Annotated in this window: 35 protein-coding genes and 1 pseudogene (1 of these 36 cut by a window edge); 11 read left to right on the plus strand and 25 right to left on the minus strand. The window is 37.1% G+C overall.

The genetic code is table 11. The annotated features are described in order from the left end of the window. Nucleotides 1-878 carry the 3' portion of a LacI family DNA-binding transcriptional regulator gene (locus BWI92_RS19375; protein ID WP_095165825.1) on the plus strand. 157 nt of this gene lie to the left of the window's left edge, so only the last 878 of its 1,035 coding nucleotides appear in the window; its start codon lies off the left edge, out of view; it ends in the stop codon at nt 876-878. Between the two features lie 272 nt (nt 879-1,150). Here the strand turns inward: BWI92_RS19375 and BWI92_RS19380 are convergent, their stop codons facing one another. The 21 genes and pseudogenes from BWI92_RS19380 to BWI92_RS19475 all read right to left on the minus strand — a co-directional run bounded on the left by BWI92_RS19380 (nt 1,151) and on the right by BWI92_RS19475 (nt 31,414). After that, nucleotides 1,151-3,196 carry a thioredoxin family protein gene (locus BWI92_RS19380; protein WP_095165828.1) on the minus strand — a complete coding sequence of 682 codons (2,046 nt, stop codon included), beginning with the start codon at nt 3,194-3,196 and terminating at the stop codon, nt 1,151-1,153. 457 nt (nt 3,197-3,653) lie between these two features. Beyond that, the gene (locus tag BWI92_RS19385; protein ID WP_310588936.1) at nt 3,654-4,763 is read right to left on the minus strand and encodes a TlpA disulfide reductase family protein; all 1,110 of its coding nucleotides are present in this window, start codon (nt 4,761-4,763) and stop codon (nt 3,654-3,656) included. Between the two features lie 208 nt (nt 4,764-4,971). Then, a complete protein-coding gene (locus BWI92_RS19390; RefSeq protein ID WP_095165833.1) occupies nt 4,972-6,081 on the minus strand; it encodes a TlpA disulfide reductase family protein in 1,110 nt (369 codons plus the stop codon). Between the two features lie 256 nt (nt 6,082-6,337). Then, complete coding sequence (locus tag BWI92_RS19395; protein WP_095165835.1) at nt 6,338-7,711, minus strand: RagB/SusD family nutrient uptake outer membrane protein; 1,374 nt, start codon at nt 7,709-7,711, stop codon at nt 6,338-6,340. An 11-nt stretch (nt 7,712-7,722) separates the two neighbouring features. Beyond that, on the minus strand, nt 7,723-11,091 hold the full coding sequence (locus tag BWI92_RS19400; RefSeq protein WP_095165837.1) for a TonB-dependent receptor: 3,369 nt from the start codon (nt 11,089-11,091) through the stop codon (nt 7,723-7,725). Between the two features lie 835 nt (nt 11,092-11,926). Then, a complete protein-coding gene (locus tag BWI92_RS19405; protein WP_095165839.1) occupies nt 11,927-12,943 on the minus strand; it encodes a FecR family protein in 1,017 nt (338 codons plus the stop codon). Nucleotides 12,944-13,133: 190 nt separating this feature from the next. Next, complete coding sequence (locus BWI92_RS19410; RefSeq protein WP_310588937.1) at nt 13,134-13,739, minus strand: RNA polymerase sigma-70 factor; 606 nt, start codon at nt 13,737-13,739, stop codon at nt 13,134-13,136. A gap of 552 nt (nt 13,740-14,291) precedes the next feature. Further along, a complete protein-coding gene (locus tag BWI92_RS19415) occupies nt 14,292-15,791 on the minus strand; it encodes a glycerol kinase GlpK (protein WP_095165843.1) in 1,500 nt (499 codons plus the stop codon). Next, on the minus strand, nt 15,791-16,699 hold the full coding sequence (locus BWI92_RS19420) for an ABC transporter permease (RefSeq protein WP_229363366.1): 909 nt from the start codon (nt 16,697-16,699) through the stop codon (nt 15,791-15,793). Before BWI92_RS19420 ends, BWI92_RS19415 begins: the two co-directional genes overlap by 1 nt. Before the next feature lie 89 nt (nt 16,700-16,788). Continuing rightward, the gene (locus BWI92_RS19425) at nt 16,789-18,276 is read right to left on the minus strand and encodes a sugar ABC transporter ATP-binding protein (RefSeq protein ID WP_095165847.1); all 1,488 of its coding nucleotides are present in this window, start codon (nt 18,274-18,276) and stop codon (nt 16,789-16,791) included. A gap of 24 nt (nt 18,277-18,300) precedes the next feature. Continuing rightward, a complete protein-coding gene (locus BWI92_RS19430) occupies nt 18,301-18,903 on the minus strand; it encodes a DUF2291 family protein (protein WP_095165849.1) in 603 nt (200 codons plus the stop codon). Between the two features lie 238 nt (nt 18,904-19,141). Further along, nucleotides 19,142-20,065 (minus strand): D-ribose ABC transporter substrate-binding protein, encoded by a 924-nt coding sequence (locus BWI92_RS19435; RefSeq protein ID WP_095165851.1) that lies wholly within the window; start codon nt 20,063-20,065, stop codon nt 19,142-19,144. Between the two features lies 1 nt (nt 20,066). After that, on the minus strand, nt 20,067-20,492 hold the full coding sequence (locus tag BWI92_RS28750; RefSeq protein WP_310588934.1) for a transketolase C-terminal domain-containing protein: 426 nt from the start codon (nt 20,490-20,492) through the stop codon (nt 20,067-20,069). 5 nt (nt 20,493-20,497) lie between these two features. Further along, entirely contained in the window at nt 20,498-21,163 is a 666-nt protein-coding gene (locus BWI92_RS28755; protein ID WP_310588935.1) for a hypothetical protein, read from the minus strand. Between the two features lie 80 nt (nt 21,164-21,243). After that, nucleotides 21,244-22,053 (minus strand): transketolase, encoded by an 810-nt coding sequence (locus BWI92_RS19445; RefSeq protein WP_095165854.1) that lies wholly within the window; start codon nt 22,051-22,053, stop codon nt 21,244-21,246. 45 nt (nt 22,054-22,098) lie between these two features. After that, nucleotides 22,099-23,646 carry a DUF1593 domain-containing protein gene (locus BWI92_RS19450; RefSeq protein ID WP_229363367.1) on the minus strand — a complete coding sequence of 516 codons (1,548 nt, stop codon included), beginning with the start codon at nt 23,644-23,646 and terminating at the stop codon, nt 22,099-22,101. Between the two features lie 245 nt (nt 23,647-23,891). After that, nucleotides 23,892-25,184, minus strand: coding sequence for a nucleoside hydrolase-like domain-containing protein (locus tag BWI92_RS19455; RefSeq protein ID WP_095165856.1), 1,293 nt, complete (start codon nt 25,182-25,184; stop codon nt 23,892-23,894). Nucleotides 25,185-25,206: 22 nt separating this feature from the next. After that, nucleotides 25,207-26,601, minus strand: coding sequence for an L-fucose/L-arabinose isomerase family protein (locus tag BWI92_RS19460; protein WP_095165859.1), 1,395 nt, complete (start codon nt 26,599-26,601; stop codon nt 25,207-25,209). Nucleotides 26,602-27,341: 740 nt separating this feature from the next. After that, nucleotides 27,342-28,109 (minus strand): DeoR/GlpR family DNA-binding transcription regulator, encoded by a 768-nt coding sequence (locus BWI92_RS19465; RefSeq protein ID WP_095165861.1) that lies wholly within the window; start codon nt 28,107-28,109, stop codon nt 27,342-27,344. A gap of 418 nt (nt 28,110-28,527) precedes the next feature. Continuing rightward, nucleotides 28,528-29,649, minus strand: a pseudogene (ribB, locus tag BWI92_RS19470) (3,4-dihydroxy-2-butanone-4-phosphate synthase); the annotation flags it as partial. A gap of 607 nt (nt 29,650-30,256) precedes the next feature. Further along, nucleotides 30,257-31,414, minus strand: a complete 1,158-nt coding sequence (locus BWI92_RS19475; RefSeq protein ID WP_095165864.1) for an MFS transporter — start codon at nt 31,412-31,414, stop codon at nt 30,257-30,259. A gap of 480 nt (nt 31,415-31,894) precedes the next feature. On the opposite strand from BWI92_RS19475, the gene BWI92_RS19480 reads away from it, so the two are divergent. Beyond that, a complete protein-coding gene (locus BWI92_RS19480; protein WP_095165866.1) occupies nt 31,895-34,861 on the plus strand; it encodes a DUF2723 domain-containing protein in 2,967 nt (988 codons plus the stop codon). A gap of 250 nt (nt 34,862-35,111) precedes the next feature. Here BWI92_RS19480 and BWI92_RS19485 read toward each other — a convergent pair whose 3' ends face one another. From BWI92_RS19485 to BWI92_RS19495, 3 genes are all read right to left on the minus strand, one after another. After that, nucleotides 35,112-36,296 carry a multidrug effflux MFS transporter gene (locus tag BWI92_RS19485; RefSeq protein ID WP_095165868.1) on the minus strand — a complete coding sequence of 395 codons (1,185 nt, stop codon included), beginning with the start codon at nt 36,294-36,296 and terminating at the stop codon, nt 35,112-35,114. Between the two features lie 170 nt (nt 36,297-36,466). Continuing rightward, entirely contained in the window at nt 36,467-36,859 is a 393-nt protein-coding gene (locus tag BWI92_RS19490; RefSeq protein WP_095165872.1) for a hypothetical protein, read from the minus strand. Between the two features lie 279 nt (nt 36,860-37,138). Further along, nucleotides 37,139-38,320, minus strand: coding sequence for an AraC family transcriptional regulator (locus BWI92_RS19495; protein ID WP_095165874.1), 1,182 nt, complete (start codon nt 38,318-38,320; stop codon nt 37,139-37,141). 593 nt (nt 38,321-38,913) lie between these two features. On the opposite strand from BWI92_RS19495, the gene BWI92_RS19500 reads away from it, so the two are divergent. The 7 genes from BWI92_RS19500 to BWI92_RS19530 all read left to right on the plus strand — a co-directional run bounded on the left by BWI92_RS19500 (nt 38,914) and on the right by BWI92_RS19530 (nt 46,575). After that, complete coding sequence (locus BWI92_RS19500) at nt 38,914-41,685, plus strand: outer membrane beta-barrel protein (RefSeq protein WP_095165877.1); 2,772 nt, start codon at nt 38,914-38,916, stop codon at nt 41,683-41,685. A gap of 262 nt (nt 41,686-41,947) precedes the next feature. Further along, nucleotides 41,948-42,697, plus strand: a complete 750-nt coding sequence (locus BWI92_RS19505; RefSeq protein WP_095165879.1) for a hypothetical protein — start codon at nt 41,948-41,950, stop codon at nt 42,695-42,697. A 158-nt stretch (nt 42,698-42,855) separates the two neighbouring features. Beyond that, nucleotides 42,856-43,191 carry a hypothetical protein gene (locus tag BWI92_RS19510; protein WP_095165882.1) on the plus strand — a complete coding sequence of 112 codons (336 nt, stop codon included), beginning with the start codon at nt 42,856-42,858 and terminating at the stop codon, nt 43,189-43,191. A 639-nt stretch (nt 43,192-43,830) separates the two neighbouring features. Further along, nucleotides 43,831-44,466, plus strand: a complete 636-nt coding sequence (locus BWI92_RS19515) for a hypothetical protein (protein WP_095165884.1) — start codon at nt 43,831-43,833, stop codon at nt 44,464-44,466. Between the two features lie 248 nt (nt 44,467-44,714). Further along, nucleotides 44,715-45,143 (plus strand): hypothetical protein, encoded by a 429-nt coding sequence (locus tag BWI92_RS19520; protein WP_141234843.1) that lies wholly within the window; start codon nt 44,715-44,717, stop codon nt 45,141-45,143. Nucleotides 45,144-45,313: 170 nt separating this feature from the next. Further along, complete coding sequence (locus BWI92_RS19525) at nt 45,314-45,988, plus strand: hypothetical protein (RefSeq protein ID WP_095165888.1); 675 nt, start codon at nt 45,314-45,316, stop codon at nt 45,986-45,988. Nucleotides 45,989-46,272: 284 nt separating this feature from the next. After that, a complete protein-coding gene (locus tag BWI92_RS19530) occupies nt 46,273-46,575 on the plus strand; it encodes a hypothetical protein (RefSeq protein WP_095165890.1) in 303 nt (100 codons plus the stop codon). A 748-nt stretch (nt 46,576-47,323) separates the two neighbouring features. On the opposite strand, the gene BWI92_RS19540 is transcribed toward BWI92_RS19530, so the two are convergent. Beyond that, nucleotides 47,324-49,216, minus strand: a complete 1,893-nt coding sequence (locus BWI92_RS19540) for a U32 family peptidase (RefSeq protein WP_095165894.1) — start codon at nt 49,214-49,216, stop codon at nt 47,324-47,326. 623 nt (nt 49,217-49,839) lie between these two features. Between BWI92_RS19540 and BWI92_RS28530 the strand changes: the two genes are divergently transcribed. Both BWI92_RS28530 and BWI92_RS27380 read left to right on the plus strand, forming a co-directional pair. Then, the gene (locus BWI92_RS28530; protein WP_141234844.1) at nt 49,840-49,971 is read left to right on the plus strand and encodes a S9 family peptidase; all 132 of its coding nucleotides are present in this window, start codon (nt 49,840-49,842) and stop codon (nt 49,969-49,971) included. A gap of 205 nt (nt 49,972-50,176) precedes the next feature. Continuing rightward, entirely contained in the window at nt 50,177-50,329 is a 153-nt protein-coding gene (locus BWI92_RS27380) for a hypothetical protein (RefSeq protein WP_176464486.1), read from the plus strand. Nucleotides 50,330-50,357: the final 28 nt, after the last annotated feature.

Consider the following 50,357-nt stretch of genomic DNA (forward strand, 5'->3'; position numbering starts at 1 on the left):
GAAATATTATTGCTAGTAATCTTCGCAGACAAAAAACCAATACGATTGGAGTAATTGTACACGAATTGAATAGCAACTTCATTACCTCAGTTCTGGCAGGGATTGAAAAAATTACAACTGAAGCAGGCTATGATTTGATTATTGCACACTCGTATGAGAGCTATGAAAAAGAAGTTGCCAACGCCACGAATCTTTTTCACAAACGAGTAGACGGATTAATTGCCTCCTTGGCATTAAATACAACCAACCTCAACCATTACAAACAATATCACGACAAGCATATTCCTGTTATCTTTTTTGACCGTGTCGAAGAGCGTTCGGACAGTGCCAAAGTGATTATCGATAATTATAAATGTGGTTATCAAGCAACCAAACACCTGATAGAACAAGGTTGTATTAATATTGTCTTAGTCACCGCCAGCTTATCCCGCAACGTCTACCAACAACGTTATAAAGGCTACCGAGATGCACTAGAAGAAGAAGGTTTGACCTTCAACGACAGCAATGTTTTAATTAAAGATTTGAGCGAACAGTGTGGCGTAGAGGCTGCTGAGTATATTTTACAAATGAATCCACGCCCCGATGGAGCATTTATTACGAATGATTTTTCAGCAGCGGTTTGTATGAAAACGCTAAAAGAAAATGGCATAAACATTCCTGAAGACATTGCGATAGTTGGCTTTAATAATGATGCTATTGGCAAAATCATTGAACCACAACTTACCACGATAGATTACCCCGGAATAGATATGGGCGAAATTGCAGCCAAAAGTTTGATTGAACAATTGGCTGGAGATACAAAAGTTAACCCTATCAGTACCTTAGTCGTTCGTTCAGAATTAATTGTGAGAGGTTCATCTCTGAAAGAAAAGAAGTAATTAACAAATCAATTCTTGACTAACGATATTTCTTGTACCGCCATAGTCACTAGATAGCACCCAGAGATTTTTATTTAATGCAAAAAAAAGCTACACTATATTACAGCAGTAGCTTTTTGCTTCATCTAACTTAACTAAATTATATCTTTTGCTGGTTATAAAACCAACCATAAACTACTACTTTATAACAAGAGAAAGCATTACAAAACTGGGCAGATGAACAAATAAAACTTTTGCCAATCGCCTTTGCTTATTCCCGACTACCTTCCTTCTTATCGAGTATGATAAGCTTTTAAACCACTTTCAAGAAAAGATAAAAAGTTGTTTTCGTCATAGTTGGCTCCTTGTGGCTTTACCAAAGTCTGTCCTTTGTTGTCAAGCAAGACATAATAAGGCTGGGAATTAGTATTGAACTGCTTTGCCTGCATTTCGCTCCATTTTTTGCCAATAGTCGTAATTTGTTTTTGGCTGTAACTAGAAAAAAATTGTTCTGACTTCGCCAATTCGGTTTTGTCATCCACGTATAGCTGAATAATCACATAGTCATTTTGTAGACGAGTTAGTACAGCAGGTTTTGACCAAACAGTTGCCTCCATTTTTCGGCAATTGACGCAGGCATGACCCGTAAAATCTATCATAACAGGCTTATGATTGGCTTTTGCGTAGGCCATTCCCTCCTCATAGTCAAAGAAGGTGTCAAGGTTGAGTGGTGCATGAAAAATCTCCCCATATTTTCGAACTGGATGTTGACTCGCCTGTGGATTGTTTGAGCCAATTTTTTGTGTGTACAAATCAAAATCTTGGGTATGTTGCGGTGGTAAAAAAGCGGCAATTGAGTCTAGTGGCGCACCCCACAAACCTGGCACCATATATACTGTAAATGCCAGAGAAATAATCGCCAAAAACAAACGTGTAACTGATAAATACGCCACGGGTGAATCGTGAGAAAATTGAATTTTCCCCAAAAGATAAAGCGTCAATAAAGCAAAAATAGCAATCCAGAGGGTCAAAAATATTTCACGGTCGAACCACTGCCAATGGTAAGCTAAATCCACATTTGACAAAAATTTCAAAGCTAAGGCTATTTCCAAAAAGCCCAAGACAATTTTGACAGAATTTAACCATCCACCTGATTTTGGCAAAGCGTTCATCCATGATGGAAACATGGCAAACAGGGTAAACGGTAAGGCCAAAGCCAAGGCAAATCCAAACATTCCGATGGCTGGGCCTAATAGTTGCCCCATCGTGGCAGCTTGTACCAATAGCGTTCCGATGATAGGCCCTGTACATGAAAAAGAGACTAGCGCAAGCGTCGTTGCCATAAAGAAAATCCCCAAATATCCGCCTTTATCGGCGCCTTTATCTGAGGCATTGAGCCACGACGCTGGTAACATAATTTCGAATGCGCCAAAAAAGGAGGCAGCAAAAACAATCAGCATAACAAAAAAGACCAAGTTGAAGATTCCATTGGTCGAGAGGTCGTTGAGGGCATCTGCGCCAAAAAATACCGTTATCAATAATCCTAAGGCAACATATATCACAATAATCGACAAACCATACACCAATGATTTGGTAATGCCATTTGACTTTGAGCTAGCTTGTTTGGTGAAGAAACTAACCGTCATAGGCAACATCGGAAAAATACAAGGCATCAACAAGGCTGCAAAACCACCTAATAACCCAGCCACAAAGGTCAGCCACAGTGCTTGTTGCTGCTCTTTAGGAGGCAATATTGTAGAACTGATTTGTGCTTTACTGGCAGTATCTACACTGGCAACAGGTAAAGTATCAATGCTTGATTTTTGAATGACTGTATCTTTCTGGGGAGCTGTCACAAGACTAGTGTCTTTCTTCAAACTTTTTTCTTCCTCCACCTTTACAGGAATCGAAAACTCCAACTCGTCTGGTGGAAGACACTGTTTATCGTCACATACCATAAACTCCACCGAACCTTTGACGGTTATCGTTGTACTTTTGACCTTAATCTTTTGGGAAAACCTCGCCGATTTTTCAAACCATAATAAGTCCATTCCAAAAGTTTGGTCAAAAGCTTTTATGACTTTACTATCTTCCGAAACTCCACCTATCAGCTCAAAATCTGGCGAAGGTGTTAATTTAAACTTTGTGGGCACAGGACCGCCCTCAGCGATATGTTGCGAATAAATATGCCAGTGCTCATCGATGGCAGCAGTGAAAGTCAACAGAACCTCCTTGTTAGGCACATTAGTAGCTTTGAATGACCACTTTACAGGCTTTTTGATTTGCGCCTCAGCCACTATCGTTAGACAGAGCAGGAATAAGGTGAAGATTTTTTTCATATAATTTTAAACGGTTTATTGATGAATAAATTAGTAATTTCTTTGAGATATTCAAGGAGAATACTGAACAATAATTCTTGAAACATGGGATATCCAGAATTGAGTGAATGAAGATTGCTTTTAAACGTGATTAGTGCTAGACGAAACACTTTGCATCAAATGCTGATTTAAACAATACTATAGTTTCAAAAAGCAGTGATTCACTATTTTTGAAAAATATTTGACTGAAAAATAGACAGAAAGCCTAAACTACATTTCATGAGAGATTAATTGAGGGTCGTTAGTTTAAAAACCGTAGCAACAGGACAGTGAATAAACTTCTCAAATGTGTTATTCATCTGATTTTAGAGGATTTATTGTCAGGTTTGTCCAATCAAGCACCTGTTGCGTACGGTTTTAATAGAGAGATAAAATATTACACATAAATCTATGTATTACAACACCTTACCTCTCCTATTTATTCTTTAACTAACTCTGCCAGTTTTTTCTCCAAATCTTCGCCGCGGAGGTTTTTGGCAATAATTTTACCGTTTTTATCTAGCAAAAAGTTCATTGGTACTGCTGCTACTGCGTACATTTTAGCCGCCCCATTTTGCCAACCTTTTAGATCAGAAACATGAATCCAAGTTAGTTTATCAGCCTCAATTGCTTTCATCCAATTAGCCTTTTTATCGTCCAATGATACCCCTACGATTTCAAAATTTTTATCACGGTATTGGCTATACGCCTTTACCACATTGGGGTTCTCTTTGCGGCAAGGCCCACACCAACTTGCCCAGAAATCTACTAGCACATATTTACCTTTTAGTGACGTCAAATTAAAGGCTTTCCCAGAAGAATCTGCCATGGTAAACACAGGTGCCATACGACCCACATCTACTTTTGCAGCTTTGTCCAAAAAGAATTTTACTTCTTTCCCATAGTATGATTCCTGTGCATTTTTGGCCAAATAGCTAAAATACTCTTTTGCTTTTTCCTCAGAACCTGGTCTTGTAAAATAACTGTAAATAATAAATGGACTAATCAACGAGGTAGGGCGAGTAGAAATAAATTGCTTACAAACGCTATCTGCATAACTTTCACCTTGACGGAAGAGTTTGCTAGCTTTTTCTCTAATAGCCACACTATCAGGCATTTTAGTTTGTCTAGTTTCCCAAAACATTTTATCCGCTTTGCCCATAAGTGCATGCGCTCCATCCATTTGTTTACGATGGATCAACCAATCATCATGCATTTTAGAACCTTTGACTATTGCTTTACTGATGGAATCTTTTGATGCCGTAACAGTAATTTTACCACTTTGAACAAATATACGAGCACTCTCTTTTTTAGGAACGAGGTAAAGGTTATAAATCAAAGGATGTTTGATTTCTCCTTGAAATTGAAAAGTACCATCAGTGCTGACTAAGGAATCAATGTCAAAACCTTTTCCGTTATAAGACGACAGATACACTTTCTCATTTTTGAGACCAGCGATTTTGCCAGAAATATAGTATTTATCAGTTGTAATGGCTTTTTTTGCGCAAAAAGCCCTGAGACAGCGAGCATGCCAATGCCCATTGTCAATAGTATTTTTTCATAAAAGAACTGTTTAAACTTTGAAAATGATGAATTATGAGTCAGGAGTGTACGAGGGATTTCAAACAATTTAAGATTTGGGATTTCTGATTTCGGAAATATAGAAGCTTACGCTTCCGAAACCTAAAATCCGATATCCCTAGTAAACTGTTTCAGCACTCATACGAGGTAGTATTGCCCCAACTTCATAATTTTATCTATTTAATAAAATGTTCTAATGCTATTTTGAGCTCTTCGCCTCTCAAGTTTTTGGCGATAATTTTGCCCGTTTTATCTAACAAAAAATTAGTAGGAATCGAAGAGATTAAGTAGCGTTTGGCCACCTGTCCTTCCATTCCATTCCCGTCGCAAACCTGTTTCCATTGGAGCGAATCCGTCTCAATGGCCTTTGTCCAACTCTTTGTATTATCATCAATCGAAACGCCTATTATCTCAAAATCTTTTTCTTTAAACTGTTGATATAGCTGCACCAAATTGGGGTTTTCTTGGCGACAAGGTCCGCACCAGCTAGCCCAAAAGTCAATGAGAACAAACTTGCCTTGCATTGATGATAATTGGAAGGCATTTCCGTTTACATCCTTTATCGTAAATGCAGGGGCTATTTTGCCAACACTCACTTTTTCATTTTCATACAAATAAGATTGAATCTTTTTTCCATAAAATGATTTCTTTACAACATCAGTCAAAACCTCAAAACTTTCACGTGCTTTTTCTTCCTGATTAGCCTGTATAAACCTAGATTTGATGACCATCGCACTAACCATCGAATTGGGGTGAGATTTGACAAATTCGGTGGTTACACTATCATAAAAAGATTCAACTTTGGTAAAAATGGCATAGATTCTTCTTTGTTTTTCGGGAGATGTCAGGGTAGAATCTGCCTCTACAGCACTGACTCCTTTGGCAAATTTTCGTCCCAGTTTTATCTGTTCTTGATAAATATCCATGTCGTCATTGGCACTCGAACCTTGTATTTGAGCATGTTCCAAATCCCCTGCTTTCGCTTTTACCAGTATATTCCCCGCCTGTACTACTATTTTTCGTTCGTCAGTCATGGGACTGAGATATAGGGTAACAGTTTGAGGATATGCCATTTTTCCTTGAAATCGAAAAACGCCATCTTTTGAAAAAACAGAATCAATTATTTCCTTTTCGTGGAAATAGCTTTTCAAAAAGACTTTCCGATTTTTGAGTCCTTCAATTTTACCACTAATCTGATACCTTTGAGTTTGTTCAGGTTGTTTCTGTCCCAATACACTTGAACATATCAAAAGTAACCACAGCAAACCATTTCCAATTTTTTTCATAATACCTATTCTTGTTTCAAAATGAAATTACAAAACATCTAGGAAACAAGAATAGGTATCTTGGAATATTAGTGCGGAATTGTGAGTTAGACCAATTTGAAAGGTTACAAACAATTGCGGATTTAGGATTGTTGATTGCGGAAATATTGAAAGTACCTTCATTTTTTTGGGGTAAAAAAAGTAGGTTATACTTCCTCAATCCAACATCCGATATCCGAAATGGATATACTACTAACTCACCATTCTACATCAGCACCTAGTACCCTGGGTTTTGAGTCAAATTTTTATTGGCAGCACGCTGGTTTTCAGGAATTGGGAATAACACAGAGGTTGATTTCCAAGTATTTTTTCTAATTCCTCCCAAAACAGCATCGGCACGACCTGTACGTTTCAAATCAAGCCAACGATGTCCCCATTCGCCAAATAGTTCTAGCTGTCTCTCTTTTTCAATAGCCAGTAACAATTGGTCTTTGGTAATAGCATTAGGCAAGGCCGCTAAGCCAGCTCTTTTACGGATAATATCTACCTCGGCTTTGGCCTCCGCGATTTTACCTTGCTGAGCTTTAGCTTCTGCATCAATTAAGTACAATTCTGCAAAACGCAAACCTACGTTGTATTCATTTCCAGTGCCAGTTCTTACTTTGTACTTATTGACAAAGTAATATTTTACACCACCTACAGTCGTAACACCTGCCCAGTTTATTTTTCTTAAATCAGCATCCTCAAATGATTTGTAGAGAGTATCTACAAGCGTGTAGGCAGGAATAACACCAGAGGCAGCTAGGAAGTTAGCCCCGAAAGTTGATACTCCAGTTAGATTAGCTTGTTGCCAAATAATTTCGTTACTTGTATTCACAAATACGTCTGCCAATGCTGGTAAAGTATAGGCTTGCGAGCTGATCACAGAGGTAGCATTCGTTTCAGCGTTTGCCCAGTCTTTTGTGTACAAATACGCTCTTGCCAGCAAAGTCGAAGCGGCATATTTATTGGCTCTAGCCTTAAACGTTCCAGCATAAGAAGCAGGAAGTTGCGCTTGCGCTTCTTTCAAGTCGGTAATGATTTGTTTCCAAACATCAGTTGCTGGCGTTCTTGGCAAAGTCGCATTGGTGGTATAATCAGCGTCAGCAGTTAACGGCATAGGTACGTCCCCAAATAAATTTACCAAATAAAAGTAAGTTAGGGCTCGAATAAATTTTGTCTCTCCTAACAATTGGTCCTTTATCGACGGCGTCAATGTTTGTGATTGGTTCAGACCAGCAATAGCGTTATTGGCATTTTTGATTTCCTGATAAGCAATATACCAAATAGAGTTTTCTACCAATGAATTAGTATTAGTCAACGCATTTCTTTCAAATTCATCGTATGAAGTATTTACCGTATTGTATTGAATATCATCCGCTGACATGCCAGGAAAGAAAGTACTTGCCTGAACAAAATTGGTCATTATACCCGTGGAATACAATCCAAGCACAGCACTAGTTGCGGTAGCATCTGCCTTGAAAACATCCTGAGACACAACTTGTGTTGGAGGAGCACCAAGATCTACAAACGACTCACATGAGCTAAACAAAGTCGAAATAGCGATGGCTGATGCCCAAAAAACACTTTTAAATTTATGTATAGTAATCATAGTAATTTCTATTAAAATGAGCAGTTAAGTCCTAACATGATGGTTCTGAGTGGAGGCAATACTTGCCCGATTGTTCCTGTTCCCAAACCAGAGGGCCCACCTTGAACTTGTGTCTCTGTATCCAAAATGTATTTGTTTTTTGACCAAGTAAACAAATTTTGTCCTTGAACAAACACACGGCAGTTGGTCATACCAATCGCTTTAGCAATTTGACTTGGGAACTGGTACGAAACACTTGCGGAGCGCATTTTCAAGTAGGAAGCATCACCCCAAAAAACATCCGATGAGCTAAAGAAATTGTAAGAACTGGCAATTGCTGTACCTGCGGTAGCCGATGCCCCCGGAAGACTCGCCATATCACCTTCTTGTTTCCAAATATTCAGATAAGAGGCATTTTGGTTGGTAAGTGCTCCTGGCCTTGTGTTGATGATATTGGTTTGTCCGAAACGATGATTGAATTGGAAGAAAATATCAAATTGGAATCCTTTATATGAAACAGAGTTTCCCAAACCACCATAGTATGGTGTTCCAAACTTGGCAACATACCTATCGTTAAAATCCACTACGCCATCTTTATTGATATCTTCGTATTGAGCTGCTCCTGTTTTAGGATCAACGCCTAAAAAGTGTAACACTCTAGTAAAGTTGATTGGTTGACCAACGATATAAGAGCCATTTGAAAAAGTATTTTCTATACCATCAAATTTGAGTAGCTTATTTTGCGGCAAGGTAATATTGAAAGTAGTTGTCCATTTCCAATCCCCACGAGAAATATTCGTGGTATTTACCTCAAATTCCCAACCACTATTTTCAATCAAAGCTGGTAAGTTTGCTTGTACTGAGTTGTATCCACTTTGGGTTGGAACACGTAAATAGCCTATCTGATTATCTGAGCGGTTATTGTAGTATTCGGCTGTAAACAATACTTTATCTTTCAAGAAACCCAACTCCAAGGCTGCTTCAAACTTCTTAGTAGTCTCCCATTGAATGTTGGCATTTGGTAAAGTCAAAGGAATCAACGACGGATTACTCAAATAAGTGGTTGAAGTGTTATAAAGCGGTAAATACAAGTAGTTTGAGATCTGGTCATTACCAGTTGTTCCATAACTTGCACGTAGTTTTCCGAAGCTCAAAGCTGAGATACTTTTGGCAAAATCCTCCTGTGAGAATACCCAAGCAGCCCCCAAAGCACCAAAATTACCAAAACGATTGTTAGGACCGAATCTTGAAGAACCATCACGACGGAATGTCGCATTGACAAAATATTTGCCTTGCCAATCATAATTTAAACGTCCGAATATTGCATTGTACTTGTATTCAACAATGTTATTGTAGTTAACAGTTATTAAACCCGCGCCAGATAGGGTATTCAACAACGCCTCCGTACTGTAATTGGAACCTGTCAAATAAAACCCATTAGAAGTATTATGTTGCCAGCTTGCTCCCACTACCGCCAAAAGTTTGCCTTTGCCAATTTCTTTTACATATTCCGCCGTTGGTTCGATAATATAGTTTTGAGCCTTATTATCTGCAAAGTTTAAAGTACTTGTTGGGTTTGAAGCTGGGTTCAACACGGATGCAGGCGTCAAGTTCTTCTGCTCTAAGTCTGTAATGGTATATCCAAAATTTGCCTTTAAGTTTAATCCTTTCGTTACATTATAACGAACCGTTGCATTACTAATCAAATTGGTGGTATTGGCATTGTTCTGACGCATCAAAGTCGACAAAGGATTGGTGAAGTTGTTTGACCAAAACATCTTTCCATTGGCATCGTACAAAGGTAAATTTGGAGGAAGGTTATACACTGAAGACAAATCGCTTTGTGGCAAATTTGTTTTATCCTTCGAATAACTTAACGCTAAGGTAAAATTCAATTTCTTATTTCTCGTACTATGATCTAGATTTAATCTACTCGAAAAACGTGTACTTGAGTAATCTCCTGGGAAAATCGTAGTTTCGTTACGATATCCCAAATTGAACATAAATTTGGTAAATGCATCTCCACCAGACAATGACGTTTGTACATCACTTACTTTACCTGTACCTCCCAAGAAGTACTTCTGCCAGTCGGTAGTTTTCGTTTTATCCCACAAGGTTAAATCTGGCGCATTACTTGTATTAGGTGTAACACCATCATTTCTAAATGCCTGTGTTCTTAGATCATAATATTGATCTGGACTTAGCATTGGAATAAAGCGGTTTAGTTCTGTAAAACCTGTTGAAGCATTTACATCAAATTTTGTTTTACCAGACTGTCCTCTTTTAGTCGTAATCAACACTACGCCATTGGCACCACGAGAACCATAAATAGCAGTTGCATCGGCGTCTTTCAAAATATCAATTCGCTCAATATCGTTGGGATTAATCATGCTAAATGGGCTTACACCGCCATTTGCACCTGAAATACCAAAGGCATTGAGGTTATCAGTCGCGGGGCTACCACCATTAAAATTGGTAAACGGCACACCATCAATCACGTACAAAGGAATTGTTCCTGATGACAATGACCCCTGACCACGAATTTGAATCTGGACGGCACTTCCCGGCAAACCATTATTTTGTGCAATTTGTGCCCCCGCAATACGCCCTGGTAAAGCAGCTAATACGTTTGATACTGGCTGTTTCCCGATTTCAGCCGAAGTAATCGACGTTACCGAACCTGTATTGATTCTTTTGGAAGAAGTACCATAGCCAATTACTACTACCTCGTCTAATGAACGAAGTGCTTGTTTCAACGAAATTTTGAGATTCGTTGCACTTCCAACGGTAACACTATACGATTCATAACCAACATAGGTAAATAATAGCACATAGCCTTTTTTCGCCACGACTCTAAATCTACCTTTTTCGTCAGTAATTGTACCAAAAGGTGTACCCTTCGCTGTCACCGAAACCCCAATCAGTGGCTCACCAGATTCGGCAGCGACTACGGTTCCTGTAACTTCTTCTCCTTGGTTGCTTTCGGCTTGGGCATTGGGCAAACCATTTGTTTTTAACAAATTCAAATTGTTGTCTACTACTCTCGACAAAATAATCATACGATTGTCTTGTACCGAAAATTTAATACCAAGAGGTTTCAAAAGCACCTCCAAAGCACTCCCTAGCGTTTCTTTCGAAGAGTTAAGAGATACAATTTGGTTGATATTGATTTGGCTACTACTATATACAAACTTCACCTTTGCTTCTTTCTCTAGTTTAGTTAAAGCAGCCTTTAATTTCACGTTCTCTACCTTGACGGCAATATTCTGATTTAGAATACCTTGTGCAAGATTTACATGGGCGTGAATAATTCCTGTGAACACCATAATTATGATGGCCTGACACATCGTAAACCGCATAATTCGAAGGATTAATTCTTTGATTCGATAATTTTCTGTCATACCTTTGATTGGGTTTTATTCTTTTTTGAAATGGAGGGATAAGACAATATTTTATCGCCACCGCTGCCGAGCGGTGTGACGAAACGAATAAATTCGAGGGCAAGAGTGCTGGAACCACTCTTGTCTTTTTTTATGCTTGGATTTTTTTCATTTGACGTTTTGGCTTTAAGGGTTGACGAATTAGTTAAGGATATTTAATTTTTAGAGTGATAAAAATTTCAGTGCTGAATTAAGAGTTATTAATTATCAATGTAACTTTCTATTTAATAGCATTTTACATTCAAATTTAACACAATCTTATTTTGCACTAATTCATTCAGAAAGAATCTCTCTCAGATCAAAAACAATGACTCTTTCTATTTATCTAACTTCTCATGTCGACTACTGGAACTAGTCAAATGATTGATTATTCTTTATTAAAATATTCTGTAGTTGAATGTTATTTGTTAATGGTACATCTGTTATTGGAACGTGTTTTAAAAAACCATAAATGTTTAATTTTACTTTTTACAAAATACACTTTTACAGTTTCGAAATCCCGCTGTTTGAGCCGTAGGCGAGTTTCGGGATTTCTTGACTTTCTTTTGTTACTTTTCTTGTGTCAAGACAAGAAAAGTAAGCAGTGGAGAAGGGATATTTTGTTTTATGAAAACGGCTATATATAATTTTAAACATCTTCTAAGAATACATTCAAAAACTCATTTAAATGCTAGAAAACGGCTGTAATCAAAACATATCTTTTACTTGATAACGATACTTTTATAACTTTTTCAATCTTACAGATTCTTTTATTCACAAACCAAGAATCCTTGTCCCCAACTCAAAAATCAACAATTTACCTACACCCATCGGCTTTCAAAAAAACTTTATTACCTTCAATCACATAACTGCCATTCATTATTTGACAAAGAATCGTCATGGTTTTATCCAATGACTGGTCTGTAAAATCCGCTGTGATTAAACAGTTACCTATCATATTATTAGTAAGTTCGAAATCTACGTCAAACTTGGTCGAGATTTTTTCTAATACATCCGACATCCGAGCATCTTCAAAGCTCATACTATACTCAGTATTAAGCAAATACGAAGCAGTGTTTTCTGCTGTTGCTGCTTTAATCTCCTTTTCTTGTGGCATACAAATGGCCTTTCCCGATGGAAGTACCAACGTATGCTTACTACCATTTGCCAAAGAAACTGCTACTTTGCCAGTAAATACTACCACTTCGATATGATTGCCAACTGGTCGAATATTAAAACTTGTACCTAATACCCTTGTATTCATCCCATTGGAATGGACAATAAAAGGATGACTTGCATCTTTGGCAACCTCAAATAACGCCTCTCCAATCAAATTTACCTCACGAGTAGCATTCACAAAATGCTCAGGGTATGTCAATGAACTGTTCCCCTTTAGCCATATAATACTGCCATCTTCTAAAATCACCTTTTTTGTTTTACCAACTGAAAAGGCTTGAAAAGTTTCATTCTTTAAATCAAACGTATCATAACCCATTGGGCTCAACGCAAACACACCACCCATTACCAATAGTACAGACGCCGCAATTCTGGCAATCTTGTTAAATCCAAATGGTATGATTCTAGCAGGGGTTTCTTCGTTAAGTCGTGCTTGAATTTCTTGGTACATCTTCTCCTTCAAAGCACCTTGTTTAGCGATTTCCAGTTCTAGGGATTCATCGGTCTTTTCAGGCAATGAATCTAACCATTGTTCAATCAAGATTTTCTCAGCAGGCGAACACTTTCCTTGCTGATATTTTTCAAACAGAATTAATAATTTACGGTCTTGCATATTTTTATGATAGTCTACAAAAGGAATAAAAGAATATTTGGACATTTTCAAAAAACACCAAATATGATTTTACCCCTTTCTACTAGTGAAGTAAATTGACAATGAAATTACACCTACTCCAAAACAAAAAAATTTAATAAAAATTTATTTTTGAGTAAAAATGCTTAGATATTGAGGGGTGTTGATTGAGTGAATCAGTGATTATTTCTCAATTTTGAAGAAAGTCCATCCACTCCTATCCCATTATTCCAAATACGATTATCAAAATCAAAAAATCTCCTAAATCTTCTCGAAGATGTTTGAGGGCTTTTGTCAAATGGTTTTCGACTGTTTTGTGCGAAATATTCAATTGGAGGGCTATCTCTTGAATGCTTAGATGCTGAATACGACTCATGCGAAATACTTCTTGGCATTTTTCGGGTAAGTCGTTCATACTTTTTTCCAACATCATCCGAAGTTCGTTAAAAGCAATACTCTCGTTGTTGGAATCGTCGAAAAGTTGATCTCGAAAGTGGGAAAATTGTTCCAAATAGTTATTCCTGACTTCGGCCGACTTCATAAAATTCAGCATTTGGAATTTGACGGCTTGATAAAGATAACCCGAAACAGAACTTTCGATTTTGGTCGTTTTGCGATTAGCCCACAAACTTACAAATACCTCCTGAATGATTTCTTCACATGTTTCTTTGTCGCGCAAACGGTTGTAGGCATAAGCGTATAATTTGGACCAATAACGTTCATATATTTCGTCAAAGGCCATTGACTTTCCCTCCTGAAGAAGTGAAAAAAGTTCTATATCGCTATGTGTTGGAGCGCTTTTGATGGGTTTAAATGGAATTATTAATGATTAGTTCTCATAAATTCGATTTACAAAACTATGGGACTATTTAAAAAAGCAAAGCTTTTAAGCTAGTTTTTTCTGAGAGAATTTTCAAAAAACAAAATACTAATAGGTTAAAGCTCTCTGCTATTGATTGATTCTTAGAAAAAATCTCAATAGAAATTTAGATTAATGACCATTTAAAATGAATATAAGTGTAATAAAAAAAGCATTATCCTATAAGAAAGATAGACTTAAATAGAAGATAGGATCAAGTAGTAGTGCTGCATTGCGGATTTGGGATTTCTGATTTCGGAAGTAAATTGACTTACCTTTATTTTTTACAAAATAATTGTAAAAGCTCCGCAGGAACAACAGAAAGCCATCTTCCTATCTTGAAGTCTTTCGCACCTACGGAGCTGATGAAAAATGTGGTACTAATAATGCATTTAGGTAGTAGAAAAGATTAAACTAATAGAATAACTGAGGCAAAATTTGACTATAATCTTTTGATTATGAATATCTTCAAATAACCAATACACTGTTAACTAATAACCTTTTCCTACTTATCTCTTAACCATTTATGGCTTTTTGCCAACCTTCATAATAGGTTTGAACAAGGGTATTTTCAGCAGGTTCGATGCTGGTAATATTGGCTTTACAAAGTTCTGACAAAGCATCAAGGCTCTGATAAACACCGTTTTTAAGACCTGCTAAATACGCAGCACCTAATGCAGATATATCATGATTTGATTGTTTTTTGATGGAAAAACCGAGCAAATCAGCCAAAAAGGTAGTGACAAATTTATTATGACTGATCCCGCCATTAATCGAAATCGATGTAAAATCTTTGCCCATATCTTTACTCATCGCATCCAGCACATCCTTGATTTGGAAAGGAATACTCTCTAAGGCTGCACGTACAATATGATTGATATTGGTGCCAAAAGTAATACCTTGAATAGAAGCTTTTCGACTCATTTGCCAATGAGGTGCACCCAATCCACTAAAGGCAGGAATCAGATATACGCCTGCATTATCTTTTACTTTTTGAGCTAACGCTTCTGTTTCGGAAGGATGAGTAAAAAATTTCATTTCGTTTTTCAACCATTCAATCGTGGAACCGCATGAAACGATTGCTCCTTCAAAGGCATAATCTATCCTCCCTTCCACGCTCCAACAAACGGTAGTTAGCATACCATTTGAGGAGATTAAAGGTTCATTGCCGATATTTGACATAATCGAACAGCCCGTTCCTAGCGTTGCTTTGGCAGTTCCTTTTTCGAAACAGCCTTCTCCAAAAGTAGCCGCATGAGAATCGCCAATGAGGGCAGTTATAGGCAATTGACTTTTTGCCAAAACTCCTACAGCAGATTTTTCGTCGGAATAAGTCCAGTTGCCATAATCATAAGAAGAAGGATGCACTTCGGGCAAATGAAGATTTTCGAGCCCCCAAAGTGCTAATATTTCTTTGTCCCAAGTCAATGAATGAATATTGAGCAAAAGAGTTCTATGCGCATTGGTATGGTCAGTTTTATACGATTTACCTTCAGTAAGTTTGTATAAAAGCCAACAATCCACGGTACCAAAATAAACCTCTCTATTATCAAGTTGAGTTTTTAAATCAGGGTTATTTTCTAACAACCACAGTAATTTAGTCCCTGAAAAATACGGGTCAATAATCAAACCTGTATGTTGTTTTATCAACTCATTTTGCCCTTGGTTAATGAGGTTTTCACAAACCTGTGTAGACCTTTTACAAGCCCAAACCACAGCTGGCGAAAGTGCTTTTCCAGTTTTGTCCCAAAGCACAAAAGTTTCTCGCTGATTACTAATGCCGCACGAAGCAATATCCTTGGGATTATATCCTTTGTGTTGAAAATCCTCCAAGCACAGACTTACAGAAGTCAATACATTTTGAAAAATCTCTTCTGGGTCTTGTTCTACAAATCCATTATCGAAATAATTGGTATGTAAATCGGCATGACCTTTACTGATAACTTTTCCTTGGTTATCAAAAATGATAGATTTAGTACTGCTTGTACCTTGGTCAATGGCTAAAATATATTTCATTATTTTTTACTCTTACGGTCAATAATTACGGCTAATAAAATCACCAAACCTTTTACTACTTGTTGCCAAAACGGGGATACATTCAAAAGCACCAAACCGTTGTTGAGCACCCCAATAATCGCTGCGCCAATCACAGTGCCAGTCACAGTACCAATACCTCCTGATAACGAAGTTCCCCCAATTACTACTGCTGCAATAGAGTCGAGTTCGTAACTTGCACCCGCGTTCGGCTGTGCAGAATTGAGTCGAGAAGTAACCATGATTCCTCCCACTGCTGCCATCATTCCTGAAATGCCATACACAATCAATTTGGTGACTTGTATATTGATTCCAGATAGAAATGCTGCTTTTTCATTACCCCCAATGGCATAGATATGACGTCCGAAGGCAGTTTTTTGACTGATAAAGACTACCAATAATACCAGTAAAATCGAAATCCAAACAGGCACAGGAATCCCTAGTAACCAACCAGAACCAATGTATTCAAATTTGGGGCCTAGGTTAGAAATCGGAATTCCTTGTGTATAAAGCATGGTTGCGCCACGAGCAATAGTGAGCATCGCAAGCGTAGCAACAAAGGGAGGCAAAGAGAATTTGGTAATCACCAAACCGTTGAAAAGCCCAATGAATAAGCCTACTGTGATAGCCGCTAAAATACCTCCAAAAATGGTAAAACCCACATGAATGTTCAGTGCTCCAATGGTGATTCCGTCTTTGAGCAAACCTGCACAAATCACCGAAGTAAATGCCAATACAGAACCAACCGACAAGTCGATTCCTGCCATTAAGACAACTAAGGTCATCCCTGTAGAAATACAGACGTTTACCGAAATCTGACGGAGTACATTCCAGATATTATTAGCAGAAAGAAATTTATCAGAAAGAATACTTATGACAATACAGAGCAACAGGAGTGCAATCAGTGATTGTGATTTTTTAATAGTTCTTTGTTCATTGTATTTTTATAACTATTTGAAAAAGAATCGAATAAAGTAATTTAGGAAATAGCAGCCTTCAACAATTTATCTTCGTCGGCCTCCTCTGCACTCAACTCTGCTGTGATGCGTCCGCCAGACATAACCAAAAATCGATCGGCCAATGCTAATAGTTCAGGAATCTCAGAAGAGACTACAATAAAGCTTTTCCCTTCGAGCGAAAGCTTTTTGATTAATTCATAAATCTCGTTTTTGGCATTAATATCAATTCCTCTCGTGGGTTCGTCAAGCATCAAGATACTAGGGTTAGTCGCCAGCCATTTGGCAAGAACCACCTTTTGTTGATTTCCTCCGCTCAAATTCAAACAAAGCTGTTGTGAAGAAGGAGTTTTGATCGCCAAGGAATCGATATAACTTTGAGCATTTTGTTGTTCTTGTCGGTCGTCCAGCAACCTATCGCTTTCAAGAGTAGTAAGTGAAATATTCGAGGCGATATTCATTCCCAAGACTAAGCCTTCCGTTTTGCGGTCTTCGGTTACAAAAGCTATCCCATTGGCAATAGCTTCTTTGGGCGTTTGAATTTTGACAGACTTTTGTAATACTGCCATCGAGCCTTTCAAGGCGGTGCTATTGAGTCCAAAAATACTTTCCAGTAATTCGGTGCGGCCAGCACCCATCAAACCAAAAATGCCTAAAATTTCACATTGATGGAGATTAAATGAAATGTCTTCGAGAAGGTTACGATTTTTGAGTTTGGGATGAGGAAGCGTAAAGTTTTGAACACTTAAAATAACCTCTTGCGAAATTTGAGTTTTTGCTTTTTTCTCAATAACCACCTCACGACCCACCATTTGACGAATCAATGCCTGCTCTGTGGTGTCTGACATATCGCCTTCAGCTACGCTACAGCCATCACGCATAACGGTATATTTTTCGGCAATACGAAACAACTCTTCCATTTTGTGCGAAATATAGACAATCGTTTTGCCTTCCTTTTTGAGTTCAGCAATAATGCGGTGGAGGTTATCAATCTCAGCATTGGTCAGCGCCGAAGTGGGTTCGTCCATCAAAATCACCTGAGCATCAATCAATAAAGCCTTGGCAATTTCGATGAGTTGTTGTTCTCCAACCTTTAAGTTTTGCACTAAGGTATCAGGCGAAAGCTTAAGTTCTAATCTTTGAAGTAATTGATTAGTAACTCGTTTCATGGCCGAATAATCGAGCATTCCCCACTGATTTTCTATTTCTTGACCTAAAAAAATATTCTCCGCAATGGTCAAGGTAGGAATCAAGTTTAATTCTTGATGAATAATCGAAATTCCAGCTTTTTGAGCATCTTTGATATGATTAAATTTTACAACTTGTCCATTCAAATGTATTTCGCCTTCATAATCGGGATATACGCCTGTGAGGATTTTCAAGAGCGTTGACTTCCCTGCCCCATTTTCTCCTAAAATGGCGTTGACTTTGGCAGGATAAAAATTCAAGTTTACGCCCTTCAATGCTTTCACACCAGGGAATGATTTTGAAATATTGACTGCTTGTAGCACGTGCGAATGATTTTGAGGAAACGCTTATATTTTAGAAATTTTGATAGGCAATACGCTCAAATTAAGCAAATCTTCTTGCTTTTCTCCCAGCTTTACCGCGCCTACTAAATCAATGGTATCACCTACTTTCACCGTTTTGATTTCGTCAGGAATGGCCTTTTCACGAATAATCGTATTCAAGCTTTCCGAAATCTTGTTAAACTCAGCCGTAGTTTTGAAATCGGTTAATTTTACCAACCCCGAAGCATCGCGAATGGCATTCCCAAAAATAAATTTTGTATCTATTTCTAAAGGTCTATTACCTGATGCCAGTACTTTCAACCTATCTCCCTGAACCTCCAAAATTTTGGCTTGGCATTTGACCAAATAATATGCCGAACTTCCTATTCCCAACCTATTGCCATATTTGGCTACACTCGCATGGTCTTTTGTGGCAAAAGATGATAACAACTGTGATAACTCCACAGCTTGCGATTTGGAAAGAATTTGTTGATATAAGTCTTGCGAATATTTGGCAAAATCAAAGTTAGATTCCTTTTTTTGCTTCAACTCATCTAAACTTTCTATGTAGATGGAGTTGTAGATAGCCACAACCGCCAAGACAGAGGAAATGATAATTTTTTTCATAGTTATAAGTTTCTTTAGAGAAAAGGCATTTGTCACGATACTTTGGTTTTATGGCTCGATTCAGTTTGAATGCTGAACTGTAAATACAAATCGCTAACTACCAGTATTTTAATCACATTAAGTAATCGAAATAATTAAACTAATAAAATATCAGTATCACACTTTTGAATTATCTTTTTGACTATGAGCCTAATCTAATAACTGATATACCATTAACGAATAACCTAACCCTTTGCTACTAGTAATTTTTCGCATTGGCACTATTCACAAGTTCTACTTCGACAGGCACTCTTTGTGGAAAGTCTCGCTTGCCTTTGACATACTCGTCGGCATATTGAGCAGCAGTTTTTGCCATAATTTTGGGATACTGCATACCTGTTGCGACGATTTTTCCTTCCTTAATTTTTTCGATGACTTCCGAAGCACCATCAAAGCCAAATACTTTTACCTTGGTTTTACCAGCGGCTTGCAATGCCTGATAAGCTCCTAGCGCCATGGCATCATTACCACAAAAAACTGCGTCAATATTGGGATATGCTTGCATGATGGTTTCCAGAACCTCCATGGCTTTGTTGCGGTCAAAATCACCACTTTGTTGGGCTACCATTTTGAGGTTAGAAAATTTGTCAACCACCGAATGAAAACCTTTTGAGCGTGCCCATGTATTGTTGTCTCCGACCAAACCCAATATCTCGACATACGTACCTTTTTCTTTCAAGGCTTTTACAAACTCAATGCCTACCTCGACACAACCCGAATAGTTATCTGACAAAATTTGGCTAGTAGCAGCGTCATCGTTATTAATTTCACGATCCATACAAAATACAGGAATACCAGCAGCCTTGGCACGAAGGACATTCGAAACCGACCCATCGGCATCAGTTGGGTTGAAAAGAATCGCATCGAACTCAGAAGAAATAAGGTTTTCAAAATTGTCTGACTCTACGGCAGGACTATTCTGAGAATCAAATATCTTGGCTTCATAACCTAGTTTTCTAGCATTTTCGGCAGCAGATTCTGCTAAGATCACAAACCAAGGATTGTTGAGCGTAGAGATAACTACTGCTACTTTTTTCTTTTCATTCGACTGGCTTTTTGAACAAGCACTTACCAGAAAAACTCCTAAAATCAGCGATGCCGTTATGAGGATATATTTTTTCATTTTAGCCTAAAATGTTTAAAGCTGATTGAGACAATCCTTTTGCTGAAATTCCATAATGTTCAAAAATCTCACCTTGTGAACCAGAAACGGTATGCTCATCTGGTAAGCCCACTATTTTGAACTTATTATGGTAACCGTTTTGTAAAAGCACCGAACCTACAGCCTCGCCGAGTCCGCCGTATACCGAATGTTCCTCTACGGTAATTATTGGCGTATTCTGAGAAGCTAAATGCAAAATCAGTCTTTGATCTAAGGGTTTAATGGTATGCATACTTACCACTGTAGCCGAAATTTGGTGCTCCTCAGCCAACTTTTGAGCGGCTTGTAAACATGGCCAAACTGCTTCGCCTGTAGCGATAAATGTCAAATCTGAACCCTCTTTTACCACTCGTCCTTTACCTACTTCAAAACTGGTAGGCTGTTCCACTTCTTCTATTTTTCGGGCATATTCTTTTTCCCGAATCGAATATAAACAGGCGAATCCATAGCAGCCGCTTGGCGAATTGCTTCCGCAGTTTCGAAATTATCCGCTGGTGCAATAATCGTAATATTGTTGATGGCTCTCAATACCGCATAGTCGTGCAAACTGTGGTGTGTACTACCCAAAGCGCCATAACTTACACCTGCTGAAATACCGATAAGTTTGACTGGATTATCAGAATAGCAAACGTCATTTTTGATTTGCTCTAAGGCTCTTGCTGTCAAAAAACAAGCTGGTGAAACAGCAAAAACTTTCTTACGCATACTCGCCAAACCTGTGGCAACGCCAACTAGGTTTTGTTCTGCAATACCCACTTCTACGATTTGTGATGGAAGCTTTTGTCCAAATGCCACTAATTTACCTGAGCCTCTTGAGTCACTGGTAACGGCAAAAACGGTTTTATCTGCTTGGGCGAGCGATTCCAAGGTTGAAGCGAAGACCTCCAAATTGGCAAGCCCTACTCCTTTCGGAATATTAGTTATTTCTTGACCCATAAATTTACTTATTATGTGTTTGATATTTTGAATGGTGAGTTCGTTAACTATTTCGAATTTCCAATATTGTATTTCGGAAGCATAGCTACTTTGGGGCTCATACTTTGCAAGCAATAAAGGCATACACACTTTATTCCGAAATCAGAAATCCCACATCTGCAATAGTTGAAACTGCCTCATTAACTCCTTCTACTATACGTCAACTAACTGTCTATTTCCGCCAAGGCTAACTCATATTGCTCAGCTGTTGGTACGCCATGATGCCATTTCAAGACATTTTCCATATAACTCACGCCCTTTCCTTTGGTCGTATGAGCAATAATAAATGAAGGTTTTCCTGATTCAAATGGAAGAGCATCAAAGACATTCATCAAGGCTTCTACGTCATTGCCGTCTACATGACGAACTGCCCAGCCGAACGCTTCTAATTTCTTGTCAAGTGGTTCCAAGCCCATAACTTCGGCATTGGGTGCGGTAATTTGGAGTTTGTTATAATCCAAAATAGCACACAGGTTATCGAGCCTGTAATGCGCTGCAAACATAAATGCCTCCCAGTTGGAGCCTTCTGCCATTTCGCCATCGCCCAATACGGTGTAAACTTTCACGTCTGATTGATCTTTTTTGGCAGCCAAAGCACTCCCACAGCAAATAGACAAACCATGTCCGAGACCACCCGTGTTCTGCTCCATTCCCTTAATTTTTTTGGTTGGGTGACCAATGTAGGGAGATTGATACTGACAAAGCGTCAATAAATCATCCTCCGGAAAAAAGCCTTTGTCGGCCAAGACCACGTATAAAGCTTCTACACAATGCCCTTTGCTTTGGATATATATGTCTTTTTCGGATGAATTAAAATTTTCAGGAGAAACATTCAATACCTTGTTATAAAGCACATTCAAAATGTCAATAATCGAGAGGCTTCCTCCTGTGTGTCCTGCCTTCGCATTGTAGATATATTTGAGAATCTTTTTGCGATATGCTTTAGATTTCTCTTCTAATTCTTTAATGTTCATAGTGTTTGAGCTTCTTGAAATGAATATCGTTTAAGTATCAGCTAATTATTTTGCAGCTCTAATGGTAATGATAATTCTTTGATAACTTGTCAACTCTGGTTTCCCGTTATCCGTTGCTTCCAATATTATGTGGATAGTTTGTCCAGCTTGTACCTCTTTTGGAATCTGTATTTCTGTTTGAGTACTATTAGGGTTCGAAATCGCTACTTTACCCGTGTATGTTCCTACATTCATTTGCCACCACTTTGTCTGAACAGCATTTCCGTCGGGGTCAGATACAAATCCATTCAATCGAATTTTATCCCCACCCGAAGCCATTATTTGTAATGGACCTTCTACTCTTACAATAGGCTGATGGTTGGCATCGGCAAATTTTGGCGTTACCGACCATTGCATTCTTGCAGAAAAGTCTTTTTGTGCCTGAGGAAAAAAGTTAGGAAATGTGTTTTCTTTGGCTTGCTTATTGGCATTACTCAAAACGTTTGCCATTGCATTTGCACTAGTATCTGAGAGCATAAAGAAATTATTGGAAGTCTCCGTTTTAGCAATCGAACGACCACCCCATCCTCCGTAAATGCCATCTTCATAAGCACGTAGCCCATTGCCCAACATATTCATAAAGGTATGGTCATCGCCTTCGCCCAACCATGAGCCTTTTTCCTGTACAGGCATCCAAACAGCGTATCCTTTTTTCTTAAGTTCTTCGTTAGACAAGCCAGAAATACCAAAGTAATCCAGAATATCTCCTTTTACCATTTGTTTGCCATCACCCCAAACACGGTATAAAGCTCCCAAAGATCCACGACTGCTTACATTTTCATTCATCCATTTGGCTGTCAAAAATGGAGCATCTTCTGCTTTAGCGTTCAATTGAGCACCATATCCGTAATTGGGAACATCTTTAAACTGACGATATTCGATAGTAGGCCAGTGCGGTTTGATATAGGTAGCGTAAGTATCATCTTGGTCACCAGAGGGCAATAAAACCACTTTTTTGGCAATCTTTTTTTGAATAGCCTCCCATTGCGTGGTGTACTGATATTGCTCTTCGATTGACTTTAAAGCTCTTGCAATGGTACTTTGTCCGCCCCAAGCTGTTATGAATAATTGCCCAGGTTTATCATCTAAAATAAGTGTTTTAATCAAATTTGAGCCTTCTGAGTCTTTGGAGATATCACCATCAAACTCGATATTGCCATATCTAATTTTAGCCTTCAACGTGGCTGGCGCAGGATATTCGGGGTTATGAACTTTGAGATTGGGGTATGCTTTTTCGTAGGCACCCACAATATCATGAATAAACTTTTCATCTTTTGCCCAACGCCATGATTCACATGGACAAAGATTTAAACCAAAACGAACATATTCTCTGTTAGGCACAGACCATTTTGTCCCTTTTCCATCGCCTTTCCAGTGGAATCCGCTACTCGCATAAATCAACCCTTCAATGTCTAGATTATCGCTATACAACAAAAAACGAATCAATGAATTATTGTCATCAAGCTCTGGATCGGCTGTTATAATAATTCTAGGTTTTTCTTTTTTAGATGAAATTTGAGCTACAACTTTCACAGAAAGAAAGCCAAGATTCATGATGATAGCCAAGCCAAAAAGCTTTACTAGTTTTAAACAGCCGATTTTTGAGCACATCTTGATAAATTGTATAACTGGTTTTTGGATAAATATTCAAGTCATGGGTGAATAAATTCACCCGTTAAGTGGAATTTATTCAATATCACTAACACAATACTGGCGCACTCTTCAAGCATTTTTCAGATAGGTGAATCTTGGTTTTTAGAGAATCCCCTCTCATTACTCATAAACAAAAAACGAATCACTTACCGAAGCCAACTCCAGCGTTTAGCACAATCTAGCAATACATCATTTCGCCATTTGAGCACGGTTTTACCGCCCTGCCAAATATCATCGTACAATTCAGGGTTTGACCTATCTGTGTACCAATTTGCCCCTAACTGATAGTCAGTATTATGAGGTTTTCCTGGCCAAATATTATCTACTACAAATGTGCCGTTTTGCTCGTTAAATCCACTGATAGTCGATGTAACTTTGTAGGTTAATATTTCAGTGCGTTTTGGGCAATACCTTACCACATAGTTTCCGTTTCCAAGATAAAAACCGTCCCATTTTTGTTCACCAATTTCAGACTCTACCGTCATGGTAAGACAAGTAGAATCAGGAAGAATATTAACGACAGGTCCTTTAAACATAAATTCAACAATAGAAAATACAGTGACAGTATCATTGACTGAAGTATTTCTGTTAAAAATCAACCTTGGACTATGACTACATTTCACATAACTACCACCCCAGTTTTCTCTCATGGGATTGTTGGGATTACCATCCATCATGTATAACAATGAAGGAGTGTCGCCCATTTTAAGAACACCTTTGTAACGGTTATCTTTATAATCTTTTCCCAAAAATCCTACTTCATGAATAAAGTTTTTGTAGTAGTTTTTATTACTCAAACTATCTGGAACATTATCAGAGAAAAAGCCATAGTAGGACGCATTTGATTCAATAAACCAAAGATTCGGAAAGTTTTTGGCAATGTAAGCATAGCTGTTGGCGCTCCATTTCTTATTAGGGCCACCAATAAAAAATACTTTTATCTTATTTTGTATTTCTGGTTTATCGTGTAATGCCTGTGCTAAGTCCTCCAAACCTCCCCAAACCAAAATCCACAAAGGTCTGTTGCTTTTTTTCTGGGCGCATTTAATAATCCAGTTCGAACCTTCTGTTGCGGTAACGTAGCCTTTATACGGCGCAGCTCCATGTCGTCCTTGTTTTACCACCGAGCGTAAATAGGCTGGGGTTGCCAGATTAGGTTTATGTTTTTTGAGTTTTGGTAAATCTTTTTCGTAAAGGTCTATCGTACGAAGGATTTCTTCTTTGCTCCCGTCTCCATAGGATGGCGATGAAAGCAGCCCTTCAATATCAAACAATTCATTGTACATGAGTAAGTGAATCATAGACTGATTATCATCTGGGTCAGTTCCTCCAATATCCGTACTGACAAGAATACGGGGTTTTACGGGCACCGCCTTTTGTGCAATAACTGTTTGCACAAAAAAGAAGACGAATGAAAAAATCAAACTCAGCTTACTCATATCTGGATATTGAAAATATTTTCTAGTGCTTATAGATTTCCCAGCCCATGTAATTGCCCAATGCTTCTTCCAAGATGGTAGCTGTTTTTGAAGCATTCATTACTACGTGATGTTCAAAACCATTACGGCAAATATATTTCATGAGTCCTTGCAAATTAGGAATTTGCGCTACGGCACGGTTACCAAATGTTTCTAAAGGGTCATTGGTCAGTTCCCCTTCTCCGATATAGGCTTTGATAATACCTTTAGGGTCGTCGGTGCTAATTCTTCCATAGGTCAATGGCATAGCAGGAGTACGTCCGTCCAAAGCACCATACGTGTTTTCAACGCCTACCGATGTTCCTAATATTGGGGCATTACTAATTTGAATATCTGGTAAAAATGATTTTGCCCAGTTTCCGCAGTGGAACAACACACATTTGTCCTCGTCGTTAGCATAATTATTATTCCAGTCAACCAATGCACTTGGTGAGCCTGAAGCCAATTGCATAGCATACATCGAGAGCGTTCCTGTTACATCTACTTCACAAGCCGAAGGCAACATATTCTCGGACATGATACTCATGCTCGTACATACATTGCAACCGTAGTTTTGTTGTAAAGAAGTCCAGCACTGGATTGCCGTAGCATCTAGCACATTTTCTTCCATGATTTCCTTCAAAACCACGTCTAATTTGGCAATTTGAATCATGGCTTCGTTCGGTGTTCTACCTTTAGAAGCATAAGCGTTGATAGATTCCAAATGCTGTTTTACTTTTTCGTCGTTACCTGTTAATTTATTGGCACGTCCCAAAATTTCTGATAAGTCAAAAGTCGTTACTGTTATGCCGTTTCTTTGAAGGATTTTTTCAGAATAACGAACCGTATTAAATGCACCTGGGCGAGCACCAATAGCACCAACACGAACACTTTTAAGACCTTTTACCACTCGACAAACCGACACAAAATCTAGTAAATCTCTTTGGAAGTTTGGATCAGAAGGAGCAGAAACGTGTTGGCTAGTCAAGGTGTATTTAATGCCGTACTGATAAAGGTTATTACAAACCGAAATCTTCCCACACCAAGAGTCACGGCGATTAACCACGTTCATTTTGCTCAAATCATCAGGATACGCCTGAATCAAAACAGGCACATTGAGATTGGCTAATTTAAGGGTATCTGCCACTCCCTTTTCATCACCGAAGTTTGGAAGTAATACCAAAATACCTGCAATTTCTTCACGATGCGCTTTGAATAAATCTGCACATTTTTGAGCCTCTCTAAAAGTTTCTACACCACCTAATTTTGTGTCGTTGGTATCCAACAAAATAGGCTTAATTTTAAGGCTGTTGAATACCTCAATAATTTCGGTTCTTGCTTTTTCGACTAAACTGTCTGGAAAAAAATCTCTGTTTCCAATGATTACACCAAGTGTCATTTTTATAGTTTTTATGGATAAAACGCTATCCTATTTCAAGTTAAATTTGAATAAAGGCAGGTATGAGTAAAAGCGGTTATTCGTTAATCGTATATCAGTTATTAGAATACAATTATCATCAAAAAGTTTTAGTCAAATTGCACCTCAGCTATACACAGTTTTAAGCTCTCTTGTTACTTAAATAGTATTTTTAAACAATATTGAGGCAAAAAATATCAGGCATTAAAAATGATTTTAATGCAAATAACTGATACTTTTTATATTAAATTCTTAGTGAAAGAAGCTAATTAAGAGTATGTTTGAAAATTTTATTTGGTATTTGTTAAAAAACGAAATCTCCCTTCGCCACTCCTTACTTTTCTTGTCTTGACACAAGAAAAGTAACAAAAGAAAGTCAAGAAATCCTAAACTCGCCTGCGGCTCAAACAACAGGATTTCAGAAATTAAAATACAAATTTTTAATCTTCAATGATTGATAAAATTTAAACATGCTCTAAGTTTTAATGCAAAATAAAATGGAATTAGAACGCTTTTGGTTGTAAGTCGAAGGCATTAGGAAAAAACTTCTACTGATTCTTGAGAAATACTTATATCGAATGCTCACAGCTCAATTTTATTTTGCACTGATACCTAAGAAATTACGAAGAATATGATTAATAGATTTATAAATGTAAAATACAGATAATTAAATATTTACATTCAAAAGTCAGCTATAATACTTAAACCTTATTGCCTTTTCTCTAGGCAATTATTACCTCTATTTCATTATCTCTGAAAACCTCTTTGTGTTTGTCTTCAATGGCGTCGTCGGTGATGATATAATCTATCAAACTCAATGCGCCTAAGCTTGCCAAAGCGCTTTTACCAATTTTGGTGCTGTCTGCTACCAAATAGGTTATCTCGGCGGCATCAATCATAGCTTTTTTCACGACTAAATCACTAATACTTGGGTAGGTCAAGCCTGATTTTAGGGAAATTCCCGCTGTTGCTAAAAACAGTTTTTGTACATTCAATCCTTTGAAAAAATCGGCAGCTTTTTGTCCTGTTAGCGACAAGGTGGGTGGTTTAAACTCCCCTCCTGTCATAATTACCTCGATACTCGGCTCAGTGCCGAGCATCATGGCGATATTCAAAGCATTAGTGATAATGGTTAGGTTTCTTATACCTGAGTGTTTAATTTTTTTGGCAATCTCGGTTGTTGTACTGCCCGAGTCTAAGATAATGGTATCGCCAGAGTCTATGTATTCAAGGCACTTTTCAGCGATTTTCTCTTTCTTATCTAAGTTATCTTGATGAACAAGAGAAAAACTTTTTACTTGATCTTCTACATTTTTGAGGTAAGCACCACCGTGTTCCTTTATGATTAAATCTTCGGCTTCCAGCTTTTCTAAATCCTGACGAATGGTCACCTCTGTTACTTTAAACAAGCGAGCCAAGTCAGCCACTTTAGCCGAACCATCTTCTTTTAATAATTCTAAAATCTTTTCTCTACGTTGATTTGGGAGCATAATGTCTAGGTAATTTAAAGCTTCCTTTTGCTCTTTTGTTCATCTTGAAACAAAAATAGAAAACAAAAACAAATAAAAGAAACAAAACGAAAATATTTTTTTGTACTAATTTGCGAGCAAATATAGAAAAACCTGCAATATCATTCTATACTTTCAGATTCGAAATAAAACAAAAGCAAAAAGTAAATAAAGCGAAGATTTTTCGAATTAAATTTACATAAAAAGAAAGGAATACAAAATGGATTTCTTATTACTAGTTCAAGACTTGGTCTTGGACTTATTTTTTGAACAGTTTTGAAACTGAATCAAAAAAGCGGTCGAAAATTGTTTTTCGACCGCTTTTTTGATGATTTCACTCAGCTTAAGACGCAATCATTGCGTCTCTAGCGTTGAAATTCAACTTAATAAATCATTATCCCAAGGTCACAGTCTCCACAATTTCGAGACCGTAACCGAATAATGCTGCACGTTTTTTAGGGTTATTTGTCAGCAATTTGATTTTTGAAATACCTAAATCTCTCAAAATTTGTGCGCCAATTCCATAGTCTCTCTCATCGTTTGGTGTAATTTCCGTACTTTGATTGACACCCATTTCCTGTAGTTTGTATTTTTTTAAATCGCTCATTAAGTTGGCACTCTTACCATCTTGGAACATATACAAAATCACGCCTTTTCCTTCATTTTCAACGGATTGCATGGCATTTTTCAATTGCTGACCGCTATCACAAAGCGTTGAACCGAAAATATCACCCACGACATTTGATTTATGAACCCTCACTAATACTGGTTCGTTTTTTTCCCAAGTTCCTTTAACTAAGGCCAAATGCGTGTCGCCTGTATCTTTTTGACGAAAAGCAATCAAATCAAAATGACCCCAATCCGTTGGCATATCTACGCCAATTTCTCTTTTAATCAATGATTCAGTCTGAAGACGATATTCTACCAAATCTTTGATGGTAACTAACTTCAGATTAAACTTATCTGCAATTTTTCTCAAATCTGGCAAACGAGCCATTGTACCATCCTCATTTAATACCTCAATGAGTACGCCAGAAGGCTTAAATCCTGCCAATTTAGCAAAATCCATCGCTGCTTCAGTATGTCCAGTACGACGTAAAACCCCTTCCGTTTTAGCTTTCAAGGGAAAAATATGTCCCGGGCGACCCAACTCCTCTGGCTTAGTATTTTCGTCGACTAATGCCTGAATCGTTTTGGCACGGTCTGGCGCTGAAATACCCGTAGTACAGCCATGTCCAAGCAAATCTACTGATACTGTAAAAGGGGTTTCATGAGATGAGGTATTATTTCCCACCATCATATTCAAACCCAATTCGGCACATCTATCTTCTGTCAAAGTCACACACATCAAACCACGACCTTCTTTAATCATAAAGTTGGCTAATTCTGGCGTAATGGCCTCCGATGCACAAATCATATCTCCTTCATTCTCACGATCTTCGTCATCAGCTACAATAATAATTTCGCCTCTACGAATAGCTTCAATTGCTTCTGGAATGCTATCTAATTTTATTTCCGACATGGTATTCATTTTAATAATCAAAGAAGCCAAGAGCCTCTTCAATCGATTTGTTTTCATTTTTCACTTCAAAATTATGCTTTTTAATGATTCGGAAAGAAAAAAATAAAAAAACGAAAGGAAATTAGGGTGAAATCTATATCGGATTTGGACGAAGTGGCTTTCAGGTATCGGCTTTAGGCGGTTGGCTTTGGAAAAAGTATGTCTTTGGTTATTTAAAACTCTTTGCCTAGTTACTGTTGCCTAAAATAGGTTGCCTTTTCTTCAGTAAATTTTCAACATGATTCAATTAGTTGGTAGAATGAGGTCTGTTTATAAGAAAAATCGTAGGAACATTTCAAGTATTTCCCTCAGCTCCGTAGGAGCGACAGTTTGGTAGTATTGAGTTATTTGTTGACCCATAAAAAGAGCGCCGTAGGTGCGAAGGAACTCAAACTAAGTTGAACTCTGTCGCACCTACGGCGCTCAAAAAAAAGTTATTTTCAAAACTACTGCTACCAAACTTTCGCTCCTACGGAGCTTTTTTTAGCAACAATAATACTTCAAAGGCAACATTTTTTAGGCAAGGATAAAGGACAATTCAGCACTAATACCTAATTGTCTTTTCAACTTATTCAGCATAAGATAACCTTCTTTTCAACACAAAGGAGAAGAATACGCCCACCAAAGCCATTGTCATACCTACCAACACCGGAGTGTTGTAGCCGAAGCCATACGTAATAGGTAAACCACCCAAAAACGCGCCTAATGAGTTACCGATGTTGAAACTTGCTTGCGTGGCCGCTGAGCCCAGCATTTCGGCGCCTTTTGAGGTACTAATCATCAAAATTTGGATTGGTGACGCCAATGAGATAGATAATGCGCCTGCGATAAATGTCAATATCAAAGAGATGATTTTGTTTTCTGAGAAGAAATGGATGCCTAATAATGTCAACGCCATTGCTACCAATAACCACAAACAAGCTTGTACAGCAGGCAATTTATCCGCTAATTTTCCACCGATGATATTTCCTACAACCATACCAAAACCCGCCAAAACCATAATCCAAGAAACGCTACTTGCAGAGAAATGCGATACTTCTGTCATTAATGGCGCTATATAACTAATCCAAGTAAACAAGCCTCCTGTTCCGATAGAGGTAATCACAATTACAAGCCAAGCATCTACACGTTTGAAGAGCTCTAATTGAGCCATCGTACTTTCTCCTTCGTTTCGGTCGGATGGTAAGGCTGGCAACCAAAGATTAATGAAAAGTAAGGTGGTTAAACCAATGATAGTCACCAAGGCAAAGGTATATCTCCACAAATATTCATGTCCGATCCAAGTACCAATAGGCACTAACAACAAATTAGCGATTGTCAGACCCGCAAACATGGTCGAGATAGCTTGAGCTTGCTTGCCTTCATCGGCCAAACGACTTGCGACTACTGCTCCAATTCCAAAAAATGCCCCATGAGGCAAACCCGCTAAAAACCTGAAGAACAACAAAGTAGTGGCATCAGGAGCTAAAGCTGACAATGAGTTGAAAATGGTAAAAATTACCATCAGGAACAAAAGCATCTTTTTGGGTGGATACTTGCTTCCTAACAATACTAATAAGGGTGCACCAACCACTACGCCCGCTGCATAAGAAGAAATAATATGAGCGGCGTCGGTAATACTAACGCCTAGATTGTTGGCAATGTCAGGCAAAATCCCCATTACTACAAATTCGGTAGTACCAATGCCTAGTCCGCCTAAGAACAAGGGAAAAAAATGTTTTTTCATGATTTCAAAAATGATTGACAACCAGTAAGAATAGCTGTTAGTCAACAATTAATTAAGTTATTCTGGATAGATTCTAATACTTTGCTAACCTCAAAGTTCGCTAGATAATTCAACAAATCTGGACATATCTATCGGATTTCAGAAATTCATTGGAGACGTCAAAAACAATATTGATTAAGTACAATCTTATTGATGCTTTTGGCACTTTATCCTTTAATAAATCCTAAAAAATTCAGAAGGTTTAGTCAAATGTTAAAATGATTTTAAGTTAAATAGTGTTAAATACAATCCTGATTTTCAGGACATAACAAAAATGTATTTTCCTTTGTGTCATGGATTACTTTTACATGCTAGCTACAACAAGAATCCTCTATTTCTATTTTTCAACATCAAAACATTTTCACCTATAATGAAGCAACATGAGACGCTCGCCCAATGGCTGGGCGCTTAGTAAAGACTTCTTATAAATCCCAACATACTATGACATCATTTCGACAACTCAACAATGGAATCGGTTGGGCAGTGTTTCTTATTGCCTTTATCGTATATGCAGCGACGGTAGAACCCACAGCTTCATTTTGGGACTGTGGCGAGTTTATCGCTTGTGCTTACAAATTACAAGTACCTCACCCACCCGGGGCGCCTTTGTATCTTTTGCTGGGCAGGTTTTTCTCCCTATTCGCTGGGGCTGATGTCACTAAAGTGGCTTACTGGATTAATATGCTATCAGTATTGACGAGCGCGCTGACGGTGTTGTTTATGCACTGGACTATCGTGCTGATTGGTCGTAAAGCCTATCAAAAACCTTTTTCAGACTTAACACAAGGTGAGACATTTACACTCCTAAGTGCTGGCTTTATTGGTGCTCTAGCTTATGCCTTTTCAGATTCATTTTGGTTTTCGGCAGTTGAGTCGGAGGTTTACGCTATGTCCTCATTTTTTACTGCGATTGTCGTTTGGGCTGCCTTCAAATGGGAACTTATTGAAGATGAAGCTTCTGCGAACAGATGGTTAATTTTCATTGCCTATTTGGTAGGTTTATCAATTGGGGTTCACTTACTCAATTTGGTGACTGTTCCTGCTTTGGCTTTGCTTTATTATTTCAAGAAAACCCATAAACCAAGTTATAAAGGAGGTTTTCTGGCATTATTAGTAGGTTTGGTAATTTTAGGCGTTATCAATTCTCTCATTATTCCAGGCATACCATCTATGGCTTTTCAGTTTGAATTATTATTTACCAACGGACTTGGTATGCCTTATGGTGTCGGAGTAAGCCTATTTTTGATATTGTTTTTAGGCGCTTTGGTTGGCGCTATTCGCTATTCGATTCTAAAAAACAAAGTACATTTAAACGTGAGTTTGCTGGCTTTGTGCTTTGTACTTATTGGTTATTTATCTTACACTTTGGCCTTGGTTCGTTCCAATTATAATACCCCTCTCAACGAAAATAACCCAAGTAACATTCTCAATTTTGTAAAATACCTCAAACGCGAGCAATACGGTGAGCGTTCGTTGTTATATGGTCCCGTTTACACAGCAGAGGTTGAAAATGTAGAACGTGGCAAGCCTCAATACAAAATGTCGAATGGCAAATATGAGATTTATGATTACCGACAAAAATTGATTTTTCCTAAAGAACAAGAAATGCTTTTCCCAAGGGTATATTACAGTCCTATGGAGCAATATCCCAAGCAATACGCCGAAATGTTGGGATTGGCGCCCGGACAAAAACCTAATTTTGGGGATAACCTTCGCTATTTGTTCTCACATCAAATGGGGCACATGTATATGCGTTATCTATTGTGGAATTTTATCGGTCGTGATAGCGATGTTCAAGATGCGGGTATGTCATTTATTAGTAAAAGTCCCTATTCTGCCCTTTCGGCTCGTGGCAAATCTCATAACAATTACTTTGGTTTACCATTAATTTTGGGGTTGATTGGCTTTATCTTCTTGATGAAAAGAAACGAAAAAGACTTTTTGACCACGACTTTGATGTTTTTGTTGACAGGAATAGGATTAGTTATTTTTCTAAACGCACCTCCTACCGAACCTCGTGAACGTGATTATATTTATGTTGGCTCCTTCTATTTTTTCTGTATTTGGATTGGCTTAGGGGTTATACAATTGACCGAATGGGCGAACAAATTGCTTCATCAACCATTGCTTTCGGGTGGACTAGCCAGTTTAGCATCGTTGGTTATTCCTGTGATTTTGATTCAACAAAACTATGACGACCACGATCGTAGCAATCGTTATCAACAGGTAGATTTTGCCAAAAATTTGTTAAATTCTTGTGAAAAAAATGCCATTTTGTTTACCGCTGGTGATAATGATACTTTCCCGCTTTGGTATGTGCAAGAGGTGGAGGGCTTCCGTACAGATGTACGAGTTTGTAATCTTTCGCTATTGGGAACTGATTGGTATATCGAGCAAATGAAGCGAAAAACCTACGAGTCGGAAGCTTTGCCTGTATCTATTTCTGAAGATTTGTTACGAGAAGGTATCAACGACCAAATTCTTTTTTACGAAAACCCAAATGTAAAAAGTGGTATCAATTTGATTGAGTATCTCAAACTAGTAAAAGAAGATAATCAGGCAATTAAAGTGCCTTTGCAAGATGGCAGTTCGATTAATATTTTGCCAAGCGAAAACCTTACGATTCCAGTCAATGTAAATGAAATCAAAAAAGCAGGTTTTGTACCAAAAGACGTCGAACCATTGCTGACGAATCAAATGAATTGGTCGATTGGTACCTCTGGGATTTTGAAACCGCAATTAGTACAGCTCGACATTATTGCTCAAAATGCTGCTCATGGCTGGAAACGCCCAATTTATTTTGCTACCTCACTCAGCAAAGCGAGTTATCTCAACATGAAGGAGTTTATGCAATTGGAAGGTTATGCTTATAGATTAATGCCTGTAAAAATAGAAGGAGCTACCGAAGGAATCGTTAATACAAAAGTTTTAGAGCGGAATTTGACAAAAAAAATGGTCTGGAAAAATCTTGATAATCCTCAAGTATACCATCATTCTGAGTTTTATCAATTACCGACGACTATGGGGCGATTATCCTTTCAACGATTAGCGAGTCAGTTTGCTCATGAAGGCAAATACCAAAAAGCAAAAGATACCTTAGATTATTGCAAACGCATTATGCCCGACCAATCTATTCCTTACGACCATGTATCGGCAGGGTTTGTGAGCTTGTATTTAACTATCGGCGACCATGCCTCCGCTATGGAAATCGCCAATACGATGATGAATCGCAATAACCAATTATTGGATTATTTTGGGCAAAATCGAAAAGCTAGTAATGAGCAAGATATACAAATAGCCCTTTTTCAAATGCAGATTATTGTTGAAAGCCTCAAAAATGCCAAAGCGCCTGAAGCTGAAAAATACGAGCAAATGTTTCAGCAACAACTCCAAAAACTGAGTAGCTAGAGAGGAGTTGTGAATTGTGAGTGGTGAGTTAGGGTTGTACGAAGGATTTTATTCTGTTCAAAAGAGTTCTTATGATTAGTGTTTTTTGATGTAGTGGCAACTCTTGCAGTTGCCGCCTTCAAAATGGCAACTGCAAGAGTTGCCACTACATCAATTTTATTTCAAAGACAACACTAAACCTTCGTACAGCACTAATGGTGAGTGCTGACTCACAATTCTACATTCACCATTAAACACTTTGTCTCTGAAACTATCCATGTTTCAATTTAGAAACCCCTATAGCAAAAACAATAAGTCCCAGTACAGCACACCCAGCCATCACCGCCGTCATAGGAATACTGGTTCCGTTACTAAAAATACTGACTGCGGCAGCGGCCAACGACCCAAAACACATTTGTAAAGCACCCAACAAGGCCGATGCCCCACCGATAGATTTAGTAAAGGGATATAAAGACAAGGCCGAAGAATTGGGATAACTAATTCCCTGACAGCATAAAAATAAAAAGACTAAAGCCAATGCAGTATATAAATTGAGCCAACCCAAAATACTGACCAAACATAATACAACACCCACCAAGGTTTGTATTCTTAAAGAAATACGCACCACCTGACTGCTACTGTATTTTTTCAGTAAAAGGTTATTGACCTGACTACTACCAATCAAGCCACCTGCCAAGACGCCAAATATCCATCCATATTCCTTTTCCGAAACCCCAAAAAGTTTCATAAAGACAAAAGGAGAACCCGATAGATAGGCATATACCCCAGCCGAAATCAGTGCCCCTGCAAAGGCATAGGTATAAAACTGTGGTACTTTCAAAATGTCAATAAATGACAAAATAATGGCTCGGGGTTTCAATGAAATGGATTCATCTGGTTTTTTACTTTCAGGTAAGGCAAAATAACAGGCCAAAAATAATATTACTCCCAAGCCAAACTGCATATAAAACACACTATGCCAACCCATCAAGGTAATCATATAACTTCCTACACTTGGTGCAATGATGGGCGACACACCCAAAATCAACATTAGTAGAGAGAATATCTTTGCCGTTTCTTCCACAGGAAATATATCTCGCACAATAGCACGAGGCGCCACCATTCCTACACAGGCACCCAAGGCCTGTAAAAACCTTGCAACAATAAGCACTTCCACAGAGTTGGCAGTAGCACAGGCTAATGAGGCTACCATATAGATGGATAAACCAATCATCAATGGCTTTTTACGTCCAAATCTATCCAGCAGAGGGCCGTAAATTAGCTGTCCTACCGAAATACCAATAAAGAAACTAGACAAAGAATAGGCAACCTCGTCGACAGTTACGCCCAAATCCTTCGCAATGGTCGGAAAACCAGAGAGGTAGGTATCAATCGAAAAGGGTCCAATGGCTGATAATAAACCAAGAATAAGAATTAATATACTGCGATTTTTCATTCGGGAGTTTGCTATTGTATCAAAATGATTACAAAGGTAATTAAGTCTTTGACTAAACCATCAAAACTTAATTTCTTTGCATAAATACAATAGCAAACTCCCTCAAAGCGAAGTAAATCTAAGTTTCAGGATTTCAAGATAGGGTATTCTGCTATACCTTGATGCTTAACCTACTTCCAAATTTCTGTCCCATAGAGGAGACTTATTTTTTTCCGAGAAATTAAAAAGTCTTGAAAATTACTAGGGTTACTAAAGTCATATAAGGTTCCATCACAGCTGTATTGATGCGTATTGGTAGAAGAACAAGTAGAACATTGAATTTCTATGACATTTTCACCTTTGTATTCAAACAAAACAACACCATTGAGTTTATCAGCATTATCCCCAAAGGTGTACACTTTCATTTTGTCAGAAAGCCATTTTAGATTGTTAACAGGGTCTTTTATGCCACAGACCTCCACATTTGAGCTTGTACTAAGCGGGTCTTCAAGATTCTTTTTGCATGCAGAAAACAGTGATACTGACGTAATCGTCAAAAGAAGTAGAATTGGTCGAACTTTCATAGTAGAGTTTCAGTAAATTAAATGATGAACTAATTTGCGTATAGATTTAACAAGGAAAGAGATTTAACGAAGATAATGAATTTGACGAAAATACTCAAAAGACATTGATATGGTAAATTCAATAATTCCATTGCTGGCATAGAAAGAGTTTCCCATCTGGGCTACAGTACACAACAATTTTTAAATTTTCACTTCAAACAATTAACAAACAAGCATTTACGACAAAAAAACATAACTCAACACTCATAATTTACTCATGATTGGCAAAACTTTTAAAAGCTACTCTTCCCCCTTCAACTCCATATCATGCTTTTTGAGATATTGGTTCGGTGTTAAACCTGTTTGCTTTTTGAAGGCTGTAAAAAAAGTACTTTTATTTTTAAAGCCACATTCATTAGCAATGGCTTCAATGGTATAGTTTTGATATTCTTTTGAGGTTACTTTTTGAGTAAAAGCCTTAATTCTGTAGCTATTAATAAAATCATTATAATTCATTTTAGCCACAGTATTGATAGCATTTGAAATTGCATACGGTTGAATGCCAACTTCCATGGCGAGTTCAGAAATTGTAAATTTATGGTTATGGTAAGATTTACTTTTTTCTAGAGCGATTTTAATCAACTCAAAATCTTGCAGATTTACAATGTCGGGCTCTTTGTCTACTTTGGTGGTACTTATTTTCGCCAATTCTTCGAGTTCTTCAAGCGGATATTTTTCGGTTGAAGACTCTTTTGTAGCTCTCAAAGAGCTATCTTTTATTATAAAATATGAACCGAATAAGATGAAGGACATCAAAGAATGAATTAATGACACTTTTTCCATAAACGGATTTTGATCAACCTCCCTTAACAACTCATTGGTTAGCAAATACATATACCCGTTCGAAATATACAGCAACAAAAATCCCACCACGTAAAAAACGTCCCATTGAGGAACCAGTTTTTGGGTAGTAAAAGTATTTTGCGTCCTAACCACAAATTTCCAAACTAAGCCCAAATAAATGAGACCGAGTACACTTTGCGCATAAGGAATCCACACAAAAGGTATCCACCCGAAGGTTTTCGTAAACAAATCCTTGGCCTCAATATGTTTAATGATTTCAATTTTTTGCTCGAATGGCATCGTGTAAAACGGAATCAAATCAATAACAACTATAAAAAATGGGAGTACCTGAAAAAAGACATTTTTGACCGTAAAAGTGTAGGCTCTTTGCGTAACAATAAACAAATACAAAAGATATGGACCAATTATGTAGAAAGGACGAGCCACCAACAAAAGACCGCTAATAGGATATTCCTGTATCAGATGAGTAGTGATACAAACTTTCATCATGAGAAACCAAGCCCACAATGCTGACGTAGCTCCCCAAATAGTTTTTGATATAGAGTAAGGACGAGTGAAAGCCTTTGTTAGACTCCCTAAAGTGATTGCGATGGCAATCAAATTTAAAATTATTGTCATAACATCAATGTTAAGGCCGATTATTCCAAATCTAAATAAAGTTAAGAGGAATAACACAACTTTCCGAACCGTTAAATAAGCTTGGCTACAATTTTAGGCTCAAAAAAAATGTACTTGGCGGACTTTGATTTGGATTTTAAAATAAGGATTTAAGGACTATTAAAGCAAATTTAGCTTGAATTATGGTTATCCTTGAAAAGATATAAAAGTTTTTGACATTATCCAATTTTTTAAAAGTCCATTTTGAATCCATTGGGTGAAAGTAGAAGTTTTATCCCCCATTTTCAATAACACAATAGCAAACTATTTGTTTGAAAAGCCAGTTTTAGAGAATAAATAAAAAATATAGATTTATTTTGCATAAAAGCCCCATAACCTACTCCTTTCATACAAAGTCTATTTATGCACTACCCGAAAAAAGCCCCCCTCAAAAATTCAAAATAACAGCCTATTTTTTTCAAAATTTTCGATCAAATTCGTTCAAATATTTTATCTGCACTTAACATTCTATTCATAAAAACGCCACCAGATGCAACATGTAACCATTTGATGTGTCATTGCATCAAATCTATTCATCAAGCATCATTTATTTTATGAAAAAACTCATACCTCTACTTCTCACATTTTTATGCGCTGTGGCATCCTTGGCACAAACAGGTTCTATTCAAGGTAAAATAGTTGGCTCAGATCAAAAGCCATTAGCAATGGCAACGCTCACGGTGTTTTTGGCAAAAGATACCTCTATTGTTTCCTATCGTATTAGTAATGAATCGGGCGAATTTAAGTTTTCGAACCTACCCATCAACGTTCCCTTACGCCTTTTGGCAACCTATGTCGGGAATGAAGCCTATCGACAAAGTTTTACGTTGACGTCTCAAAATCCTTCAGTCAAATTAGACGTAATCAAGATGCAGATGACCAGTAAAAGCCTTGATGAGGTAATTGTAACCGCCGAGCGCCCTCCTATTACTGTCAAAAACGATACGATTGAGTTCAATGCCAATTCATTTAAAACTTTGCCCAACGCCTTGGTGGAGGATTTATTGAAAAAACTTCCTGGGGTACGCGTCGATGCCGACGGAAACATCACCATGAATGGCAAACCTGTCAACAAAATTTTAGTTGATGGAAAATCATTTTTTGGTGACGACCCCAAAATGGCAACGAGAAACCTACCTGCCAATGCTATCGACAAGATTCAGGCTGTCGATGATAAAGAACAGGCACTACTGAATGGCGATAATAATACCAGCAATGTAGGTAAGGTGATCAATATTACTTTGAAAAAAGGTTACAAGAAAAGTGCCTTCGGAAAAGTCTATGCTGGAGGAGGCACACAAGACGTATATGAACTAGGGGGAATTATGAACATTTTCAGAGATACCCTTCAAGTGAGCGTTTTGGGATATAGCAACAACCTCAACCGACCAGGTTTTAGTTATAGCGAATTGATGAATAATGGGGGTTTGAGACGAAGCAACTCCAATCGGACTTCAAGCTCTACTCGTATCAACAATGGCATGAATGGTAGTATGGTGGATATCAATGGCGTAAATTTTGGTGGGAACACCAATTTCGGTATCGCTACAAGCAATGGCGGAGGGTTTAACATCAACCATGCGCCCAGCAATAAGAAGTCATTTTATCTGCAATATTATTTCGGAGAAGTCCGTAACCGTCTTAGTACAGATAGATTAGCAGAACTTTATAATGGAGACACTATTATAAGTAATCACCGCCAAACAAATGTTCTCACCAAAAACTACGGTCATAGTGTCGGGGGTGGTTTTAAGATAAAAACAGATTCTGTAACCACGCTCAACTTCAATGCTGGGTATACCTCAGGACTGGTTAGAGAGGCTCCTAATGTGTTGATTTCAAGTGAAAATAACTATTTGGGTTCGCAAAGTATGGGGGCAATTAATCAATCTAATGCCACGAATAATGTCAATTACAACCATACTTTTTACTTGTTGCGAACAGGTAAAACCAATAGCAAAAGACTCATGTCTATCGTACAAAGCCTCAATCTTGGAAACAATACGAGCGATAACATGACCAACTCGACTCTTAATTATTACTATCCGAGCAGATATGATAGCTTACAAAATCAACTCAGACAAGTACGAGTACCTCAAACATTTGGTAGTTTTTCAATCAGTTTTTACGAACCTATCCATAAGTATTTCACACTGCGTTTTACTAATAGATACAGTTTTACGCAAGTCAAAAACACGACTAATTTATGGTATTCGTCACCGTTGGGAGATTCTTACAGTGTCTTGAATCCATTATTGAGTGGAACATTCGAACGCCAACAACATGAGGTATTTTTTGCTCAGAAATTGGCTTTTCAATATAAAAAGCTCACATTAATAGCAGGGATTGATGAAACCCTTCTTCGTTCAAAATTGCATACTTCGGCAGAAACAGAAGGAATTGAAAGAAATATCCAGAAATTGAATCCCAACCTCAATATCACTTTCGATAATCTCACGTTGACCTATAATAAATCGTATAACTTACCATCTTACTCTTATCTATTGCCCGTATTCGATAACTCAAACCCTTACCATGTAGCCAAAGGGAATCCACGCCTATTGCCTACCTCCACTGCCGAATGGATGTTGAGCTATAATTATAACAACCAAACCAAAAACATCAATATTTGGTGGTATTCGTCTTTCCAGCAAAGAGACAATGATATTATCCAAAATATTACGATAGATAAACAAGGTATTCAAACCTCCTCCCCTGTGAATGCTGATGGGACTCGAAATTTGTATATGAATTTGAATATCAACAAGGATTTTAAACTGGGAGAAAAGAATAAACTAACCTTATCAGCTGGAGGATATTATAGTATCAACAGAAGCAAAATGATTTTTAATGCAGATACAAGTTGGCAAACGACCAATCAACTCTCGAATTGGTACGGAATAAATTTCTATTATAAAGACAAAATCGAGTGGAATAACTCTTATTCGCCAGACTTTAACTTTACCAGCTATTCTAGTCCAAACTTTACAGGTTTGAAAGCAACCCTGCATAATTTCAATACAAACTTAATAATCCGTTGGACCAAAAATCTGATTCTCGAAAACAATGTAATTTACCTATACAACAGTAACCTAACAGGCGCAAACAAAACAACGGTACGATGGAATGCAGCGATTAATTATAATTTTATGAAAGACCAAAGAGCCACCATCAAGTTGAGCGCCTATGATATTTTGAATCAAAACAGTAATATTGTCCGTCTGATTGCCTCTCAAAATACCCTTACGTACAACAGAGGGAATCTTTTGCCAAGATATTTTATGATAACCCTAACCTACAATATCAAGCAAATGCCGAGGAAGTAGCAGCGGGATTGGGGTTGTGAGCTTTCGGCGGTGGGCTTTCAGCGAAATAGAGAATACTGAAAAAGCAGGTTTTCGCCTGCTTTTTTTTGTTACATCCCTTTGGTGTATTTTCTCAATGATATTGACTTTGGTTAATAAAATTCAAACCTTCGGTTATATGCTGTATTGGTTGTATATACGCAACAAAATTTGATTATATTGGGGTTATATAATCATTGATAGCAAGCAAAGCGGACAAACCACCATATAAATGACAAATTAGATGGCAGTAAATCACAAATTCAAAGACTTCGATTTTAAAGACGGCTTTACAACCACGAATGTAATTTTAAAAACAAGTTACAATCCACAAGTATTAATATTAGGAACCTTTAATCCTTTAACAAATGAAGAGGATAATATGGCTGACTTTTTCTACGGTCGAAATTGGTTTTGGACTTGCATGTTTAATCTTTTCCATCATCAGGCTATTCATCTATTGACACAAAGAAAGTTCACTCAAATTCCTAATTATAATCCGACACTTGATGAGATTAAAGTATTTTGCGAAAAATATAAATTGACATTTGCCGATTTAATATCGACAGTGCTTTTTAATAATAATATCGAATATAACTTACATCGTAACAAAGCATTAATTGTCAATGAAGAATATGATTTAATTAATGACGGAGATTTAGGCAAACTGAATGCAATAAACCAGGTTGAGTGGACAACCGAAGACCTAAAAAAATATATTACTGAAACACCATCACTTCATACAGTATATTTTACAAGACAACCTGCCGAACCATATACTACTCAATGGACAATCTTGAAAAATCATGACTATGGAAGGATTGTAGAGTTCAAGAAAATATTCACCCCATCAGGACAAGGTTTGAGAGGACGACCACGTGTCAACCATTTAATCCATCATTGGCTTTTCAATGAAAATGACAATTATGACCAACTAAACAATGATTGGCTATTAGAGCATAACATTGACAGAAACATATTCGCAATACCTTGACCAACAGGCCAGCCACCAACAAGGGTTTGCAAAGAGCAGGGTTGAAGTTCTTCGATTGGGCTTTTGTGCAATGTTCAACATTAGTATTTCTATTGAACTTTTGTACTAAAAATCCCCACCTTCGGCAAGCCCCGAAACATTAGCCTCAAACCACAACAATGGAACAACTCAAAATCAGACAAGACGGCTTTAAAGAGATAGGAAAAATGATGCTTATTAAAGTTATACCAATATTACAATTAGCAGCATCTGGTGGACTTGTGATAAGTCATTTTAATACGAACGAACAGCAAAGTAATGTGAACGTTTTTCCATTCGTAATCCCAATGATGTTAGGAGCATTTGGACTTTATCGTGGTATTAACAGACAAAAAGAAATCTTTGACAGCTATCGACTAATGATTGATGACAATGGTATTACAAGAGAGCAACACAATACTCTGACTATAACCAACTCAAATACAGACGTAAACGAAATCATGGAAGTTTTATAGTTAAAGGAAATACCTGTGTAGAAATCATTTGTTCCTTCTCAAATAGACAACTACGAAAAACTGAAAAAAGCATTAGCTAACATAAAACGAATTTCGACAAAAAATAGCGATCTATTTCTTCAAAAACATATCGAGGCAAAAGAAAACCAACGATTGACAACTTAAAAGAATGTTTCATTGCAGGACGTAAAATTAGTTCAGGCTATGACTCTCGGACCACTTTGTCGTATCAGCCTCATGTTGATGAAATTTGGCGTTATACCCAACAAGACAATATCTTTTTGGGACTTTCTTATTATCTAGTAACACACACAGATATGGTTACATTCAAAGATAAGTTTGAAGTCGTTGTGCAACTTAAAATAAAGAAAAGTTAAAAAAATGATGGAGGCTATGGTTATGAATCTTCATTTGACGGATTCGATAGTATTTTTAGCGATATCGACAACCATCTGTAAGTATTTGGAGAACAAAAGTATCCTGTAACTCTCCTATGCGAAATATGATAACTTAACGAAAGACAGCTACTAATATCTTGTATCGGTAATAGCGAATAAACAGCTGTAAAATAAATCTTTGTATTTTGATTGGGGAATCGCTCTACAAATGTCCCCAACGCTAATATGTAAAAAATGAAATATGGTAAATTTCAATTATAAAGAAACATACGTAAGAGTAATCCTCTTAAAGGATGATATTTATATTTTCCATCAAGATTTGAATGATGAAGAAGATTTTAGTAAAAAACTAAGAATACTCAAACACTGTTTTGTTTCTCTTGATATTCTAAGAGATTCTTTTCGCCATTTTGCATTCATAATAAAAAATGAAGAAGAACTGATTAAGAAGGCTAAAAGTTTAAAAAAGAGACTGGAGTTTATAAACCATTTAAGGAATAAAATCAGCGGACATTTAGATGAAAAAGTAATTACCAAGGCAATACAATGGGAACCCTTTATTTTCAGCAAAGATTTAATAGAAAACGAAAAGGCAAGAATTTTTCTAATTTATAAGTCATTGATAGAGTCATCAATAAACTCCTATATTGACTGTAATTCCAATCAAAGTGTATTTGACACAGAAATTGATTTAGCTTATCCACCCAATCAAAAATTATTTTTTAACTACGTTGGAGATTTAAATCTTGATGCTATCGATTTTTTGACAGAAATTGAAAAAATAATAATAAATACAATTAAATTTTGGGGTGAGACAGAATTGTTTGAAATGGCAAAAAAAGCAGGAGAAACTGATTTTAATTTAAAAATGAACTAAATAAACAAACAAAACACCTATATAAAATGCCTTTTCAGTGCATTACACCAAGCCAAAACATTGGCAACATCCTAAAAATCATCAACAGAGAATAGCACAAACCACTAATTTCACTAACTATAGCTATACTCAATTTTTGAAGAAATATAGGTATTCTCCCCATTAAAGCTATTATGGAAAATCTATTTTCAGGTATAAATTAGTTAATATGACCTTATTATACCCACTTAATGGGTGGAAGACAGACGATGAAAACAAATTTCAAAATCATTTCATTCACAGAACTAGAGTTTAATGGTATTGAACTTGATTTGCACAATAACTATGAGTTTGTATATTGCAAAACAGAAATTTCAGCCCATCAAATATCTCTGTATTTTAGAAAATCCAATCGTGATTGGGCCATACATGCAGCATATCAAAATCTTTGTTTTGTCCTTTCAAACTATACTTTTCTCAAACAAATTGACGCTAATCCCGAATTAATAGAAGATGATTTTTGCCTTTCAGGGATAACATTTTTAGACTCCGATTTTCGAGAAAATAATTATGGTTTAATGGATAGAACACTTCCGAATGAAAGCGATGATATAATTTTCTCTTTTGAAAGTGATAGAGTTATTAGAGTAAATTGTGAGACTGTAACTTTGATAGGTGATTTAATAAACGAGACATAATAGTTTGTTTTATTCAATTTGAGAGTGAACATGAACTCTTATTTGGTCAACGAAATATCTATCGTCTTGAGTTGTTAATTTCAACAATATATTCGGTAACAGCAGCGATTAACCGCTGACGAAATCTACTAAACATACAACAAAAGTTCTACTTATTCCAAAACCTCACAATGACAACGTTACCTCAAAATATAAAAGAACAATTTTTTAAGGCAATCAAAGGCGATCTTTCACTTCGAGAATTCGAAGAATGGTTGTATACCGACAAAGAGCTTGAAAGATTGCTCAACTCGGAAAGCCACTTTGAATTGATTGCTATAAACTTTAGGGAAGGCGGAGCGAAATATGAACTTTGGAAATTTCTTAAAAACTATATCGGTCTTCAAGAGTTTGAGAAATACAAAATGCTTGAGCTTTTAAATGAAGCGAAGCAAAAGACTGAACGACTCCCTTATATCTTAATGGAGTTTTATAATTTATACTGTTACGGTTATAACTTCCTTCAAGATTTAGGACTTGGAATCGGACTGGCTGTTGAAGTTCCAAGAGTAAATAACACAATTGCAGAAACTTGGAATGAGCTAACATCCGAACAACAAACAGCGCTTTCGAATAGTTTTTCGCCTGAATTAGAATATTGCATCGAACAAGTCATCAACTGGATAAATACCGACAAAATAATCTTAACAGGAGAGCAAGACGAACTTGGTCATTATGAATACCAAGACCTAAGAACCGAAGAGGAGAAAAAGTCCAAACTATGGGTTATTGTGTCAGAGGATAATAAGACAGGTTTTTCAACTAGTAAAAATTTGCTTTGGGAAAAACTTAAGGATAGAAAATAGTATGCTTTTCAAATTGCAGAAAAACAGCGATACTAAGTAAAAGCAAAGATTTCTAATTAAACTTAGACTTCATCATTAGCAAGGTAACATTCAGATACCTTTTATTTGATTTATCTATAATATTGACATAAGTTAATAAAATCAAAACCTTATGGTGTTCGCTATATTGGCAAGAGAGACGCTTAAAAAATTTGCTTATATTGTGAAAATATATTCTTTGGTAGCAGTTTTGTCAAACCATATTCGTATGGCAGATTAAGAACTAAATAGTTTTTTATAAGAGGATGTCATACAAATATCAAATCAAACTAGCATTACTCCGTAAAAATTGGGAAATAGTAGAAATAAGGTACAGCGAAGAGTGGTGGGATGACGAGAATTGGAAGATTCAATATAGATTTAACTCAGCTATCTTTCTCTACTTGTGCTTTATTACAGACCCAATGTTTGAGGGAAATAGAAAGAAAGGACAAGGAATTATTTATGAAATTAAGGCAACGACCAAATTTCCTCAAAATTGGAATGACGACTCAAACACTATTGCTTTAATACAAATGTCAAAAGGAAAATTTGATTTAAAACTATAAGAATGCATCAATACTCTTGAGAATTATAAAAAAGAGAATTGTTGAAAACTACAGCTAACATTATGTTTGGCATTACTTGGGCTATAGGTGCAAAATTCAACAATGGTAATATTATTTAACATTTGTGCAAATGCTTGGCTGACGGTTGCCCCACGAGAATCAGAGGTAGTGAGAGCAAAACAACACTGTATATAACACCAGTAGCTGTTGCTTAACTTATTTTTCTAAAATCCTTTTGAAAAATATAATCCCCATGGGAATAATAATTGTCGTTAAAAACAAAATAAAAACAGAAAATGAACATTTTTAAACAAAAAGAACTCTACACAAATTCAATTTTAACATTTTTAGTAATTGTTTTAATTGACTGGTTTATCGGGGCGGGTTTTAACCTCTTTAAAGGCTACACTTTTTCTCAGACTCTTGAGAATTACAAAATACCTTATACCTACATAGGTCTTGCATTTACAATTGTCTATTTCAATTTAAAAAACCAAAAGAAATAACATCTGTGTGGTTGTTACTAGATGATGTCTTGCAAATTAAGAAGATTCTGAAAGCAGAAGAATTGGTTCTAAAACGCATTCTTTGAGGACTAAACTAACTCAATCATAGGCATCCCTCAATTTTGAATTGAATATTTATCAAAAAAGCTGTCAGAAAATATTTTCCGACAGCTTTTTTGATGCTTAGAGACCACATCTTTAGACGCAAAATATTGCGCGTCTACAACTCACTAAATAATGCTCTACCACTTAGCAATATAACCTAATTGTTCGTCTTCATCTTCGTATTCGAGTTCGGCGTCTTTTTCCCAAATTTCCATTTCGCATGGTTTACAGTTGAATTTCAATTTGTATTCTACTTCGCCGTGTTTTAGTGTTAATGGTTCTACCAATTTTTCGCCCATGGTTTGGCGTTGGTATCTCGCACATTTTCCTAATTCATATTTTACGCAATACTTAGTCGTCATCACACGAGATTTGCCTGGGTCCCATTGCAATTCGAATGCTTTTTCGATTTCGGTAACGCCGTGTCTCTGATAAAATGTTCTCGCCATTTTATTCGAAACATTGTACATAAAATCCAGCTTTTCAACTGGATAAGGATGCGTTGTTTTTTCTAATTTATGCTCTTCTCTATGATATTCATTCACACGAATATCAACCAAACGCTCTAACACCTCTCTTCTAATTTCGTTTACTTTTGAAATCGGTAAGAACCAGTTTTCAGAAAACTCAACTTCTAATTCGTCAACAATAAATGGTGTATTTCCTGTTTTGGCTAAGTTTTTCTTGATATTTGGAATCACCGAATCTTGACTTTTCGCCAATTCTTTAGCTACTTCAATCGTTCCTACCGACTGGTGACCGTCTTCGTCGATAGCCAATAGTTGAAAGCCCGTTTCTGTTTCGGTAAACTCCAACTTTACACCAATTTTACGAACAGCACTGTTTTCTTTTTCCACCATTTTGTTGAATTCAGCATCTGAGTTTCTGTAAATCTCAGTACCAATCGCCAATGGTTTGAAAGTATTTGGAATAACAATATTGTTAAAAATAATATTGATTTGCGCTCCATCAGCTTCTCCAGCTTCATTTTGGAAATACAAACCATCGCCATTATTCAACTTCTCGTAATTCTCAATGATATAGCCGTTTGCTTTAATTTCAAGCACTTTACCGATATACTGACCTTTCGACTTTGGACTTTCCCATGAACCAATTTTTTCTTTTCTTTTATTCAAGAAATAATCTGTATATCCACGGTTGAAGCTTCTATCCATTTCTGGTTCGAAGTTATAGAAAGTTCTACCAGAAGAGGCTTTTTCAAATCTATCGGCATTTTCTTCTAAGAAAGCATCCAACTTTTTACGTAAGAAAGAGGTATTATTTTTTACATAAACAATATCCTTCAAACGTCCTTCAATTTTGAAGGATGAAATACCAGCTTCAATTAAGTTTGGTAATTGGTCACTCAAATCCAAATCTTTGATAGACAATAAGTGACTGTTTTCAATCAACGTTTTACCTGTTCCGTCTTCCAAACGGTAAGGCAAACGGCAGTTTTGAGCACAAGAACCACGATTGGCACTACGTTCGCCATTGGCAACACTCATGTAACAGTTACCACTAAATGACACACAAAGTGCTCCAGAAACAAAGAATTCCAATTCAACATCAGTAGCCTTGTGAATTTCTTGGATTTGGTCGAGGTTTAGCTCACGGGCTAATACCACACGCTTCATCCCTGCATCTGCCAAAAACTTCACATGATTGGCATCACGGTTGTTTGCCTGCGTACTTGCATGGATAACGATAGGTGGCAAATCCATTTCCATGATAGCCATATCTTGAATAATCAAAGCATCGACGCCAATATCGTACAATTCATAAATCAATTTACGACAAGCTTCTAACTCATTATCATACAAAATAGTGTTGATTACCACAAAGACTTTAGCCTTGAACAAGTGGGCATATTTCACCATTTCAGCCACGTCCTCCACCGAGTTGGTGGCGTTCGAACGTGCGCCAAATTGGTGCGCTCCCATATATACTGCGTCTGCACCAGCGTTAACCGCAGCCATACCTTGATAAAGGTTTTTGGCAGGCGCAAGAATTTCAATTTTCCTTTTCATTTCAATCCTATATTTTCGAATCCATAACAAGGGTGAGATTCGGTAATTTTACTTCAATTTGCAAAATTAGTGAATAATAGCTGATTCTCTGAGTGGTATTTGGTTTTTTCGCAAGGCTAATAAAAGCATTTTTAATAACTGGAAAGTATTTGGTTAGTGAGTTAATTAAGCTTAATACACTAAAAATATCTTATGTTCCATTGTAAAAGCTCCGTAGGAGCGACAGAAACCCAACAATCTTGAAGTCTGTCGCACCTACGGCGCTCCTTTTACAGGTCAGAGAGATAATCTCGACTACCAAACTGTCGCTCCTACGGAACTGATGAAAAGATTGGCTTCTGGAAAAATCCTAATACACGGGCATATCTATATTGTATAGTTGATAAGAATGCTATTTAAACTTTCTCATCATGGGTGAATAAATTCACCCACTAATTGGAATCACTATCAAAGAAATAGACATTTCGACCTTAGAACTCTTTCTCCCCAGAGAAATAAAGTTTTAACAGTTTCAAGGTGAATTTTGAACTAATACAAAAGCTCAAGATATAGCTTAAATTCATTTTTAGTTGGTGTATTTTCACAACATACTACTCTTTTGATTTTCTTCCACCTTTTCAGACATCAACTCTGATGACGACCGCAATGTTCCTTTTTCGGAAACCGTAACCATTGCTGAAGCTTTGAGAAAAAATGATGTGTATATGGAACAACTCATTTTTCCAGACGAAGTGCATAGTTTCCTTTTGTATTAAAATTGGTTGAATGCCTACAAAGCAACCGCAAGCTTTTTTGATAAGTTTTTGAAAAAGAAATAGGCTTTTAAAACTATTTTTGAGTATGGTCTAAAAAGCTTCTCCTTTTCAGTGGAGAGGCTTTTTAGATGAAAAAGGATAGATTTTTCCTGATTTACCTATATTTTGGCACTCAATTTTTCAACTTATCCCAATTGATTTAAACATGAAAAAAGTATGTTTTGCATTGATGCTTGTTGCTGGAGTCATTTTTAATATGACTGCACAAGAAGCAAACCCTTTGAAAGGCAAGAAAATTTTAGTTTTCTCAAAAACAGCAGCTTCCGCCACAGTTCTATGGTATTTCTGCGATGTTTGAGCTTGGCAAAAGTATGGTTCTCAGTAGA

The organism is Flectobacillus sp. BAB-3569, from assembly GCF_002270355.1.
Taxonomy (GTDB): Bacteria; Bacteroidota; Bacteroidia; order Cytophagales; family Spirosomataceae; genus Flectobacillus; species Flectobacillus roseus.

Bases quoted from the DNA above. Each gene is read 5' to 3' on its own strand.
- BWI92_RS19430 (WP_095165849.1), bottom strand. From the start codon at position 18,903: ATGAAAAAAATTATCATTTCCTCTGTCTTGGCGGTTGTGGCTATCTAC.
- BWI92_RS28755 (WP_310588935.1), bottom strand. From the start codon at position 21,163: ATGCCTTTATTGCTTGCAAAGTATGAGCCCCAAAGTAGCTATGCTTCC.
- BWI92_RS19405 (WP_095165839.1), bottom strand. From the start codon at position 12,943: ATGTCCAAATATTCTTTTATTCCTTTTGTAGACTATCATAAAAATATG.
- BWI92_RS19505 (WP_095165879.1), top strand. From the start codon at position 41,948: ATGGCAGTAAATCACAAATTCAAAGACTTCGATTTTAAAGACGGCTTT.
- BWI92_RS19395 (WP_095165835.1), bottom strand. From the start codon at position 7,711: ATGATTACTATACATAAATTTAAAAGTGTTTTTTGGGCATCAGCCATC.
- BWI92_RS19495 (WP_095165874.1), bottom strand. From the start codon at position 38,320: ATGACAATAATTTTAAATTTGATTGCCATCGCAATCACTTTAGGGAGT.
- BWI92_RS19455 (WP_095165856.1), bottom strand. From the start codon at position 25,184: ATGAGTAAGCTGAGTTTGATTTTTTCATTCGTCTTCTTTTTTGTGCAA.
- BWI92_RS19475 (WP_095165864.1), bottom strand. From the start codon at position 31,414: ATGAAAAAACATTTTTTTCCCTTGTTCTTAGGCGGACTAGGCATTGGT.
- BWI92_RS19445 (WP_095165854.1), bottom strand. From the start codon at position 22,053: ATGAACATTAAAGAATTAGAAGAGAAATCTAAAGCATATCGCAAAAAG.
- BWI92_RS19510 (WP_095165882.1), top strand. From the start codon at position 42,856: ATGGAACAACTCAAAATCAGACAAGACGGCTTTAAAGAGATAGGAAAA.
- BWI92_RS19490 (WP_095165872.1), bottom strand. From the start codon at position 36,859: ATGAAAGTTCGACCAATTCTACTTCTTTTGACGATTACGTCAGTATCA.
- BWI92_RS27380 (WP_176464486.1), top strand. From the start codon at position 50,177: ATGAAAAAAGTATGTTTTGCATTGATGCTTGTTGCTGGAGTCATTTTT.
- BWI92_RS19480 (WP_095165866.1), top strand. From the start codon at position 31,895: ATGACATCATTTCGACAACTCAACAATGGAATCGGTTGGGCAGTGTTT.
- BWI92_RS19465 (WP_095165861.1), bottom strand. From the start codon at position 28,109: ATGCTCCCAAATCAACGTAGAGAAAAGATTTTAGAATTATTAAAAGAA.
- BWI92_RS19380 (WP_095165828.1), bottom strand. From the start codon at position 3,196: ATGAAAAAAATCTTCACCTTATTCCTGCTCTGTCTAACGATAGTGGCT.
- BWI92_RS19460 (WP_095165859.1), bottom strand. From the start codon at position 26,601: ATGACACTTGGTGTAATCATTGGAAACAGAGATTTTTTTCCAGACAGT.
- BWI92_RS19530 (WP_095165890.1), top strand. From the start codon at position 46,273: ATGTCATACAAATATCAAATCAAACTAGCATTACTCCGTAAAAATTGG.
- BWI92_RS19485 (WP_095165868.1), bottom strand. From the start codon at position 36,296: ATGAAAAATCGCAGTATATTAATTCTTATTCTTGGTTTATTATCAGCC.
- BWI92_RS19525 (WP_095165888.1), top strand. From the start codon at position 45,314: ATGACAACGTTACCTCAAAATATAAAAGAACAATTTTTTAAGGCAATC.
- BWI92_RS19520 (WP_141234843.1), top strand. From the start codon at position 44,715: ATGAAAACAAATTTCAAAATCATTTCATTCACAGAACTAGAGTTTAAT.
- BWI92_RS19500 (WP_095165877.1), top strand. From the start codon at position 38,914: ATGAAAAAACTCATACCTCTACTTCTCACATTTTTATGCGCTGTGGCA.
- BWI92_RS19540 (WP_095165894.1), bottom strand. From the start codon at position 49,216: ATGAAAAGGAAAATTGAAATTCTTGCGCCTGCCAAAAACCTTTATCAA.
- BWI92_RS19515 (WP_095165884.1), top strand. From the start codon at position 43,831: ATGGTAAATTTCAATTATAAAGAAACATACGTAAGAGTAATCCTCTTA.
- BWI92_RS19415 (WP_095165843.1), bottom strand. From the start codon at position 15,791: ATGAAATATATTTTAGCCATTGACCAAGGTACAAGCAGTACTAAATCT.
- BWI92_RS19435 (WP_095165851.1), bottom strand. From the start codon at position 20,065: ATGAAAAAATATATCCTCATAACGGCATCGCTGATTTTAGGAGTTTTT.
- BWI92_RS19450 (WP_229363367.1), bottom strand. From the start codon at position 23,646: ATGAATCTTGGCTTTCTTTCTGTGAAAGTTGTAGCTCAAATTTCATCT.
- BWI92_RS19400 (WP_095165837.1), bottom strand. From the start codon at position 11,091: ATGACAGAAAATTATCGAATCAAAGAATTAATCCTTCGAATTATGCGG.
- BWI92_RS19390 (WP_095165833.1), bottom strand. From the start codon at position 6,081: ATGAAAAAAATTGGAAATGGTTTGCTGTGGTTACTTTTGATATGTTCA.